Source organism: Rubrilithobacter danxiaensis (assembly GCF_047272945.1).
In the GTDB taxonomy this organism is placed as follows: Bacteria; Bacteroidota; Bacteroidia; order Sphingobacteriales; family Sphingobacteriaceae; genus Rubrolithibacter; species Rubrolithibacter danxiaensis.
On record NZ_JBKOPS010000002.1, the window covers coordinates 402,277 to 453,617 of the forward strand.

General features: G+C 38.4%; 51 protein-coding genes and 1 tRNA gene (1 of these 52 running past the window's edge). 26 read left to right on the top strand and 26 right to left on the bottom strand.

The features are described from left to right. Both ACLCDL_RS03895 and porW read right to left on the bottom strand, forming a co-directional pair. A protein-coding gene (locus tag ACLCDL_RS03895; protein ID WP_423146958.1) for a penicillin-binding protein 1A crosses the window boundary here: on the bottom strand, window positions 1–433 show its 5' portion. It extends 1,835 nt beyond the left edge of the window; 433 of the gene's 2,268 nt are visible here — the first part of the coding sequence; the start codon lies at window positions 431–433; its stop codon lies off the left edge, out of view. Window positions 434–435: 2 nt separating this feature from the next. Beyond that, window positions 436–3,132, bottom strand: coding sequence for a type IX secretion system periplasmic lipoprotein PorW/SprE (gene porW, locus ACLCDL_RS03900; protein ID WP_479725322.1), 2,697 nt, complete (start codon window positions 3,130–3,132; stop codon window positions 436–438). A 111-nt stretch (window positions 3,133–3,243) separates the two neighbouring features. Here porW and ACLCDL_RS03905 point away from each other — a divergent pair, with 111 nt between their 5' ends. The 8 genes from ACLCDL_RS03905 to atpG all read left to right on the top strand — a co-directional run bounded on the left by ACLCDL_RS03905 (window position 3,244) and on the right by atpG (window position 9,061). Further along, window positions 3,244–3,516 carry an AtpZ/AtpI family protein gene (locus ACLCDL_RS03905; protein ID WP_423146960.1) on the top strand — a complete coding sequence of 91 codons (273 nt, stop codon included), beginning with the start codon at window positions 3,244–3,246 and terminating at the stop codon, window positions 3,514–3,516. After that, entirely contained in the window at window positions 3,513–3,899 is a 387-nt protein-coding gene (locus ACLCDL_RS03910) for a hypothetical protein (protein WP_423146961.1), read from the top strand. The genes ACLCDL_RS03905 and ACLCDL_RS03910 overlap by 4 nt, the downstream gene beginning before the upstream one ends. A gap of 14 nt (window positions 3,900–3,913) precedes the next feature. After that, window positions 3,914–5,047 (top strand): F0F1 ATP synthase subunit A, encoded by a 1,134-nt coding sequence (gene atpB, locus ACLCDL_RS03915; protein WP_423146962.1) that lies wholly within the window; start codon window positions 3,914–3,916, stop codon window positions 5,045–5,047. Window positions 5,048–5,084: 37 nt separating this feature from the next. Continuing rightward, the gene (atpE, locus tag ACLCDL_RS03920; protein ID WP_423146963.1) at window positions 5,085–5,303 is read left to right on the top strand and encodes an ATP synthase F0 subunit C; all 219 of its coding nucleotides are present in this window, start codon (window positions 5,085–5,087) and stop codon (window positions 5,301–5,303) included. A 94-nt stretch (window positions 5,304–5,397) separates the two neighbouring features. Next, the gene (atpF, locus tag ACLCDL_RS03925; RefSeq protein ID WP_423146964.1) at window positions 5,398–5,907 is read left to right on the top strand and encodes a F0F1 ATP synthase subunit B; all 510 of its coding nucleotides are present in this window, start codon (window positions 5,398–5,400) and stop codon (window positions 5,905–5,907) included. Window positions 5,908–5,935: 28 nt separating this feature from the next. Then, complete coding sequence (atpH, locus tag ACLCDL_RS03930; protein WP_423146965.1) at window positions 5,936–6,487, top strand: ATP synthase F1 subunit delta; 552 nt, start codon at window positions 5,936–5,938, stop codon at window positions 6,485–6,487. Window positions 6,488–6,524: 37 nt separating this feature from the next. Continuing rightward, window positions 6,525–8,099, top strand: coding sequence for a F0F1 ATP synthase subunit alpha (gene atpA / locus ACLCDL_RS03935; protein ID WP_423146966.1), 1,575 nt, complete (start codon window positions 6,525–6,527; stop codon window positions 8,097–8,099). 80 nt (window positions 8,100–8,179) lie between these two features. Continuing rightward, entirely contained in the window at window positions 8,180–9,061 is an 882-nt protein-coding gene (atpG, locus tag ACLCDL_RS03940; RefSeq protein WP_423146967.1) for an ATP synthase F1 subunit gamma, read from the top strand. Window positions 9,062–9,133: 72 nt separating this feature from the next. Here the strand turns inward: atpG and ACLCDL_RS03945 are convergent, their stop codons facing one another. Next, window positions 9,134–9,631 (bottom strand): hypothetical protein, encoded by a 498-nt coding sequence (locus tag ACLCDL_RS03945; protein ID WP_423146968.1) that lies wholly within the window; start codon window positions 9,629–9,631, stop codon window positions 9,134–9,136. Between the two features lie 72 nt (window positions 9,632–9,703). On the opposite strand from ACLCDL_RS03945, the gene ACLCDL_RS03950 reads away from it, so the two are divergent. Then, on the top strand, window positions 9,704–10,696 hold the full coding sequence (locus ACLCDL_RS03950) for an aldo/keto reductase (RefSeq protein WP_423146969.1): 993 nt from the start codon (window positions 9,704–9,706) through the stop codon (window positions 10,694–10,696). Between the two features lie 39 nt (window positions 10,697–10,735). Here the strand turns inward: ACLCDL_RS03950 and ACLCDL_RS03955 are convergent, their stop codons facing one another. Next, on the bottom strand, window positions 10,736–10,912 hold the full coding sequence (locus ACLCDL_RS03955; RefSeq protein ID WP_423146970.1) for a DUF6496 domain-containing protein: 177 nt from the start codon (window positions 10,910–10,912) through the stop codon (window positions 10,736–10,738). A 122-nt stretch (window positions 10,913–11,034) separates the two neighbouring features. Here ACLCDL_RS03955 and ACLCDL_RS03960 point away from each other — a divergent pair, with 122 nt between their 5' ends. Continuing rightward, window positions 11,035–11,253, top strand: a complete 219-nt coding sequence (locus ACLCDL_RS03960; RefSeq protein ID WP_423146971.1) for a hypothetical protein — start codon at window positions 11,035–11,037, stop codon at window positions 11,251–11,253. Window positions 11,254–11,263: 10 nt separating this feature from the next. Here ACLCDL_RS03960 and gldB read toward each other — a convergent pair whose 3' ends face one another. Next, window positions 11,264–12,295 (bottom strand): gliding motility lipoprotein GldB, encoded by a 1,032-nt coding sequence (gene gldB / locus ACLCDL_RS03965; protein WP_423146972.1) that lies wholly within the window; start codon window positions 12,293–12,295, stop codon window positions 11,264–11,266. A gap of 23 nt (window positions 12,296–12,318) precedes the next feature. Here gldB and ACLCDL_RS03970 point away from each other — a divergent pair, with 23 nt between their 5' ends. Together ACLCDL_RS03970 and ACLCDL_RS03975 are read left to right on the top strand one after the other, a co-directional pair. Further along, window positions 12,319–13,008 (top strand): outer membrane beta-barrel protein, encoded by a 690-nt coding sequence (locus tag ACLCDL_RS03970; RefSeq protein WP_423146973.1) that lies wholly within the window; start codon window positions 12,319–12,321, stop codon window positions 13,006–13,008. Between the two features lie 55 nt (window positions 13,009–13,063). Continuing rightward, the gene (locus tag ACLCDL_RS03975; protein ID WP_423146974.1) at window positions 13,064–14,704 is read left to right on the top strand and encodes an NAD+ synthase; all 1,641 of its coding nucleotides are present in this window, start codon (window positions 13,064–13,066) and stop codon (window positions 14,702–14,704) included. A gap of 27 nt (window positions 14,705–14,731) precedes the next feature. On the opposite strand, the gene ACLCDL_RS03980 is transcribed toward ACLCDL_RS03975, so the two are convergent. From ACLCDL_RS03980 to rsmI, 5 genes are all read right to left on the bottom strand, one after another. Then, window positions 14,732–14,908 (bottom strand): hypothetical protein, encoded by a 177-nt coding sequence (locus ACLCDL_RS03980; protein ID WP_423146975.1) that lies wholly within the window; start codon window positions 14,906–14,908, stop codon window positions 14,732–14,734. Further along, entirely contained in the window at window positions 14,884–15,447 is a 564-nt protein-coding gene (locus ACLCDL_RS03985) for an ATPase (protein WP_423146976.1), read from the bottom strand. Before ACLCDL_RS03985 ends, ACLCDL_RS03980 begins: the two co-directional genes overlap by 25 nt. Before the next feature lies 1 nt (window position 15,448). Further along, a complete protein-coding gene (gene lnt / locus ACLCDL_RS03990; RefSeq protein ID WP_423146977.1) occupies window positions 15,449–17,068 on the bottom strand; it encodes an apolipoprotein N-acyltransferase in 1,620 nt (539 codons plus the stop codon). Beyond that, window positions 17,068–17,673: a PH domain-containing protein gene (locus tag ACLCDL_RS03995; protein ID WP_423146978.1), complete on the bottom strand. Its 606-nt coding sequence runs from the start codon at window positions 17,671–17,673 to the stop codon at window positions 17,068–17,070. Before ACLCDL_RS03995 ends, lnt begins: the two co-directional genes overlap by 1 nt. 129 nt (window positions 17,674–17,802) lie before the next feature. Continuing rightward, window positions 17,803–18,477: a 16S rRNA (cytidine(1402)-2'-O)-methyltransferase gene (gene rsmI, locus ACLCDL_RS04000; RefSeq protein WP_423146979.1), complete on the bottom strand. Its 675-nt coding sequence runs from the start codon at window positions 18,475–18,477 to the stop codon at window positions 17,803–17,805. A gap of 103 nt (window positions 18,478–18,580) precedes the next feature. On the opposite strand from rsmI, the gene serS reads away from it, so the two are divergent. Next, window positions 18,581–19,852 (top strand): serine--tRNA ligase, encoded by a 1,272-nt coding sequence (gene serS, locus ACLCDL_RS04005; protein WP_423146980.1) that lies wholly within the window; start codon window positions 18,581–18,583, stop codon window positions 19,850–19,852. Between the two features lie 60 nt (window positions 19,853–19,912). Here serS and ACLCDL_RS04010 read toward each other — a convergent pair whose 3' ends face one another. From ACLCDL_RS04010 to ileS, 11 genes are all read right to left on the bottom strand, one after another. Next, window positions 19,913–20,110, bottom strand: coding sequence for a cold-shock protein (locus ACLCDL_RS04010; protein WP_423146981.1), 198 nt, complete (start codon window positions 20,108–20,110; stop codon window positions 19,913–19,915). Window positions 20,111–20,210: 100 nt separating this feature from the next. Then, window positions 20,211–21,578, bottom strand: coding sequence for an alkaline phosphatase family protein (locus tag ACLCDL_RS04015; RefSeq protein WP_423146982.1), 1,368 nt, complete (start codon window positions 21,576–21,578; stop codon window positions 20,211–20,213). A gap of 10 nt (window positions 21,579–21,588) precedes the next feature. Beyond that, window positions 21,589–22,788: a metabolite traffic protein EboE gene (eboE, locus tag ACLCDL_RS04020; RefSeq protein WP_423146983.1), complete on the bottom strand. Its 1,200-nt coding sequence runs from the start codon at window positions 22,786–22,788 to the stop codon at window positions 21,589–21,591. A gap of 81 nt (window positions 22,789–22,869) precedes the next feature. Next, window positions 22,870–24,030, bottom strand: a complete 1,161-nt coding sequence (locus ACLCDL_RS04025) for a 3-dehydroquinate synthase (protein WP_423146984.1) — start codon at window positions 24,028–24,030, stop codon at window positions 22,870–22,872. 91 nt (window positions 24,031–24,121) lie between these two features. Further along, window positions 24,122–25,012, bottom strand: coding sequence for a UbiA-like protein EboC (gene eboC, locus ACLCDL_RS04030; RefSeq protein ID WP_423146985.1), 891 nt, complete (start codon window positions 25,010–25,012; stop codon window positions 24,122–24,124). A gap of 62 nt (window positions 25,013–25,074) precedes the next feature. Further along, window positions 25,075–26,061: a TatD family hydrolase gene (locus ACLCDL_RS04035; protein WP_423146986.1), complete on the bottom strand. Its 987-nt coding sequence runs from the start codon at window positions 26,059–26,061 to the stop codon at window positions 25,075–25,077. Window positions 26,062–26,075: 14 nt separating this feature from the next. Then, a complete protein-coding gene (locus tag ACLCDL_RS04040) occupies window positions 26,076–26,960 on the bottom strand; it encodes an EboA domain-containing protein (RefSeq protein WP_423146987.1) in 885 nt (294 codons plus the stop codon). A gap of 60 nt (window positions 26,961–27,020) precedes the next feature. Continuing rightward, on the bottom strand, window positions 27,021–27,719 hold the full coding sequence (locus ACLCDL_RS04045; RefSeq protein ID WP_423146988.1) for an SIMPL domain-containing protein: 699 nt from the start codon (window positions 27,717–27,719) through the stop codon (window positions 27,021–27,023). A gap of 125 nt (window positions 27,720–27,844) precedes the next feature. After that, on the bottom strand, window positions 27,845–28,495 hold the full coding sequence (locus tag ACLCDL_RS04050) for a lipoprotein signal peptidase (protein ID WP_423146989.1): 651 nt from the start codon (window positions 28,493–28,495) through the stop codon (window positions 27,845–27,847). Beyond that, entirely contained in the window at window positions 28,495–28,878 is a 384-nt protein-coding gene (locus tag ACLCDL_RS04055; protein WP_423146990.1) for a TraR/DksA family transcriptional regulator, read from the bottom strand. The genes ACLCDL_RS04050 and ACLCDL_RS04055 overlap by 1 nt, the downstream gene beginning before the upstream one ends. Next, window positions 28,868–32,233 (bottom strand): isoleucine--tRNA ligase, encoded by a 3,366-nt coding sequence (gene ileS, locus ACLCDL_RS04060; protein ID WP_423146991.1) that lies wholly within the window; start codon window positions 32,231–32,233, stop codon window positions 28,868–28,870. The genes ACLCDL_RS04055 and ileS overlap by 11 nt, the downstream gene beginning before the upstream one ends. Window positions 32,234–32,411: 178 nt before the next feature. Between ileS and ACLCDL_RS04065 the strand changes: the two genes are divergently transcribed. Together ACLCDL_RS04065 and recO are read left to right on the top strand one after the other, a co-directional pair. Further along, window positions 32,412–32,660: a hypothetical protein gene (locus ACLCDL_RS04065; protein ID WP_423146992.1), complete on the top strand. Its 249-nt coding sequence runs from the start codon at window positions 32,412–32,414 to the stop codon at window positions 32,658–32,660. 86 nt (window positions 32,661–32,746) lie between these two features. Next, window positions 32,747–33,469 (top strand): DNA repair protein RecO, encoded by a 723-nt coding sequence (gene recO / locus ACLCDL_RS04070; protein WP_423146993.1) that lies wholly within the window; start codon window positions 32,747–32,749, stop codon window positions 33,467–33,469. Here the strand turns inward: recO and ACLCDL_RS04075 are convergent. From ACLCDL_RS04075 to ACLCDL_RS04085, 3 genes are all read right to left on the bottom strand, one after another. Beyond that, on the bottom strand, window positions 33,466–33,846 hold the full coding sequence (locus ACLCDL_RS04075; protein WP_423146994.1) for a response regulator: 381 nt from the start codon (window positions 33,844–33,846) through the stop codon (window positions 33,466–33,468). The two genes, recO and ACLCDL_RS04075, sit on opposite strands and share 4 nt — an antisense overlap. 335 nt (window positions 33,847–34,181) lie before the next feature. Then, entirely contained in the window at window positions 34,182–35,144 is a 963-nt protein-coding gene (locus ACLCDL_RS04080; protein ID WP_423146995.1) for an AAA family ATPase, read from the bottom strand. Between the two features lie 6 nt (window positions 35,145–35,150). Next, a complete protein-coding gene (locus ACLCDL_RS04085) occupies window positions 35,151–36,509 on the bottom strand; it encodes a peptidylprolyl isomerase (protein ID WP_423146996.1) in 1,359 nt (452 codons plus the stop codon). A gap of 226 nt (window positions 36,510–36,735) precedes the next feature. On the opposite strand from ACLCDL_RS04085, the gene ACLCDL_RS04090 reads away from it, so the two are divergent. Then, a complete protein-coding gene (locus ACLCDL_RS04090) occupies window positions 36,736–37,257 on the top strand; it encodes a hypothetical protein (protein WP_423146997.1) in 522 nt (173 codons plus the stop codon). Further along, window positions 37,257–37,835, top strand: a complete 579-nt coding sequence (gene rdgB, locus ACLCDL_RS04095) for an RdgB/HAM1 family non-canonical purine NTP pyrophosphatase (protein ID WP_423146998.1) — start codon at window positions 37,257–37,259, stop codon at window positions 37,833–37,835. Before ACLCDL_RS04090 ends, rdgB begins: the two co-directional genes overlap by 1 nt. 4 nt (window positions 37,836–37,839) lie before the next feature. Here the strand turns inward: rdgB and ACLCDL_RS04100 are convergent, their stop codons facing one another. Continuing rightward, complete coding sequence (locus ACLCDL_RS04100; protein ID WP_423146999.1) at window positions 37,840–40,062, bottom strand: OstA-like protein; 2,223 nt, start codon at window positions 40,060–40,062, stop codon at window positions 37,840–37,842. An 88-nt stretch (window positions 40,063–40,150) separates the two neighbouring features. Between ACLCDL_RS04100 and tilS the strand changes: the two genes are divergently transcribed. From tilS to ACLCDL_RS04140, 8 genes are all read left to right on the top strand, one after another. Further along, window positions 40,151–41,497 carry a tRNA lysidine(34) synthetase TilS gene (tilS, locus tag ACLCDL_RS04105; RefSeq protein WP_423147000.1) on the top strand — a complete coding sequence of 449 codons (1,347 nt, stop codon included), beginning with the start codon at window positions 40,151–40,153 and terminating at the stop codon, window positions 41,495–41,497. Beyond that, window positions 41,487–41,969, top strand: a complete 483-nt coding sequence (locus ACLCDL_RS04110; RefSeq protein ID WP_423147001.1) for a hypothetical protein — start codon at window positions 41,487–41,489, stop codon at window positions 41,967–41,969. Before tilS ends, ACLCDL_RS04110 begins: the two co-directional genes overlap by 11 nt. A gap of 131 nt (window positions 41,970–42,100) precedes the next feature. Further along, window positions 42,101–44,200 (top strand): nitrite reductase, encoded by a 2,100-nt coding sequence (locus tag ACLCDL_RS04115; protein WP_423147002.1) that lies wholly within the window; start codon window positions 42,101–42,103, stop codon window positions 44,198–44,200. 52 nt (window positions 44,201–44,252) lie between these two features. After that, window positions 44,253–44,957: a precorrin-2 dehydrogenase/sirohydrochlorin ferrochelatase family protein gene (locus ACLCDL_RS04120; protein ID WP_423147003.1), complete on the top strand. Its 705-nt coding sequence runs from the start codon at window positions 44,253–44,255 to the stop codon at window positions 44,955–44,957. A 56-nt stretch (window positions 44,958–45,013) separates the two neighbouring features. Further along, a complete protein-coding gene (locus ACLCDL_RS04125) occupies window positions 45,014–45,496 on the top strand; it encodes an RrF2 family transcriptional regulator (RefSeq protein WP_423147004.1) in 483 nt (160 codons plus the stop codon). Window positions 45,497–45,761: 265 nt separating this feature from the next. Beyond that, window positions 45,762–46,274 carry a glutathione peroxidase gene (locus ACLCDL_RS04130; RefSeq protein ID WP_423147005.1) on the top strand — a complete coding sequence of 171 codons (513 nt, stop codon included), beginning with the start codon at window positions 45,762–45,764 and terminating at the stop codon, window positions 46,272–46,274. 97 nt (window positions 46,275–46,371) lie between these two features. Beyond that, window positions 46,372–46,446: transfer RNA gene (locus ACLCDL_RS04135), tRNA-Val, on the top strand. 153 nt (window positions 46,447–46,599) lie between these two features. Next, on the top strand, window positions 46,600–47,811 hold the full coding sequence (locus ACLCDL_RS04140; RefSeq protein ID WP_423147006.1) for a phage integrase SAM-like domain-containing protein: 1,212 nt from the start codon (window positions 46,600–46,602) through the stop codon (window positions 47,809–47,811). 93 nt (window positions 47,812–47,904) lie between these two features. Here ACLCDL_RS04140 and ACLCDL_RS04145 read toward each other — a convergent pair whose 3' ends face one another. After that, window positions 47,905–48,348 carry a hypothetical protein gene (locus tag ACLCDL_RS04145; protein ID WP_423147007.1) on the bottom strand — a complete coding sequence of 148 codons (444 nt, stop codon included), beginning with the start codon at window positions 48,346–48,348 and terminating at the stop codon, window positions 47,905–47,907. Between the two features lie 676 nt (window positions 48,349–49,024). On the opposite strand from ACLCDL_RS04145, the gene ACLCDL_RS04150 reads away from it, so the two are divergent. Beyond that, window positions 49,025–50,866, top strand: a complete 1,842-nt coding sequence (locus ACLCDL_RS04150) for a hypothetical protein (protein WP_423147008.1) — start codon at window positions 49,025–49,027, stop codon at window positions 50,864–50,866. The last annotated feature ends 475 nt before the right edge of the window (window positions 50,867–51,341 follow it).

Consider the following 51,341-nt stretch of genomic DNA (forward strand, 5'->3'; position numbering starts at 1 on the left):
GCCCTGCAAACAAGTTCAGTGCAAGCTGCTGTGTAATGGTACTCGCTCCCTGTTTTTTACCCTGCAAAATATAAAAAAGAATGGTAAAAGTTCTTTTGAAATCTATACCCGAATGGCTGTAAAAACGAATATCTTCTGTAGCTATTAAGGCATTAAGGACGTTGGGTGATAGTTGATTGTAATTGACATTGGAACGGTTTTGTACAAAATATTTACCAAGTACCACCTCATCTTCAGATATAATTTCGGAAGCCAGATTGCTTTTAGGATTTTCAAGGCTACGGAAGGAAGGGATTTTTCCGAACAACCCTAACCCGATACTGAAAATTAATATGATAACAAAAGCAACTAATCCTATTATTATTTTCCAAAACCTGATCGTATATTGTGTTATTTCCTGTTGAGTTAACTTTTTTGTATTCGTTTTCTGCATGTTTAATTGTTGTTCTTGTAGAATTCTGAATAAGAATCAATAATTTTTCTATCCTTTAATTTATCCAGCCCTTCTTTTGTAATTACAAAAGTATTGTATTTATTGCCCGGAATTTTCATGATGGCAGGTAATGCCGCATTTATCTTTTTTTCGTAGCTCGTTGCTGCTTCCCGGCTTTCAAATACTCCTACAAATATGAGCTGATTTTCGTTATTTACCTCTTTTAGCTGATGTTTAATTCCCGCTCCTGTGTAATTGCTGCGATTAAACTGGCCGATACCAAAACGGCTGGAACTTAAATTTATGCCAGGCTCAGTAATATTTATTACATAATAATAAGAGGCAGAATCAGGAAGGCTGAATTCGGTTGGATAGGAATTTTTAACTGCTTCCGGTTCCTTGTTAGTTTCCTGCGATTCTTGTTGAGCACTTTCTTCATTCTTACTGGCAGTTTTTGGGGTTGGATTGGTTACAACGGCATTGACAACAGGTTCAGCCGATTCGTCTGCAAGATCAAAGTCAGGGTCAGAGTCAATAAGTGCAACACTCCCTGTATTCAGTTTTTCGCGGTTCAGTTCAATAAACCGCAATTGTTCTTTTACCAGTGGAGTAACCAGGCTATCGGCAGGGAAATCAGTTACAATGTTTTTTAGCAACAATTCAAATGAATTGAGATTTTGTGTATGCCCAACAGAAAGGGCATTCAGGTAAGCCAGCTGAGCTGATAAAGTATTAGGCCCAAAGGTAGCTTCAATTGCCCTGATTTTTTGAGTAGCTTTTAAATAATCTTTCTCCGAATACAAATCATACGCTTCATTGTAAGCTTTATTTAGCGCATTGGTTGTAGTATCAGTTGTTAAATTATAATCCGGGTTAATAATGATTTTAGCAAAAGCAGATTCCGGATAGTTTTTTATAAGATAGTTTTTATGCTCTTCGGAAACCGTCGGATCAATATCCGCATACAATCGGTACAGATTATAATGAACAGCCAGTTGGTAGGGGTTTACCGGGAACCGGTCTAAAAGCTCTTCGTAAGTTTTTATTGCTTCTCTGGTATCTTTTAGTTCATCTTTATAGAAATTAGCGATCTCGTAATAGGCATCAATTATTTTATTGTTCGACTGTTCAAGTTGTGTTCCTGTTAAGGGAACCTGGTCCAGCAGATCTTTAATGGAACCTAATGTAACATCCGGGGCAGAATCAGATGCATTTACGGTATCCGGATTATCAAGTGCCATGGCTGTTACTTCGGCTGCTGATTTTGTACTTCTTCGCCAGTTATCTTCCAGCTTCCTGTTGCCCCATCTTTTTTTAAAGTCAATGAAGCCCTGTTTTAAAGCGATTGAATTATTGAAATAAAATTTTCCTTCTTTAAATGTGTCATCTTTTTCAGTTGTCTGAAGATTTTCGCCCAGCACTTTTTGTGTTTGTTCCCTTACCATTGCTCCAATACGGTCTGCTCGTTCAGTTTCGGGGAGCCGGGCAACGTTTTGTAATTCAGTTTCAAGGCTGATGGTTTTTAATCTTTCGGCCAGATATTCCAGGTTATCCCTTTTACGGTTGATGAATTGATAATCAGGGTAGGAATCAGGAAGTGTAATTAAAGTACTATCGTAATATGCTTTGGCTTCCTGGTAGTTAGCCAGCCTGAAATTAAGATCAGCAAGTTTTAAATAAGCCAGCCCTTTCTGGTTTGAATTTTTTGAACTGGAACTGATGGCTTTATTGTAATTTTCTACCGCGTCTTTAACCTCGCCCTTGTTTTCATAAATGCTTGCTATCCGGTAATAAATCTGGTCTATAAACTCTTTGTTTTTATCATCTCTGATAAGGGATTTTAAACGGTCAGTCCGGGTTACATCTTTTCCTCCCAACTCATCTTCAATCTGGATACGGTTCAAATTTGCATTGAATGCCATTTCAAATGGGGCATTGCTTTTAGTAACGGCCCTGTAATTTTCGTAAGCTTCTTTGGTTTGCCCGTTACGTTCCTGCAGCTGGGCAAGAATAAAGGTCCAGCGGTTTTTTTCCTGCTTGTTTTTTATAATTTTTAAAGCTTTTTTAAGGTTTTCTGCTGCCGCAGGATAATTTTGCGTTTCAATAAAATATTGTGCAGTAGCTGCATATACTTCGGCTGACGTTTTTTTATCTGTGCGGATGTATTTTGCTGCTGTATCTAAAGCGGTTTTTGCTTCTTCATAATTATTAAGCAGCATCAGTGCCCGTGCCTTTAATGCCAGGGAAGCTTGTTTTAGTTGCAGTTCTTTAGGATAAGTTTTGTAAATGTAAGTAAGAAATTCAGTTGCATTAAAGAAATTTGCTTTCCAGTAATTTGCGGTAGCAATTAAAAAGTAGGCATCGTCAACGTAATTACTCAGGTTCTTTTCGTTTACAATAACGTTTGCTTTGTTAATTACAGAATCAAGAATAGTATATTCTGACTTAGCGGAATTAAGAGAGGGTTCTTTATAAACCGATAAGATCTGTGAATAATCATCGAAGTACGCTTCCTTTATGTTTTCCTCGCTTTGCTCCAGTAAAATACGCGAATTATAAATGATATTATAACGGGCAGTAAGGTTTTGCATTCCTCTGCTGGCAACGGTATTTTTTTGCGAACTGCATCCTGCTGTTATAAAAAGGAAAGAATAACAAAAGTATAGTAAGTATTTTATTGCTAAGGAAGAGGATTTCAAAGTAATTGAATTTGACTTCTAAAATAACATATTATTGGCAAAAATATTTTATCTGATGTGATTTCCGACAAAGAAAGCACTATTTTTAATCGCGATGAATGTAAAATTAAAATGATTAAATTGCATTTTACATATTTGTACCAGATGCCAGACGATAAAAATAAACCGGTTAAAAAAGGCGGTGGAGCCTTTAATAATTATATCCGATATTCTGCCGCAGGTTTTCAAATGATTGTAATAATCGGAGTGTTCACGTTCATCGGATATAAAATAGATGAGAATCGTTCTTCTGAAACACCACTTTTTACCGCCGGATTTAGTCTGCTGGGCGTTTTTATTGCTCTATATCAGGTTATACGTTCAATTAGTAATAATAAATCTTGACACAGAAGCGCTTTTTAATCCTTTTCCTCGCCTTAACCGCAATTGCCGGAATAGCAGCGTATTTGATCGATGCATTCCTGATTAATAATGTCCTCGTACCTAAGTTCTGGGTGCTTTTTGGCTTTATAGCAATAATAACCCTGATTGTTTATATGGTAGCCTCTGTCGGGATAAAAAAGGGAGGAGAAATATCGGTTTATTCTGTTCTCGGCTCCATCGTAGTTAAATTACTTTTTTCGATGGCTTTTATACTGGTTTACCTGCTGAAATTCAGCGTAAATAGCGTTTATTTTATCGTCGAATTTTTTTCTTTATATTTCTTATTTACCGCCTTTGAAGTTTATTGTTTGTTGCGTAACTTGCGCCACCAAAATAAAACGTAAAAATCACGCAATAAATGTTGTTTAGCCACATTTTAAATTCAAAAAAAATCACGATAAGTGCTGTTTTCGCTCTTTTTTTAGCGTTTTTTATTTTTAGCCCCGTTGTAAAAGCACAGTCTGAAAGTGCTGATACAACTTTTACAAATCACGTAGAAACCGATGCGCAGATTCCCGGAGTTGAGCATGTGGAAAAAGAACACGGTGAAGAAAAATTTGATCCTACTGCAGTGATCATGGAGCACATTGCTGATTCTCACGACTGGCATATAGGAGGGCATACATCAATCCATCTTCCTGTTATTTTATATACTGATAAAGGAGTTGAGACTTTTTCTTCAGGCGAATTTAATCACGGAGAAACTGCTTATCAGGGGAAATACTACACGTATAAACTTATTGAGGATAAAATATTTGCAGTAAATGCTTCAGGAGAAGTTGATAAAGAAGCTTCATCCCGCATTTATGATTTCTCTATTACTAAAAACATTGCTGCTATTTGGATAGCCGTTATTTTATTGGTGCTGATTTTTACTTCTGTTGCTTCTGCATACAAAAAACGTGAGGGTAAGGCTCCTAAAGGGTTCCAGTCTTTAATTGAGCCGGTAATTATTTTTGTTCGCGATGATATTGCAAAACCCAATATCGGTTATAAATATACCAAATTCATGCCCCTTTTATTAACCATTTTCTTCTTTATATGGATTAATAATTTGATGGGTTTGCTGCCGATTTTCCCGGGAGGTGCAAATGTTACCGGAAATATATTCATGACTTTTGTACTGGCCTTTTTTACCATGATGGTTACCAATCTGAATGGTAATAAATATTACTGGAAACATATTTTATTGCCGGATGTGCCGTGGTGGTTGTATCCGATCATGATTCCAGTTGAAATTATCGGGGTAATATCAAAGCCGTTTGCATTGATGATTCGTCTGTACGCCAATATTTCTGCAGGCCACATCATTGTGCTAAGTTTAATTTCCTTGATTTTTATTTTTAAATCACTGGCAATAGCTCCGGTATCAGTTGCATTTGTTTTGTTTATGGATGTGCTCGAATTGCTGGTTGCCTTTTTGCAGGCTTTTATTTTTACAATGCTAACAGCCCTGTTTATAGGAACGGCGGTAGAAGAGCATTCGCATTAAATTGAATTTTTTTGTTAACAAATAAATATATACAATTATGGTAGGTTCAATTGCTGCAATTGGTGCAGGTTTAGCAGTTATCGGTGCAGGTATCGGTATCGGTCAGGTTGGTGGTAAAGCTATGGAAGGTATTGCCCGTCAACCAGAGGCTGCTTCAAAAATCCAGACTGCTATGATCATCGCAGCAGCCCTTGTAGAAGGTGTTGCTCTGTTTGGTGTGGTAGTTGCATTGTTAGGTAACAGTGTAGGAGCGTAATCCGACTTCGGTCTGTAAAGGCCGGAGAACTCAACGATTGGTTGCTTTTTCCGGCCTTTTTTAAAAGCATTAAAACTTTATCCGATATAAAAAAATGGGAGAATTATTCGAAGGCTTATTAAATCATCATCTTGGCTTTATTGTTTGGTCTGCAATTGCATTTCTACTTTTGCTGATTATGCTCAAAAGATTGGCCTGGAAACCAATACTTGGTGCAATTCATGAGCGTGAACGATCTATCGAAAGTGCCCTGGAAGCTGCAAAAAGTGCAAAGGAAGAGATGGCTCGTTTAACAAGTGAAAATGAAGCTTTATTAAGAGAAGCACGTGCAGAACGTGACCTGATCCTTAAAGAAGCAAAAACGCTGAAAGACCAGATTGTAAATGAAGCTAAAACGCAAGCTCAAACTGAGGGTGAAAAAATGATTGCAAAAGCGCAGCAGGAAATTGAAAACCAAAAAATTGCTGCTCTTGCGGAAGTAAAGAATCAGGTTTCAACGTTGTCTATTGATATTGCTGAGAAAATTTTACGCAAGCAATTCGAAGATCAGTCTAAACAGCAGGCGCTTGTAAATGACCTTATAAACGAAGTGAAATTAAATTGATTGTTGCAATCAGAAATCGTAATTCAAAATGTCTGAAATACAGGTAGCAAGCAGATACGCAAAGTCATTAATAGATCTGGCCGAAGAGCAAAATGCTCTTGAGAAGGTAAAGGATGATATTACATTTTTTATTAAAATATGTAAATCAAATCCTGAACTGAAGGCAGTGCTGAAAAATCCTATTATCAGCCCTGATAAAAAAATAAGTATTTTGAATCAGTTGTTCGGTAATAGCGTACATCTTTTGATTATTTCTTTTTTCAAAATAGTAGTAAGCAAAGGAAGATCCGAAATTTTATATGCTACCGCGCAGGAGTTTCTGAATGAATATAATATTCGTAAAGGGATTGTAAAGGCCCGTGTTACATCGGCTGCTCCTTTAAGCGAAGAAAATATAAATAAGATTGCAGCGGTAATAAAAGAAACTGTAAAAGGGGAAATTGTGCTTGAAGCAAAGGTTGACCCGGATTTAATAGGTGGCTTTATTTTACAGGTGGGCGATAAACAGTTTGATACCAGTATTTCAAGCAGCCTTCAAAAACTGAAAAAGGAATTTTCCCAAAAAGTCATTGTTCAATAAATAATAGATTTACACATAAACTCTTAGATAAAAAATTATGGTAGAGGTAAGACCAGATGAAGTTTCGGCAATATTGCGCCAGCAATTGTCAGGCTTTAAATCAGAGGCCGAACTGGAAGAAGTAGGTACCGTATTACAGGTGGGTGATGGTATTGCCCGTGTTTATGGCCTTACTAAAGTTCAATCAGGAGAGCTGGTTGAATTTGAAAATGGATTACAGGGTGTTGTTTTAAACCTTGAAGAAGATAACGTAGGGGTAGTTCTTTTAGGTCCTTACGATGAAATTAAAGAAGGTGATACCCTGAAACGTACCAAAAAAATTGCCTCTATTAAGGTAGGTGATGGCATGCTAGGCCGTGTTGTAAATACCCTGGGCCAGCCGATAGACGGTAAAGGGCCAATTGCAGGAACTACGTACGATATGCCTTTGGAACGTAAAGCTCCGGGAGTTATTTATCGTCAGCCTGTAACTGAACCATTGCAAACAGGTATCAAGGCGATTGATGCTATGATTCCGATTGGCCGCGGCCAGCGTGAGTTGGTAATTGGTGATCGCCAAACAGGTAAAACGGCAGTTTGTATCGATACCATTATCAATCAAAAAGAATTTTACGAAGCCGGACAGCCGGTTTATTGTATATATGTTGCCGTTGGTCAGAAAAACTCTACAGTAGCAAACATTGTTCGTACGCTTGAGGAAAACGGAGCTATGCCATACTCAATTGTTGTAGCGGCTTCTGCATCAGATCCTGCCCCGATGCAATTTTTTGCTCCGTTTGCCGGTGCAGCTATCGGTGAGTTTTTCCGGGATACAGGACGTCCCGCTTTGATTATTTATGATGATTTGTCGAAACAGGCAGTGGCTTACCGGGAAGTGTCTTTGTTACTTCGCCGTCCTCCTGGCCGCGAAGCATATCCTGGTGACGTATTCTATCTTCACAGTCGTTTATTAGAACGTGCTGCAAAGATTAATGCTTCTGATGCCATCGCTCAGAATATGAACGATCTGCCAGAATCTATCAAAGGTATTGTAAAAGGTGGAGGTTCTTTAACGGCTCTTCCAATTATTGAAACACAAGCCGGTGACGTTTCTGCGTATATTCCTACAAATGTAATTTCAATTACAGACGGACAGATATTCCTGGAATCGAACTTGTTCAACGCAGGTGTTCGTCCGGCAATTAACGTGGGTATCTCTGTATCGCGTGTGGGTGGTAACGCACAAATCAAGTCGATGAAGAAGGTGGCCGGTACTTTAAAGCTTGATCAGGCTCAGTACCGCGAACTGGAAGCATTCTCGAAATTCGGATCGGATTTAGATGCTGCTACCAAATCAGTTCTTGATAAAGGTGCACGTAACGTAGAGATCTTAAAACAAGGACAGTTCTCTCCGGTACCTGTAGAAAAGCAGGTTGCTATAATTTATGCAGGTACTAAAGGCTTATTGCGAAGTGTGCCGGTAAATAAAGTAAAGGAATTTGAAGCAGAATATACACAACAATTAGAGCTTCGTCATCCTGAAATTTTACAGGCGTTAAAAGCTGGTAAGTTTGATGATAATATAACCAGCGTGCTTGAAACAGTAGCAAAAGAACTTGCAGGGAAATATTAATTAGATACAAGTATCTGGTATCAAGTAGCAAGACTAAAGTCATGATACTTGATACTTTGTACTCGATACTAAAAAAATAAATGGCTAATTTAAAAGAAGTAAGAAACAGGATCGCGTCCGTATCTTCAACGCAGCAGATCACGAAAGCAATGAAAATGGTTTCGGCTGCTAAATTGAAACGTGCAACCAATGCGATCGTTCAGTTACGTCCGTATGCAAATAAACTGAAAGATATTTTAAGTAATCTTTCGGCAAGCCTGGAAGAATCTACTTCGCCTTATTTGCAGGAACGCGAGCCAAAGCGTGTGTTAATCGTAGTTGTATCTTCTAACCGCGGACTGGCAGGAGCTTTCAATACCAATGTTATTAAGGCAGCCAATCAGTTAATCGTAGAAAAGTATTCAGAGCAGTTTGCAAGCGGAAATGTAAGCATTGTGGCTATCGGTAAGAAAGCTCAGGATTTTTACGAGAGAAGAAAATACAACGTGATTGGGAATAATAACGAGCTTTACAGCGCTTTAACTTTTGCCAATACATCGCAGGTAACTGAAACCATAATGAAAGGTTTTGTAGATGGTGACTATGACCGGGTGGAAGTGGTGTATAACCATTTCAGGAATGCAGCAATGCAATTTCTGATCACGGAACAATTGCTGCCGGTACCTAAATCAGCAGAAGTTGTAAATACCGCTAATAAAGTGGATTATATTCTCGAACCTTCTCAAGAAGAGATTGTAGAACAATTGATACCTAAATCAATTAAAATTCAGTTATTTAAAGCAGTGCTTGATTCGCATGCCTCCGAGCACGGTGCACGGATGACAGCAATGGATAAAGCAACGGATAATGCAGGGGAGTTATTGAGATCGCTAAAATTATCTTATAACCAGGCACGCCAGGCTGCAATTACAACAGAGCTTACAGAAATTGTGAGTGGTGCTGCAGCTTTATCAAACGGATAAACAAAGAATTAATCGATACAGGAAAGCCCGAAATGCAAATCTCGGGCTTTCCTGTTTTATATATGTAAGAACCTATTTTCTGATCTCTATAACTTTTTTATCTAAATCGTTACACGGCTCGCAGATGGTAGAATCGTTAACAGAAAGTTTTGTTACTATAATGCCAGGGCAACAGCTACTTGAGGTTGTTTTTGCTCGCACTTCAACTTTATCTGAAGGTAAAGTTCCTAATTTAAGGTCAAAATAATCCTGTGCCAGTTCTGTAATCTTAGCAACATGTTTGTCGGAGCTGTCGACATTAACAGACGCTTTATAAGTGCTGTTACTATTATCTTCTATCACTTTCAGATCTTTTATTTTATACAATGAATCCTGGTTGTTTAATAGCGCCTTATTGGTGGTTTTATCTACGTATTTGATATTAAGCGCCAAAAGGTTAGCGGCACATAGCACCGCGGCACAACTGGGATCTGCTTCCTGATCTTCCTGAGAACAACTCGTAAAAAATAATAATGAAGAAATTAAAAAAAGTAGTTGGAGTTTTTTTAGAATGGGGTAAAACTTTTTCAATACCAACAACTTTTGATAAATGTATAACATTAAATAATACGGTGAAAAATTTTCAAACGCTACATTTGATTTATGGAATATAGAAAATTAGGAGAAACAGACCTGGAAGTATCAGCTATTGCATTTGGAGCCTGGGCAGCAGGTGGATGGATGTGGGGAGGGACGGAAAGAAAAGATGCTGTAGAAGCTATAAGAGCATCTTTAGATGCAGGAGTTACAACGATTGATACAGCCCCCGTGTATGGACAGGGAACCAGCGAAGAAATTGTTGGTGAAGCAATAAAAGGTATATCGAGGGATAAAGTGCAGATCCTGACAAAATTCGGAATGCGCTGGGACTTACAGAAAGGCGATTTCGCATTCAAAAGCAAAAACAATAACGGAGAAGATATTGAGATTTATAAGTATTCAGGGAAGGAAAGTATTATTAAAGAGTGTGAAGATAGCCTTAAGCGTTTAGGTACCGATTACATTGACTTGTACCAGATTCATTGGCCTGATAGTACTACCCCTGTTGAGGAAAGCATGGAAGCTGTATTGCGATTAAAAGAACAGGGAAAGGTTAGGGAGGCTGGCGTTTGTAACTATAATGCCACTCAGATGCAAGCCGCCGAAAAAGTTTTAAAACTTGTTTCGAACCAGGTTCCTTACAGCATGGTTAAGCGTGAAATAGAGCAGGAAGTTATTCCCTATTGCATTGCCCAGAAAAAATCTGTTATTGCCTACAGCCCCTTAGAACGCGGGCTACTTACAGGGAAAATGGAACCCGGTTATTCTTTTGCAGAAGGCGACCACCGTGCTGCACATCGTTTCTTTAGTGCAGAAAATCTGGCAAGGACAAATGAATTCCTCAATAAGATAAAGCCATTGGCCGAAAGCAAAAATGCAACACTCAGTCAGTTGGTTATACGATGGACGCTTGATAAACCCGGAATTACCATTGCATTGGTTGGAGCACGAAATGCTAATCAGGCAATTCAGAATGCCAAAGCAGCAGAAGTAAGTCTTACTGCAGAAGAAATGCTGTTTATTGACGGACATTTGCGGGAATTAACACTTCAGTAAGACTGTAATAAAACTAAGTCTTATCATCCCGACAGAATATCATTTCTTTTTAGGAGGTACTTTATCTCCTTCTTCCCGGGCTTCGGAAATGCCGATTGCAATTGCCTGCTTTCGGCTTTTTACTTTTTTCCCTGTGCCGGTTTTAAGTTTCCCAGCCTTAAATTCATCCATTACTTCATGAATTTTTTCCTGTGCTTTTTCTGAGTATTTAGTCATAATCTTCAGATTATTACATTTAGGAAAACTGGCGATGGTGTTAAAAGTTTGCTGAATACTGCAAGAATTATTTAGTTCTTTTAATTCAATATTTGTAATTTAGCGCTTTGATATATAGAAAAATGGAGAACATTACAGAAACATATAAAAAGAGTGACAGAAGTAACAATGCAAACGAAACAAGCCATTATGTACTTTTAACTGTTGGTATATTTATAGGCATTGTAGGCACTCTTCTTCGTTTTATAGGTACCTGGACTTTTGTAGATCTTGTTTCTGATATTATTTTTATAATCGGTGCAATAGTTTGCTTCAAAGCTGTTTTTGATATTTTAAAATAAGCTGTATTAACTATTTCGGTTTATATTTTGATTCGTTCAGGATATTTTGCGGATCGTTTTGTTCCATTAGCTTCTGAACGGTTATACCGGGATTTTTATCCATATACTTTTTTACTATCTGCCAGCCGATATACTCTCCTAGTTTAGGAGCTGATTCATTGTTTTCTCCGATACCAGGAGTAAACGGAGCGTCTGTAAGATACTTCTGTATTTTCATATAATCGGTTTCATACAAAAGGTCCTGTTCCAGGAAATATCCCCAGATATCAGCTTCATAAGTTTTACACCATTCTAACTGTTTAGCTGTATAACCAATTTTTAATGAATCCGGAGAATCGGGCATTACCGCATCCATAAAATAAAGTATTTTTCCATTATAAATCATTTTTGCCAAAAGAGATCTGTCCTGGTCTTTTTCAGTAAACATATCTTCCCTGATGAAAGACTCCATAACTCTCGGAGTTATATTTTCAGTGGTAAATCTTTGTGAAATGTAGTAAGGAATACTTTGCCTGAGTGCCGGATAAAATTTAGAGTCAGCACCGAGGAACATATCCAGGCCAATACCTACATAATCGTTTCCAATAGGAGTTTGGACACTGAAGCCCGAGAAAAAGGAAATAATGCGTGGTATTTTCTGCTTTGGATAATAGTATTTAACGTGCTTGAAAGCATCTATGAGTTGATTTTCGGTTTGTTTCAGGTTAGGATATTTGCTTTCGACAGCTTTTTCTAATTCCTTGAAATCATTATTATTGAGCACTGTCCGCAGATTTTTGTAATATGCCGTATCGGTAGTACTTCCAACTCCAAGCATCCCTTCCATAAAATCCGAATAGAAATAGGTGTATTTTTTTTGAAGCTGTGGAGCTAAATCACTAACATTTGCCGATGTTAAAGATTGCAAGTCTTTATCAAAACGCTCTACTTTTACATCCAGCTTTATATCACTTACATCTATACGCTTTGTGTTGGTACACGCTGTCAGTGCCAGGCAAATAAAAAAAAACGAGTAGATTTGGAAACTTCTTCGGATAATCATGTTTATATAGTTAAAACGAAAGTATGAAAAATCAATTTCTTGTTCTGATATTAATCTTATTCCCTTTTTTAACTAATGCCCAGGAAAGCAGTTCTAAAAATTTTCAATTGGGTTTTACTTTAACCCCAAATGTTGGTTGGTTAAGGGATAATGATAATGATCCCAATACAATTTATAAGGGTTCTAAGATCGGTTTTTCGTATGGCATTCTCGCCGATTTAGGGTTATCAGCTAATAAAAACTATTATTTCTCTACAGCTTTTACAGTAACAACAATAAATGGAAAAGGGAAAGTAAATCCTCCTCCTCCATCTCAGGCTAATGATACTTTTTTCGGTGGAGAATCAGAATATAAACTACAATATATTGAGATCCCGGTTACATTAAAATTAAAAAGTAATGAAACTGCTATTGGAAGATTTTATGGACAGTTTGGATTAGGAACAGCAATTAAAGTAGGAGCAAAAGCTGATGTTTCTTCATACTCACCTTCGGGAGGAATTGCGGGCACACAAAATAATGTCAATATAAAGCAAAGTATCAACAATTTTCGGTTAGGCTTAATTGCGGGTGGTGGCGCAGAATGGAAGTTAGATAAAAATTTAGCCTTGCAAACAGGTATTACATTTAATAACGGATTTACAGATATTTTTGATGGTGATCCAAATGCCCGCTCGTCGTATTTCGCTTTCAATTTAGGGATCTTTTTTTAGTCCGATTGTTGCTGAATCCCATATCTCAATTCTAACATCTAACATCTTTGATTAAATGAAAATTGCACTCGCACAATTAAATTACCACATAGGTAACTTCGATTCTAATACAGCAAAGATCATTGGCGCAATAAAGAAAGCGAAGGAACAAGGTGCAGACCTGGTTGTATTTGCCGAACTTGCTGTTTGCGGTTATCCACCCAGGGATTTTCTTGAATTTTCTGAATTTGTTGAGCAGTGCCAGTCATCGGCAGAAAGAATAGCATCTGAATGTATGGGGGTGGCCTGTATAGTAGGGTTGCCTCGCCCGAACCCGAAAATAGAGGGTAAAGATCTTTTTAACTCTGCATATTTCATTGAAGATGGAAAGATAAAAGCAATAGTTGATAAAGCCTTACTCCCCAACTATGATGTGTTTGATGAGTACCGGTATTTTGAACCTGCAACCGCTTTTCAATGTATTGAATTTAAAGGGGTAAAAATAGCTTTGACCATTTGTGAAGACTTGTGGAATATCAACGATAACCCGCTTTATGTTTCCAATCCGATGGATGTTCTTATACAGCAAAAGCCCGATTTAATGATTAATATAGCAGCTTCTCCTTTTGATTATAAACACGATGAAGACAGGTTGAAGATTTTGGGAGATAACAGCAGGAAGTATAAGTTGCCCTTGTTGTATGTAAATCAGGTGGGTTCGCAAACAGAGATTATATTTGATGGAGGTTCACTTGTATTTAATCAAGGCGGCGACTTGCTGGACGAGATGCCGTATTTCAGGGAAGAATTAAAAGTTTACGAGTTTTCAGGCGGACAGATAGTCAATCAGGAGCAAAAGACTCATAATTCTGTTTCTGATATTGAAATGATACATGATGCGCTGGTTTTGGGGATAAGAGATTATTTCGAGAAATCAGGTTTTAAAGAAGCTGTTTTAGGCCTTTCGGGCGGAATTGACTCTGCCCTGGTTTGTGCGCTGGCAAGCGAAGCACTGGGCCCACACAATGTAACCGGTGTTTTAATGCCATCTAAATTTTCAACCGATCATTCGGTTCAGGATGCGTTGGATATTGTAAACAACCTGGGGTGCAAACACTATATTGTTCCGATAAAGGAAGCTACAGAAGCATTTGACACCATGCTGAAACCTGTATTTAAAGATATGCCTTTTAATGTTGCAGAGGAGAATATTCAGGCACGCTCGAGAGCGGTAGTTGTAATGGCTGTTTCTAATAAATTCGGTTATATCCTGTTAAATACATCTAATAAAAGTGAGTGCGCAGTTGGCTATGGGACTTTGTATGGAGATATGGCCGGCGCAATTTCTGTATTGGGCGACGTTTATAAAACGCAGGTGTATGAATTATGTAACTACATTAACCGCGAACGGGAAATCATTCCTCAAAACACCATTATTAAGCCACCTTCTGCAGAACTAAGGCCGGGGCAGAAAGATTCGGATTCACTGCCGGATTACGACATACTGGATAAGGTTTTGTATCAGTATATTGAATTAAAAAAGAGTTCCCGTGATATTATTGAACAGGGCTTTGACGAAGCTTTAGTGAGAAGAGTAATTGCAATGGTTAATAAAGCGGAGTTTAAACGCTATCAAACACCGCCTATTCTTCGTGTATCATCCAAAGCGTTTGGTATGGGAAGAAGGATGCCGATCGTAGGGAAATATTTGAGTTAATTATAAACGCAGCACGACTCTAAAATTTCACAAATCTTTGGCAGGGATTTTTTTGATAGTGCCGTCTTTGTCAGAAATAATAAGGTATCCATCGTTTTTCTTTTCCTGTTCGATCAGTTTTCTGGAAACTTCTGATATAGCTTTTTCTAATTTCTTTTGTAAGGAAAGATGTTTGACGCCTATATGTTTTGTAGCTGTTCCCATATTTCAAAATTATAGATTTTATATTCGGAATGCAATTCACCATCTGCGATTAATTTTGCAGGATTGGTATCGTTTTTATAAACAAACCAATTATTAACCAGTTCAATAAATAAAAAAAGATTTTTTATGCCAGCAATAAATCTTCTCTCTATTATTTCTTCAGGAATATTATGTCCGCCTGATCTTACTCTTTTTGCGACTCTTTCTTTTGCTATTTGTACAGAAGGAAGATAAAAAAATAATAAAATAACTTCGTATCCCATAAGTTGAACTTCTTTTACTAAGCTTAAGTAACTCCTGGTAGATAAAGTAGTTTCTATACAAAATGATTTTTCCGCTTCAATATTTTTTCTTATTTGCTGTAGCATAATTCTTCCCGCTTCAAATGCTGCTGTTTCAGGATTTTCCGGGTTTATTTTTGCAGCTATTATATCTGCATTAATAAATGGCACATCTTCAAAAACATTTGGTATTATAGTATAAGCCGCAGTAGTTTTTCCTGCACCATTGGGTCCTGCTATGATATAAAGCGAAGGCATGTTATTTCCTCTTTTTCCGGTACCATCCCGCTAATAAAAAGATAGCAAACAGGCCGCTTCCAAAACTTCCGATCCTGGCAATGTAGTCCCCATATTTGGTATAGAATGTAATTTGATTATTCAGGTTAATGTCTGCTTTAAGTGCGACAGGAACCCACCATGCTGATCTTTTAACCACATCTCCCCGTTGGTTTATGAAGCCTGAAATGCCCGTATTTGCCGACCGGGCAACCCATCTTCGGGTTTCTATTGACCGTAGTTTTGCATATTCAAAATGCTGGTCCTTGCCCGAGGTATTTCCCCACCAGCCATCATTGGTAATTATTGAGATAAACTGTCCGCCTAGTTTTACGCTTTCTGCTACATATTCTCCCCAAATAGATTCATAACAAATAACAGGGGATACACCGATTCCACTTTGCGAGTAAAAAACAGAGGGATGATCCTGCTTTCCAAAACCTCCGGTTGTTCCACCAAAATTAGCAAATACAGGTTTCAGGAATGACAAAGCGGAAGAAAAGGGCAGTTGCTCTACTCCGGGTACTAATTTTGATTTGTGATAAAACTGCACTTCGGCTGAATTCTCTATCTGTATTGCCGCATTAAAAGAATCAGCATATTTGCCCAGCTGTTCCTGGTAAGAAGCGGTAAGTGTTTTGGCTGAATCGTACAGCTGATAACTTTCAATTCCTGAAATGACGTTGCCGTTTCTATACTTATCAAGAAATTGTTGTATACGGCTAAAGTTCGGATTGCTCCTGATTTTAGTTTCTTCAGCTAATTCAGGTATTGCAGTTTCCGGCCAGATAAAGTATTCTGTATTTGTTTGCCCCGCCGAATCTGATAAATGAATTAATTCTTCTACCTGTTCATTTGAAGGCATGGTGCCCCATTTTGAATAGGGGTCAATATTTGGCTGCACCACAACAACATTTGAAGGGTTAGGTTCTTCGTCATAAGTAGCATAAATAGCTAAAGAAATACTTATGGGTATTAAAATATGTAAGCCTGTTCGGATTATTGAATATTTTTGGCTTTTCCGCTCTTGTTTTACCCTGAAAGCAAGGTAAGTTTCAAATATAAGAATGTTTGCCATCAGGATCCAGTAAGTGCCGCCGTAAACACCTGTATACTCATACCACTGTATTAATTGATGAAACTGAGCAAAACCGTTTCCTAAATTCATCCACGGGAACGCAAGATCCCAGCTTTGATGCAGATATTCATATCCTATCCAAAAGCAAATTAGTCCGGCATAGCTCCAGTTCTTTGTGGTTAATAGCCTTAGCTGATAATAAAGCCAGAAAGCAACAGACATTAAAAGGGCTCCCAAGCCAAAAGGTATCAAAGAAATCGGAATAGCCATTGCTGCAGGCATTACTGCGTTCAATGAGTTAAAAACCCAATAAATACAACTGGTATTCCAGATGAAGAAGCATAACAGGCAAAGCAAAAAGATCTTTTTTCCTTTGTTTTTTGTTGTTGAGTGTATAATATTCTCAACGGCAATTAAAAGCGGAACTAAGGCCAGAAGTAATAGCAGGGCAGTATATGGAATTGGTGGCCATGCCAGCCAAAGCAGGAAAGCGCTTGTTAAAGCAAACAGGTAATTTTTTTGCACTATAGTTGAGATAAAAGATCAGCCTTTTTTGCTTCGTATTCTTCCTGGGTAATCAGTTGTTTTTCAAATAAAGATTTTAAACGCTTTAGTTTTTGTGTGATCTCATCCTCCTCCGGCTCGGGTTGAGTTTTTTCTGTCGGAGCAACAGCTTCAGGTTCTGAAGTCGTAACATTGGATAAAATAGCAGGCTCTTTGCTTATTTCAGTTTTCTGGAAAATATCCTTTTGTTTTTCCATCTGCTCGTTTGAAAATTGGTAAAGTTTTCGTGCCTGAATTTTCGGAATATAATCAATGCTGATATTTTCTCCTTTTAAAGGTACTGTGATAAACTTTGCTCCAAAAAACTCTTCTTTAAAAGAAACTTCCTTAATATCCTGCCAGGGAAAAATAATAAAGTTTGTGGTAAGCCCTAAGTTTCCGGGAAGACAGAAAATGATACGCTTGTTTGTAACAGCAATACAATCCGGCGTAATGGTTACTGCCGGCTTTTTCTGAACCGCGAGGTATAAAATTGCCTCTCCCGAGGTAAGCATATCCTGCAGCTTTCCCAGCATTTTTTCAACAGTTTTAGGATCCTGTTCTTCTGTAAGATATTGATCTATCATTTTATTAGGTTAAAGGCGGAAGTTTTAATAGCATAATTCAAAATTAAAAAGTTAAAATTAAAAACAGGTGTTTTAAGGGATTTAGGTATTAGGCTATTGCATCATTCAATCCTTTTCTAATTCCATCCTTCAGTCCTTCCCTCGTACGCAGATTACAAATTCACCTTTCAGGGTATTGTTTTCAAAATGAGTTTTTATCGCTACCAGTGTGCCCCGAACGGTTTCTTCAAATAGTTTGGTCAGCTCGCGTGATACCGAAGCGCTGCGCTCTTCGCCGAAGGTACTGATAAGCTCTTCTAACGTTTTAATCAGCCGGTGCGGCGATTCGTAGAAGATCATCGTACGTTCTTCCTCCTTCAACTCTTTTAGTCTGGTTTGACGGCCTTTTTTTACCGGTAGAAATCCTTCAAAAGTGAACCGATCGGAAGGAAGTCCGGAATTTACCAATGCAGGCACAAAAGCAGTTGCCCCCGGCAGGCATTCAATGGAAATATTGCTTTTTAATGCTTCACGTGTCAGTAAGAATCCCGGATCTGAAATGGCAGGAGTGCCGGCATCAGAAATTAAAGCAATTTGCTTTCCTTCTTTTAGCAGGCGGACAACTTCTGCTGCCGATTTATGTTCGTTATGCTGATGATGGGCAAAAAGTTTTTTTTCTATACCGAAATGTTTTAAAAGAGGAGCACTTGTGCGGGTATCTTCAGCCAGAATTATATCCGCTTCTTTTAAAATACGGATAGCCCGGAGTGTAATATCCTCCAGGTTTCCTATGGGTGTTGGAACTAAATAAAGTTTGCCGTTCATTTCAGTGTTTCATCATTATGTCGGCATAGCTATCTGTAGCAGATTGCTATACTGCGTTCTCAATGACGGGTAAGTTTATATCTTTGTCAAAAAATTAAAAACAATGTTGCAAGTTAGTTATATCCGCGAAAACAAAGAGAAGGTTTTGGAACGTTTAAGCCTGAAAAATTTTAAGCAGCCAGAGCTTGTTGATGAAATTATTTCGCTGGACGAAGCCCGCCGGCAAACGCAGGTAACATTAGATTCAATTTCGGCAGAAGCTAATACGGCTGCAAAGCAAATCGGCGATTTAATGCGGCAAGGGAAAAAAGAAGAGGCAGAAGCCATAAAAACAAAAACTTCATCTTTCAAGGAGCAGATTAAAGCATTAGGAGATCAACTTGCTGCCATAGAGGATGAACTGAGCAGCAAAGTAATTCAATTGCCAAACCTTCCGCATACATCTGTTCCAGGGGGTGTAAGTGCCGAAGACAATGAAGTGGCGTATGAACACGGAAGTAAGCCTTCTTTAAATACCACTGCTTTGCCTCACTGGGAGCTTGCCCTTAAATATGACCTGATAGATTTTGAATTGGGAAATAAAATTACGGGAGCGGGATTCCCCGTATATAAAGGAAAAGGTGCAAAGTTGCAGCGGGCACTTATTAACTTCTTTCTGGATGAAGCTGAAAAAGCAGGTTATCGCGAAATCCAACCGCCAATTGTAGTAAATGAAGCTTCAGGCTTTGGTACAGGCCAGCTTCCGGATAAGGAAGGCCAGATGTACCATATTGGTATTGACAATTTGTACCTCATACCCACTGCCGAGGTTCCAATTACTAACTTATACCGTGATGTTATCGTCAGAGAGGAAGATTTGCCTATTAAAAATTGCGGATATACGCCTTGTTTCCGTCGGGAAGCAGGTTCTTATGGCGCTCATGTTCGTGGTTTAAATCGTTTGCATCAGTTTGATAAAGTGGAGCTGGTTCAAATTACTCATCCTGATAACTCATACCCTACTTTAGAGGAGATGAGTAAATACGTACAGTCTTTATTACAAAAGTTAGAGCTTCCTTATCGGGTACTTCGGCTTTGCGGCGGCGACATGAGCTTTACTTCTGCCTTAACTTACGATATGGAGGTGTGGTGTGCTGCACAGGCCCGCTGGCTTGAAGTTTCATCTGTATCAAATTTCGAAGCTTTTCAGAGTAACAGGCTGAAACTTCGGTTTAAGGGGAAAGAAGGGAAGCCCCAATTGGCCCACACATTAAATGGCAGTGCACTTGCTTTACCAAGAATTGTTGCCTCTTTACTTGAAAATAATCAAACTGACACCGGAATAAAAATTCCGGCCGTGCTGGTGCCGTACACGAAGTTTGAATGGATTGATTAGCAGAAACAAAAAAGGTTGCTTCGAAAGAAGCAACCTTTGTAGACGATTAATGATATATTATTATTGAATAACTTCTACATTTACCGCGTTCAAGCCTTTTTTGCCACGTTCAACTTCGTAACGTACACGATCGTTTTCACGGATCGAATCTACCAGGCCTGAGGAATGAACAAAAATATCAGATTCACCATCAGCTGGTATAATAAATCCGAAACCTTTTGTTTCATTGAAAAATTTAACTGTTCCTTCTTTTTGCATTGTAATATTTATTAAAAGCCCGCAAGGTAGGGATAATAATTAAGGAAAAAGTATTTTCTTCCAATTATATTGAAATAGTACATAAATATTACTTTTTGCTTCAATTAGCTTGGTTTTTATTTATGAGATGATCCCAGATTATACCATAAATAGCTGTTGCTTGAACGCTATTAACGTTTTGGGCGTTATCAGTTATCAGTACAGGCTTATATTCTGCCGGTATATTAACTCTGCCGTGCGAACCTTTAATAAGGGTAGCATTTAAAGGAATTACATCCATTACATATCGGAAACCCAGTTTCTTTCGCAGCAGTTTGTATCCCGCTCTTGCTTTTGAAGTCATAAACATCTCAACAGGATCATAGCCTGGCTTTTTATGGATATCAACTACCCGGGCATAATCAGGAGCTTTGGTATCGTCAACCCAGAAATAATAGGTAAACCAACTGTTCTTATCAGCCATTACTACGAAATCTCCTGATCTTTCATGATCTATTCCATACTTCACCTGTTCCTCTCGGTCCAGTATCAATTCAATCCCGGAAGTTTTTTCCAGAATTGCTTTTACTTTTTCTTTTACTGAAGGATCATTGATATAAACATGTGCCACCTGGTGATCTGCTACGGCAAATGCTTTGGAAGCTCCGGGATCAAGCAGTTCAGTGCCTCTTTCTATCCTTATTCCGAGTAAATTATTTTCTCTTAAGATCCTGTTTAAATGTATCGGTTGGTTAACCGGCGCAATTCCATATTCAGACAGGATTATAATTTTAGCTTTCTTCTTCTCATAGAACGTAACTAATTGTTCAATTACGCCGTCAACCTCTGCCAGTTCTTTTGATATTTTAGAAAGATCAGGGCCGAATTTTTGCAGGCAATAATCAAGATGAGGCAGGTAAATCAGTGTTAATGTCGGATTGTATTTATCATCCGTATACATGGAAGCATCGGCAATCCATTGTGTTGACTTAATATTTGCGCCTGGTCCCCAGAATTGGAAAAGTGGAAATTGTCCGAATTTTTCCTGTAGTTCATCTCTTAATTCTGCAGGATGTGCATAGCAATCGGGATTTTTTCTGCCGTCCGCTAAATATTGCGGACGTGGTGTAACAGAATAGTCAGCCGATGAATACATATTGTACCACCAGAACATTTTTGAGCAGGTAAAATTCGGGTCTTCTTTTTTTGCAGCTTCCCAGATTTTTTCAGCCAGCACAAGTTTGTTAGATTGTTTCCAGAACTTGATTTCACAATCTTCGCGATCATACCACCCATTGCCTACTATCCCGTGTTCATCTGGAAGTTTGCCCGTAACATACGTTGACTGAACGGAAGTTGTTACTGCAGGAAGCAGTGGTTCAATAGTATTTAAATGGCGATTTTCTATATATTTTTTTAGGAAAGGTGTGTGTTCTCCAATTACGGATGATGATAAGCCGACAACATCTATAACAACTGTTTTATTCATGTTAGTGCTTTTATAATAATCCTTTAACCCATTGTAACTCGCGAATAATCGATTGTTTAATAGGTAGTTTTAATTGCTCGGGAAGAACTTCCCAGGTATATGTTTCTACTTCAAGGTGATTGGTAAATGGATCAGCATTAAATAATTTAATCAGTTCACTAATATCATTCTGAGTAGTTTGCAGCGCTCCCAGATCTTCAATAAACAAGGGAACATGGAAATGAGCCCGCCATTCCTCTACCGCCGGATTATCTGCATCCTGTAACGCTTGCGGAAGGTCGGGATAACGAATAAGGCCGCTGCTGTTTGTTCTTGCTACAACCTGATGCAGGTAAGTAGATTCATTAAAATTGGAAAACGCTTCTTTTACGGCATTTCTGTTTGCTCTCAGAGAGGCCTTCAAAGCAGCGCTTATTTGAATTTTTCCAACTTTTATTTCTTGCTTTTTTAATTCTTTCAGCACTTCTGCATGCACTTCATATCCAACAGCAAAGTGACAGATATCGTAACACAGGCGGATGTGTTCGCGTAATGCTTCTTCCGCTTCCTGTAAAGAGATGGAGAATTTATTTGCCAACATGTTTTGCCCTTTCGGTACCAGATCCTGCAGGAACCATTCAATAAATTCTGCTCCTGTTTCTAAAAGACCGTCAGGTTCCGGTTCAATATCTAAATGAAGCGTTAGTCCGGTTTCTTTTTTTAGTTTGATAAGATGTTCTGCAACTTCAATAAAATGTTCTGTCGCCGTTTTTCTTGCTTCAGCTAATTCCTGCGAGTCTGGTTTAAACCAATGCCTGTAGGTGAGGGGCGAGGTAGAAACGCCTCCGTCGAGCCCTTCGGGAAGCAAAGCCACTAAAATGTTAAATAGTCTTTTCGTATATTCTACTCGTTCACGGGTTGTCCAGTCGGGGGTATGAACATCGTCTTTAACACGGGTATGATGAAAACCTCCGTATGGAAAACCATTCATGGTAAAAACATAGGCCCCATTTTCGGTCAGCCAGGTCTTAAAAACGTTTAAATTGCCTTCTTTTATCAGCTCAGTACTTGCTTCATTGGAAAGGCGTAGGCCGATCCCCATTTTATTATCAGGAGATAAGTCCTTTTTAATTGCCGGAAAATTTTGCTGCAGGGCAGCAAAATGATCATGCCAGCTCTCACCCGCATGTATGTTAGTGCAATAGGTCAAATGGGCATTTAGAGTTTCCATATCATGTGATAGTGATTTTCACTATAGTTGAAATAACAGTATATCGAGCAAAAGGAGAATGAATGTCGGCAAAATGTGGGTCTAACTGATTACAGCCTGATATTCCTTCAGTATTTTGCCTGCTTCACAAATTAGTCTGTGGTCCATTTCGTTTACTTCCTGTCCTTTTCCAATAGCAACCAACATGGTGATCGTTAATTTGCCGCCTAAATGCTCCTGGAATTCCTGTAAGCCTTTAAGAATCGGACTGTCTGCCTTTTCTGCTTCCAGTAAGGGATGAGTAACTTCAAATCCGAATTGAAGGAGAAGTTTCACAATCCGGTCACTGTCTGTTTTAGATAATCTTCCTGATAGGTTGGAATAAACGCTATCCAAAGCAATGCCCATTGCGACAGCCTCGCCATGAAACACCTCAAAATTTGAAAGTTGTTCGAGTTTATGGGCGCTCCAGTGGCCAAAATCTAAAGGACGGGCTGAACCTAATTCGAAAGGATCGCCGCTGGCAATATGCTGCAGGTGAAGTTCTGCACAGCGTTTGATTAGATATTCCATTGCCGGCATATTTCGTGCTACCAAAACCGACGCATTCTCCTCAAGCCAGTAAAAGAAGGCAGCATCTTTAATGAGCGCTACTTTTACAGCTTCCGAAATTCCTGATCGCCAATCCCGGTCGGTTAGGGTAGTAAGAAAATTAAAGTCGTTGAATACGGCAACAGGAGGTACGAATGTGCCCAGAAAATTCTTTTTCCCCTGGTAATTCACTCCGTTCTTCACGCCAACTCCCGAGTCATTTTGTGAAAGAACAGTAGTGGGAATACGAATATGTTTAACTCCCCGATGAGAGATAGCAGCCGCATAACCAGCTAAATCTAAAATTGATCCGCCGCCTATTGCAGCTAAATAGGAATGACGGTCTATCCCGTTGCGGTTTCCTGAATCGATTATTTGTTCTAAAAATACCGGATTGTTTTTTGCCTGCTCTCCTCCCGGAATAATCAATAATTCCGGAATTAATTGCACATCCCGATACTCAGAAAAGTATGTTTTTATTTGTTCTGTTAATTGAGGATGGACTTTGCTAACGCCGTCATCAATTATAAAAAGGATTTTTTGTGTAATGCCTTTCGTATGTCTGTCCTTTAAAAAGGTCCCTAACAGGCAGTTTGAAGAATCAAAAAGCCGGGTTGTGAAATGAACTTTATATTCAAATTTAACTGTAAACGATTGTTGTAAATAATCCATAAAGATTTTAGCCTGTGAGAGCCGGAAAGATTTGTAAAAGTTAAAGATGTAAATTTACTAAAAGGCGTATATAATTTTGCCTTTGTAAATGTCATGTTACTGCAAATAATCCTGCAAGCTTTATTGATAAGGGGAGTAATAAAAAAATGGCGATAGCGGGAATAATTGCACCGAAAGCCGCAGCCCAGCTGGCATTCATAATAATTAAAGCAAGTACTCCGGCTTTAACCGCCTTGCCGATATTTTTCCCAACCGGATCTTTAACCGCATTAAATAATGGTAAAAATATTATCCACGCAAACGGAAACAGGATGAGCAATGCGAAAAGCAGATTATTTTGACTATAAGCCTGGTATAAAATAGAGGCAATTACAAGACTGTAAAGAAAAGCAGCAAAGTACAATGTAACAGGTTTGCCCCCATGTACTTCTCCGCGGCTAATCATTGTTATAGCAGCAATGTAAACGACAGGGGCAAGTGATAAAAACCACCATGAATTTAATTCCATTGGAATAATGCTGATACCCAAAAGCAGGTTTAAACCTCTGCAAATCCCCATATTGACAGGGCCCAAGTAATTCTGATGTTTGCCCCATTTATCATAAATCAAAGCTGATGCAGCCGTAAGAAAGGCCAGAATGCCTGAAACAGGATTAACAATAAATGCGCAAACCAATCCAATGAGCAAAAGTACTGACCCTAAAGCAGTCGCTTCTTTTAACGAAACAACACCGCTGGGAATGGCCCGTTCCGGACGCTCAATTTTGTCTAATTCCGCATCAAAAACATCGTTGAATACAACCCCTCCTCCATATAAACCTTTTGTAGAAGCGCAAAGTAATATAACCGGCCAGATATATGCGAAATCAAAATGTGCATTATTAAAATAACCGGCTATAGTAATTCCAGCAAGTACATCGGCAACAGCAGTTACAATGTTTGCCGGCCGCATAAGTTGAAGAAATGCCGTTATTTTTTTCAAGATTATGATTGTTGCGAACTATTATTTAAGTGACATGCTAATCATTAAGAGGTTCTTCTACTTTACCTAATTATAATAGAATCTTTGTCAATCCGCGGTTGTTGACCGCCTCTTAAAATAGTGTTCCCTTCAAACTTCTGGCTCTGATCAATTCCTTTTACAGTGATAAAGTCGGCTTCATCAATTTGTCCGCTTTGAGCAAAAGCGGTTATAGCATTCTTGTATGTTACCAATTGAATATCTTCTAAACTTATTCCATTGGCTTTCATCAGAACTGCGGTTTTGGGAACTGCCAAGGGGTCGCTGATTCCCCAATCGGCAGCAGAGTTAATCATGATTCGTTCTGTTCCATATTGTTTAACTATTTCAACCATCCGTTCGTTGCCCATTTTTGTAAAAGGATAAATGGTGAAAGCTGCCCAAAAGCCACGATCCAAAACTTCTTTTACAGTTTCCTCATTATTATGATCGATGATTACAGAATAAGGATTAAGGCCATGCTCTATTGCAATGTCCATGCTGCGTTGCGTACCTTTCTTTTTGTCACGATGCGGAGTGTGGATCTGAACTGGCAGATTAGCTTCTTTAGCCAGTTCCAACTGCAGGCGGTAATATTTTTCTTCAGCTGCGGTCTGATCGTCAAAGCCAATCTCACCTATACCTACAACTCCTTCTTTATAAATAAATAGCGGAAGCACTTCCATTACCTGTTCTGCCAGCGCTTCATTATTAGCTTCTCTAGAATTTAAGCCAATGGTGCAATAGTGTTTAATTCCAAATTGGGAAGAGCGGAACCTTTCCCATCCGATCAGGCTGCTGTAATAATCTTTAAAAGTATCTACGCCGGTACGGGGCTGCCCTAGCCAAAAAGCCGGCTCAATTAATGCAACAACTCCTGCATCGGCCATGGCCTGGTAATCATCCGTAGTACGTGAAGTCATGTGAACATGAGGATCAAAGAATTTCATCCCTTTGATACTGTCCAGGTTTACAGGCTGACTTTTTATACCTTCTTCAATTCTGTTAGTTATATCGTGACTACAACACATAGTTAATAGGTTTATTAGGCTATTGCTGCTTGTGCAACAACATTCCACGTTAATTCATTTTTTTCAACAGCAGCTTTTAGGTCCGGATATTGCTCCAGTAATTGCCTTGCAGGAGCGAATCTGCTTGATGAACACGCCAGAGCCGCCGCTTTCTTTTCGGTTTCATCGCCTTCTTTAAATAGTTTCTGAATATCTTCAAAAAGGTTTTCATTTAGAAACGGCCCCACTAATCGCCATAGTTGAGGGTTTATTGTTCGGTGAGCTGCCCAGCGCTCATGAGCGTAATCGGATAAAGTATCGGCTAATTTCTGATTTGCCCGCTTATCCAGGCCAATTATCTTATTTACAGGTTTATCTGTGAAAAAGGCCTTCAGCACCAGCTGATTCCATGCAGATTCATCCAAATTTTCAGCAGGATAAGGATTGTTGCAGATAACGGATTCAAGAACAGAGCCGATATTGCTTCTGATGCCTTCGGTACAGCGAAAAGTCCATTCTTCAGGATATGCAAGGAGTGGCAATGCTGAGTACAGGGCAACAAGCTCGTTCATTTCGGCAGCCTGAAACAAGCTGTTAATAGTTTCAGTATAGTTGCTTTTGTTTTCTGTCGGAAAATGCAGCAAAAACCAGATTCTGCTTAACTGATCGGCTGTAAAGCCGTGTAAGTTAAAATCTTTCCTGATTTGCTGTGCTTGTATTTGCTGTTCTGCAGAAACAGTTAAAAGAGATTTTCCGACAAAACGTGGGGCGGCAGTAAAAGCAGTAAAAAAGGAACTTTTACTGCCGTCTTTAAATAAAACGGTTTTGTCATTTAACCATTGAAATCCCTGAGGTTTTAAATTCTGCTTTAATATCTCTGCAAATAATGAGAGAAGCTTTTTTAAATCATACTCATACATCGGTAACAAAGTTAAAAAACAATATTACCTTAAAATGTAATTTATATCATATTTTCCTCATTATTTCAATTCAAATACTGCCCGCATCTGGTAATTCAGTTTGATTTTTTTGAAGTCAACATCGGGCATTGCGCCTGCTTCTGCAGCGTCAGCCTTCATCATGTAATTAGAGCGGTATATCGGCTGTGGATACGATTCGTTATTTATTTCCTGTATTTCCAGGGCGCTACCAATTTTTTCATTTACAGCTTCTGCAAGGTAAGCGGCTTTCGCTTTTGCCGCCTGCAATGCTTTAACTTTTAAATCTTTTTTTAACGATTCAATTTTTGAATAATCGTAACTGTCAATATTGGTATATTCAATTCCGCGGGAATCTACAGAACCTATTATCTGGTTAAGCTTAGTTAGGTCTGTTACCTTAATCCGGTATTGCTTGCTTGCCAGGAAATCAGGGTTTTTCTTCTTTTCCCAGGTATAATTATAGCTGGATATATTATTGATTGTAAAATTTTCTTTCGGGATTCCGGCATTCAGTACAGCGCTTTGCAGTTGTTTTTCCAGGTCTTCGATGATAACTTTCTTTTTATTGCTGTTATCCTTAAAATATTCTTTCAGAGAAATGCTGATATAAATAATGTCAGGTGTTACTTCTGCTTCTGCAGAACCGATAACCTCGATTCTTCTCCTGGTATCTGGCTGTTGTGCAAAAGATGCTAACACGATGAGGCTTAACGCAAGTGCTGATAGTAATTTTCTCATAATCATATATTAAGTATTTACGGGATGTAATATTGCTGTTTTTGCATAATCTGTATACAGCCATATACGAATCTTACCAAGTACACGTAACAGGTTGCTGCAAAATAAACTTTAGGGATGAAGGCTTATTCTTCAACAATTTCGCTATGCGGATGGCTTTCTTCTTTCTTTTCCTCTTTGAAGTAATGTTTCTGGAAAAGCAGAATTAAGATAACCCCTACAGAAATAGCAGCATCAGCAAGGTTAAATACCGGCCGGAAGAAAATAAAGCCTTCACCTCCCCAGAAAGGTATCCATGCAGGAAATGTTCCTTCCAGAATGGGAAAATAAAACATATCTACCACTTTTCCGTGGAAAAGGCCTGCATAGCCTCCGTTGGGTGGAAAGAGTTTGGCGGGATAGAAATAGGAGCTTTCGCTGAAGATTAATCCGTAAAAAGTAGAATCAATAATATTGCCAAGCGCTCCGGCAAATATTAAGGAAACGTTTAGGATGAGGCCTCTGTGGTATTTCTTTTTAATAAGATAATGTACACCGTACCCGATTCCTATAACAGCTACAATGCGGAACAAAGTAAGAGCAAGCTTTCCGGCTTGCCCTCCAAATTCCATTCCGAATGCCATTCCGTTATTTTCGGTAAAGTGAATGATGAACCAGTTACCGATAATTTTAAATTCCTGGCCCAGGCTCATGTTCATTTTGATCCAGAATTTAAGTATCTGGTCGGCAATAAGAACAAAAAGAATAAGCAGGAACGGCTTAGTATAACCTTTCATTAATATTGCTTCATTTTTGCCTCCATACTCAGAGTAGTATGAGGTACCGCACGTAATCTTTCTTTTGGAATCAGTTTTCCTGTTTCACGGCATATTCCGTACGTTTTATTTTCGATACGCACCAGGGCAGCTTCCAGATTTTCGATAAACTTTTTCTGGCGGGAAGCTAACTGGTTGATCTGTTCTTTTTCCAACGTAGCCGATCCGTCTTCCAATGTTTTGTAGGTGCCGGCAGTATCATCGGTTCCGTTCAAGTTCGGATTGCTTAATGATTGCGTTAATGAAGCAAGTTCGTCTTTTGCACTACGCATTTTTTCGAGAATGATCTCTTTAAATTCCTGCAATTCAGCGTCGGAATATCTTGTCTTTTCGTTATTTTCCATATTCGGCTTTTTCTATAGAAATTAATACTGATTTATCATCTATTTCTACCGCTTCTCCTTCCTGTAAATTCTCTTTCAATTCAAATGAATCTGCAAGAATTTCGGTGCTAATATATGATAAATTATTTTTAACAGCTTCGGCAATAAAAGGAAGGTCAGCTATGCGTACCCTGATTTTATCCGTTACTTCAAATCCAAGATCTTTTCTTAAGTTTTGGATGCGGTTTATCAGTTCGCGTGAAATTCCTTCCTGCTTTAACGCTTCGGTTATGGTAACATCTAAAGCAACAGTTAGTTTTCCCATATTGGTTACCTGCCATCCCGGAACATCTTCGGCAATTACTTCCACATCTTCTGCCGGAATATCAAGCGTTAGTCCTTCGTTTTTAAAACAGATCTTTCCGTCTTTTTCGAATTGAGTAATCTCGGCTTGCGACAGCGTATTCAAAAATCCGGAAACATCTTTCATATATTTTCCTGCCTTTGGGCCCAATGCTTTAAAATTCGGTTTTATCTTCTTTTTTATAATTCCGGAAGTATCGTTTATATACTCAATGTCCTTTATGTTTGTTTCAGATAAAATCAAATCTTTTACGCGTTCAACTTTCTCCCGAAAGCTGTTGTCCAGCACAGGAAGCAATATTTTGTTTAGCGGCTGTCGTACGTTGATGCCTACTTTTTTTCTCAGGGAAAGTACCATAGAAGAAATATCCTGGGCCAGTGCCATCCGTTCTTCCAGCGCTTTATCTACCAGCATTTCGTTATAAACCGGAAAATCCGACAGGTGTACCGACTCTGCCCGTTCTTTCCCTGTGACATTATTTAGATCCAGGAACAGGCGTTCACTAAAGAAAGGTGCAACCGGCGACATCAGCTTTGCGATGGTGTTTAAACAGGTGTAAAGAGTCTGGTAAGCAGAAATTTTATCTTCGGTATAATCTCCTTTCCAGAAGCGGCGACGGCAAAGTCGCACATACCAGTTGCTTAAATTTTCATCTACAAATTCCTGTATGGCTCTGGCAGCTTTCGTAGGCTCAAAATCCGAATAAAATCCATCTACGTCTTTTGTCAGCGTATTTAACAGGGAAATGATCCATCGGTCTATTTCCGGTCTTTTTTGCGGAGCGATATCTTCTTCTTTATATTCAAAGCCATCAATATTGGCATAAAGCGAGAAGAACGCATAGGTGTTGTAAAGCGTACCAAAGAACTTTCTTCTTACTTCATCAAGGCCATCAAAACTGAATTTTAAATTATCCCAGGGTGACGCATTACTGATCATATACCAGCGGGTGGCATCAGCACTGTATTTTTCTATAGTTTCAAAAGGATCAACGGCGTTACCCAGACGTTTCGACATTTTGTTGCCGTTCTTATCCAGAACCAAACCGTTTGAAACGACATTTTTAAATGCTACAGAGTCGTTCAGCATAACAGCGATGGCGTGAAGCGTAAAGAACCATCCACGGGTCTGGTCAACTCCTTCAGCGATAAAATCTGCAGGATAGGCGCTGGCAAACTTTTCTTTATTTTCAAAAGGATAATGCCATTGCGCATACGGCATAGCGCCGGAATCAAGCCAAACGTCAATTAGATCAGGCTCTCTTAACATCTTTTTCCCTGATGCCGAAACAAGTACGATGTCGTCAACATAAGGGCGGTGGAGTTCGTTTACTTCAAATCCTGATTCCATAAACCCTGCGTGCACGGCTTTTGAAATCTCCTCTTTCAGTTCGTCGATTGAACCTATGCAAATTTCTTCAGTCCCGTCTTCTGTTTTCCAAATCGGAAGCGGGGTTCCCCAGTAGCGGGAACGTGATAGGTTCCAGTCTACCAGGTTTTCAAGCCAGTTTCCAAAGCGGCCTGTGCCGGTCGCTTCAGGCTTCCAGTTAATTGTTTTATTTAATTCAACAAGCCGGTCTTTAACTGCCGTCGTTCGGATAAACCAGCTATCTAATGGATAGTATAATACAGGTTTGTCGGTGCGCCAGCAATGGGGATAACTGTGTTCGTATTTTTTTACATCAAAAGCCTTATTATCTTCTTTCAGCTTAATGGCTATCAGAACATCCGTTGGCTTAAAATCCGGATTATTGCGTTCCTCGTTGCTGTAATATTCCTCTTTTACAAAACGTCCTGCAAAATCAGTTACTTGGTCAACAAATCTTCCCTGGCGGTTAACCAAAGGGAATTCGTTCCCATTGCCATCTGTTACCATAACAGAAGGTACGTTGTTTTCCTTAGCAGCCCGAAAGTCATCAGCCCCAAATATGGAGGCGGTGTGTACAATCCCGGTTCCATCTTCGGTAGTAACAAAATCGGCAGGAATTACACGGAACGCATTTTTTTCCAGATTCTCGTTGCTGACATAAGGCATTAGCTGGTAATAACGTAAACCAACAAGTTCTTTGCCTTTAAATTCTGCAGTTTTAGTCCAGGGAATTAATTTGTCTCCGGCCTTATAATCCTGAAAAGAGCCATTTTCAGCTTCGGGTTTAAAGTATTTCGATACCAGGTCTTCTGCAAGAACAACACTTACAGGTGTAAACGTATATTGATTAAAGGTTTTTATTTTTACATACGTTATATTCTCACCAACGGCCAGGGCACAATTTGAGGGAAGTGTCCAGGGTGTGGTTGTCCAGGCAAGAATCGCAGTATCTTCTCCTTTATCTTCAAACAAAACCGGTATCAGGGGGTGTATCTGATCGGGTTTTAAACGAAATTCGGCAACGACAGAGGTATCTTTAACCATGCGGTATGTTCCCGGCTGGTTCAGCTCATGAGAACTTAATCCCGTTCCTGCTGCCGGAGAAAAGGGTTGTACCGTATAGCCTTTATATAGTAATCCTTTATTATATAATTGTTTAAGAATCCACCAAAGGGTTTCTATGTATTCGTTTTTGTAAGTGATATACGGATTGTCAAGATCAACCCAGTAGCCCATTTTCTGCGTCAGGTCGTTCCATACATCGGTATATTTCATTACCTCTTTCCGGCAGGCTTCATTATAATCTTCTACCGAGATCTTTTTCCCGATATCGTCTTTAGTGATGCCGAGCGTTTTTTCAACCGCCAGTTCAATAGGCAGTCCGTGGGTGTCCCAGCCTCCTTTTCGCTCAACACGATATCCTTTAAGCGTTTTATAGCGGCAAAAAATATCCTTGATAGAGCGGGCCATTACGTGATGAATTCCGGGCATTCCATTTGCTGAAGGAGGCCCTTCATAAAAGGTATATGGTTTTGAAGCCGGGCGATTTGAAATACTTTTTTCGAAAATCTGGTTCTTCTGCCAATAATCAAGTATTTCTTTACCCGTTTCTGATAAGTTTAATTGCTTATATTCTTTGTACATCAGCCGTTTATCTTCGAATTTAAAGTGGGCAAAAATACGGAAATAAGCCCGAAAAAAGTAATTAAAATTGAAGCGGAGCGGTATTTCGGCAATATTTTTGTAATCTTTCTATTCCCCGTGCTTTATTACAAAAACAGTATCAACTCTTTTATTTAATATTACGCCATATATGTTTAAAATGAGAAATAAATTCATGAGCCGCGGCTTACTTCTATTGATAGCAGGAGTAGGATTTATTCTTTTGGGAAAGTTAATTCAGATCAGAGACTGGGGATTGTATGGATGGGCTATGATTTTAGGAATCCTGCTTTTTGGAGTTGGGTTTCTGATGATGCTATACAGCCTGATGCGGAAAGTAGAATACCAGGGTATTATAGAAGACCGGGCTGCCGAAGCTGAAAAACAATCTGAACAAAATGAAAATTAACCTGATATCTTGTTTCTGCTTGTTTTCGTTTATTATTCCTTAATTCTTTCCTAATTTCATTTTCTTTACAAGTTTCCTGAAAAAGAATGCTCCATAAAACGCGAGGTATTGTATTAAAAAGTACAAACTATTCTGAAAGCAGTGTGGTTGTGCAGATATTTACAGAGAAATTTGGTATTCAATCTTATTTAATAAACGGAGTTAAAAAACCGAAAGCCAAAATCAGGAATAGCATTTTACAGCCACTGCACCTGCTGGATATGGTAGTTTATCACAAGCCGGAGGGTAACCTGCAAAGGGTGGCAGAAGTTCGGCAAGTTCCTTTGTTTCAACATATTCCGTATGATATTGTAAAAAGTTCGCTGACTCTTTTTCTGAACGAGGTTTTATACAAATCATTAAAACATCAGCAAACGGATGAGCAACTTTTTGATTATATTTTTCATTCTGTAGAATTACTGGATAAAATAGAAGGGAGCCTGAATACTTTTCATCTTCATTTTTTGCTAAAACTAACACGATACCTCGGTTTTTATCCAGATTTAACCAATTCAAATTTTAATTATTTTGATTTGAAAGAAGGGATTTACAGCAATGTTCCGCCTCCGCATCCGTATGTTCTGGATGAGCCCTACAAAACTTACTGGGAAATACTGGTAAAAGGGAACATTGAGAACCTGGGGAAAATAACAATACCTGTAACAGAAAGACGTGTTCTTTTAGAAAGATTGCTTGACTATTACAGGTTGCACATTGATGGGTTTGACGAGATCAAGTCGCATCATATTTTAGAAGAGGTATTGAATTAGGATACCTGGTTTTCGCTTTTTTTCAGCGTTTCGTCAATTATCTCTTCAAGCTCTGTTAAGTCGAAAGGCTTTTCAAGGTAAGTGTCTGCACCGGCCTGTTTAGCTAAACTTTGAATGTCATTATTCGCCGAAAAATAAATAACAGGAATATTTTTAAACTCAGGATGTTTCTTTAAAGTCTGAGTAGCAACTATACCGCCTGTTTCGGGGATCCAGTTATCCATAAGAATAACATTAGGCTTTACCCTGCCTACTGTATCTAATATATTATTGCAATGCGGAGAGGTGTGTACTTCCCAGCCCTGTTCTTCTAAAATATAACTGCATATTGAAAGAATATCCAAGTCATCATCAAAAATCATTACCCGTTTAGACATAATTTAAACTTAAGAGCTTTACATTTTTACCTGATAAGTTATTAATAGCTAATTTTATTTTTCTCCTGGAATTCTTTCAAGGACCCGGCCCTTGCTGATTTTACAGATATAAAACTGACTTTAATACTTAAAGAAAATTTTCCTTCCATTTGAAACGCCTGTTGCTTTAAAATGTTTTAAGTATTTTAATTGTTTGCATGTATACTTCACACATTTTAACTTTTTCAACTCTAAAGTAAGGGCTAAAAGTACAATATTTACTCAGAATGGTTCTTCTTCACAATATTAATACAAAAGATTTCTCAGTGCTTAATTTGTATTATTGGCTAAAGAGACTACAAAAGATTTTTGATCAGATCTTCTGTAGAAATTCCTTCAGCCTCGGCTTTGTAATTTCTAACTATCCGATGCCTTAAAATTGGTTCTGCAATCCGCTGAACATCTTCAATGTCAGGTGAGTATTTTCCATTAATTGCTGCATGGCATTTTGCTCCGAGTACCAGGAACTGCGATGCTCTCGGACCTGCACCCCAGCTTAAAAATTTATTAGTTTCTGCAGAGGCCAGCGGCGTGTTGGGCCTCGTTTTAGCTGCCAGGGAAACGGCGTATTGCAGTACATTCTCTGTTACAGGAATATTACGTATCAGTTGCTGAAAATACTGTATTTGCTCGGCACTCAAAATCTTGCTAAGTTCTGTTTTTACATTTGCAGTTGTGTTTTTTACTACCTGAACTTCCTCTTCAAAAGAAGGATAAGACAAAGAAACATTGAACATAAAGCGGTCTAACTGCGCTTCAGGTAAAGGATAAGTTCCTTCCTGTTCTATGGGGTTTTGTGTTGCAAGAACAAAAAATGGTTTAGGCAGGGGATAGGTTTTGCCACCAACGGTAACAATTTTTTCCTGCATTGCTTCCAGCAAGGCTGCCTGTGTTTTTGGCGGAGTTCTGTTTATTTCATCAGCCAGAAGAATATTTGAGAAAACCGGTCCGGGAATAAACTTAAAGGAACGCTCTTCTCCCAGAATTTCAGAACCTATAATGTCTGAAGGCATCAGGTCAGGTGTGAACTGGATACGGTTAAAGCTGAGGTCTAATACCTGCGAAATGGTTTGAACGAGCAGTGTTTTAGCCAAGCCCGGTACTCCTACCAGCAAACAATGCCCATTGCTGAAAATGGAAATCAATACCGACTCAATAACGGAATGCTGGCCAATTATTACTTTTCCAATTTCCTTCCGAATGTTATTGTAGGAAGCACTAAGAGCATCTACCGCTTCTATTTCTGAATTATAGGACATTTACATTTACTTATCAGGACTGGTCCAGATCTTCAGCGACGAACAGTTTTGATATTCATCAGCTATTTTAATATAGGTTGCTTTTCGCCTTTTTTCAAACCATTCACTAACTGTCCGGCTCAGTTTATCTTCCAAAGCTACATCCTTTATTTTCGGGAAATCCTGATCAAGGTTGGCTTTGTGCGGTTCTGTTCGTGATTTAAGATAAAGAAAATGGTAAGCCTGTTTGCCTGATTTATCTGTAAAAAGTTCGGGTTTGCTATACGTACCTACTTTCATAGTGTCTATAGTCAAAAATACCTGCGGATCAAGTTTATCGGTAGGAATATAAGTGGTTCGGCTTTGCACATTTTCCGCATTGAGCATCATGCCTCCGTTGTACTTGGTTTCATTGTCGTCAGAATACAAAGAGGCGGCTGTAGAGAAGGGAATTTTATTGTTTACAACATCCTGGTAAATGCTGTCGATGTGGCTTTTGGTTCTTTCTAAACTAGCAGCGGTAGGTTCGGTTTTAATCAGAATATGACGTGCCCTAACCTGCTCTCCGCGGCGTTCCATTACCTGCAGTACATGGAACCCGTACTCTGTTTCAAAAACAGGCGATAAATCGCCGGGTTTTAATTTAAAGGCCATGGCTGCAAACTCTTTAACCAGCATAGTTCTGTCCATAAACCCTAAGTCGCCTCCTTCGGCAGCAGATCCGGGATCCTGTGAGTATAAGCGAGCTAAAGTTCCAAAATCTTCTCCGCCTTTTACACGTAGGCGCAACGATTCGGCTTTATCACGAAAAGATTGCTTTTCTTCTTTGGTTAGTTTAGGATAAATAACAATTTCGCCAACTTCAACTTCTGCATTGTAATAGGGCAGGCTGTCTTTGGGTATCGCTTCAAAATAACGCTTAACCTCTAAAGGTGTTATGGTTACTTTTTCTGTTATTTTACCCTGCATTTTGTTGGCAACAAGCTGTTCGCGTACGTCGGGGCGCATCTCATCCTTATACTGAATTACGGACCGGTTCAGGAATTCTTCCAGTCGCTCCTGTCCGCCGGCACGGCTTGTCATTATTCTTAAACGCCTGTTTATCTCATCTTCAACCTCATCTTCTGTAACAGAAACGGAATCTATTACAGCTTGTTGTGCCAATAATTTTTGAGTGAGCATTTGCTGCAGAATGTAGCATTTAAGTTCAGGATTTTCCTGGCTTCCCTGCATTAAAGCCTGGGCATACTGCTGGTCAATATCCGATTTTAGTATGATGGTATTGCCAACTACGCCAGCTATCTTGTCTAAGGGTTGAGATTGTGCGAAAGTTTGTGTTAATGTTGTTAAAAGTAATATAAAAATTATCCCTAAGGTCTTTCTCATTTGTTCTGTTTCAAAATTACCGGCCGGTATATCAGTTCAGACCGGGAGCATTAATAACGGATCAAAGCCGTTTTTTCAATTCGCAAAAATATCAGATATTCTTATTATTTCCCTGATTTTTAGAAAATCAATTCGCGTGTACCTGTTATTAGTCGCCTAAGTTAGGTTTTTCTTTCAATCGGCTTTAGCATTTAACTATTTTTAACAGATAATCTTATTTTTGCGTATGCCCTCGTTAAAAACATCCGATCATCTTGCCTTAAGTTTACTGCTTTCTGAAGATTTGTATTTGCTTAAAGAGGAAGAGATAATATCTTCTGCTAAGGCATCTCCTCCTGAAACGGTTCCCGCAAAGAAAGAGGAAGAAGTGTTTTACAATTATCTGGGTGAAAACAATAAGTATTTGTTGCTGCTGGTAGACGATCCGCAGAATAAAATTATTGATAAGAAAGAATTGGAATCATTAATAAACATACTCCAGGCAAAAAAACTTGAACTCAGAGATGTGGCAATTTTAAATATCAATTCCTGCAAGGCCATCGCTTTTGAACAGCTAAAATCTTTTTTCGCCAGCAGGAGTATGGTGTTATTCGGAATCAATCCTTCACGATTGGAAGTGCCGGATATTGTAAGTAACAAAATCAGCGAATATAAAGGAGTAAAGTTACTGGCAACTTACAGCTTTGCAGAGATGCAAAACGATACGGTAAAAAAACGCGTTTTCTGGAACGAAATGAAATTATTGTAATGTTTAAAACACTGGTATTCGCAAGTAATAACCTGCATAAACTTGAGGAAGTACAACTGCTTGTGGGCACTGAATTTCAGTTAAGAAGCCTGAATGATATAGGCTGTTTTGACGATATACCTGAAACAGGAGCAACTTTTGAAGAAAATGCGCTTTTAAAAAGCTGTTATGTGTACGACAGATATAAGATTGATTGTTTTGCCGATGATTCCGGATTGGAGGTAGAAGCATTAAATAATGAACCGGGAGTTTTTTCGGCACGTTATTCCGGTACCCGGGATTCAGAACAGAACCTGCTTCTTGTGTTACAAAAACTTAAAGGCATTGACAATCGCCGGGCCTCTTTCAGAAGTGTGATTTCTCTTATTTTAAATGGCGAGAAACATCTTTTTGAAGGAGTTGTTCGTGGCCACATCCGACACGAATTATCAGGCGTTAAAGGTTTCGGCTACGATCCGATCTTTCAGCCTGAAGATTATTCAGTTACATTTGCTGAAATGGATATTGACCAAAAAAATGCCATTAGCCATCGTGGTATCGCTATCAAAAAAATGGTGAGTTTTCTCCTGCAGCAGTAAAGCGTTATTTTTTAGGCTGTTTAACTTTTTTTGCAGGCTTAGCTGGTGCCTTTTTTGAAGTTTTAACAGCTTTCTTTTTAGCTAAGACCGGTATTATTTCCTCTTTAGATTTGGGTCGTTCTTTTGGTTTCCAGATAAAGCCTTTAAGAATCTCGGTGTCTTTTGGTATTTTTTCAATAGGATAAAAGGTCATTTCAGGTTTCCTGATGAAAATAATATCCTTCAGCTCGTTTTTTTCAAAGATCACTTTTATACGGCTGCTTACAGAGCGGTTCATCCCCGTGTAAACGCTGTCTTCTTTTACATAGTAAATACTCTCTGCATTTCCATCTACAAACATCCGGTCCATTTTATTGTCTTTAAAATATCCCGTAAGAACTTTGCCTTTTATCTGGTTAAATTTGGTTGAATCTTTTTCTGTATTTACTATAAACCCGTTATTCTGAAGCAGCATATTATCCAGTTTTCTGTTTTTTAGCTGCAGGTAAACAGTGTCGGCAGAAAGCTGCGAACCCTGGGTCCAGATGATTGGATTCCTGTAGCAGCGGATAGTAGAATCTGTATAGCTGTAAAAAGCGGAATCGGCTTTAGCCTGTAAGTCAGATTTAAAGATTTTTACTTTATGATAAGCCATGATGATTCTTGTTTTTGCTGTGTCATCAACGGCATTGGTTTTAATTGAATCTTTTTTTAGCGTGAGTTTTGTCGTGTCTGTTGTGGTAGAATCGCTTGCAACGACAGTGGGAGGAATAGTTGCAGCATTGTTTTTTTCCGTTGGAATACTTTGGTTGACGTTTTTGTTTTTATTCCGCCTTCTTTCCTTTCTTGAAAGTTTCTTTTTGCTGCCGGTGTTTTCTTTGGCAACCGGTGTTTGTACGGCAGGAGTGTCTGTTTTGTCGGTTACAGCAGTTTTCGGCGGATTGTCTTCCGGTACTATTTTAGTTTGTGCAGAATCAGGATGTGTTTTCAGCGAATCTTCCTTTAACTTTGGTTCCGGAGTATTATTCGTAAGCGAATCTTCAGGCACAGACGATGGCTGAACAGTTACTGCATCGATATTTTCAGGAGGATTGTTTTCTTCCTCACTTTGCTCTTCTTTTTTGTTGTTTTTTCTTTTATCCCGACGGGCATTTTTTCTGGTATTGATTTCCTCATCAGCAGAAGTATCGTTATCGTCAGTGTCGGTGTTTGAAATTGACGTGCTGTTTGTTGCGCTTTCGGCGGTAGGGTCTTCCAGTTCAGTGTCTTTTTTTAGTTCTTCCTTAAATAAAGGTTGTAAATCTTTTTTCAATATCACTTTTGTGAACAAAGTATCAGAAGTCAACCAAATCGAATCTACGGAGGCTGAATCCTGTGTCATTAACACGATGTATGGATTTTTTGTCACCAACGTGCTTTCATCAGCTTTGCGGTAAATTCCAAGGTTACCTTTCATAATGATTTTCTGGGCAGTATCAATAAAGGTTATATTTTTCACCGCTCTGCCGTATCCGGCCTGCTTATCGTAAAATAAACTGTCGCCCTGTAAGGTTTTGCTGCCGTCTGTGTACAAGTTATTTTTACCGAAGCGGGCCTGATCCGTTAAGGTGTTGTAGTCGCCGTTTTCGGTGTATAAATTAGTGCTGTCTTCCTTGCTCATAATATTCGTTGGTCCAAAGAAATAAGCAATTTTAGTTTCTGAATTGTATTTTAAGGTATCACACTTAATTAATGCCTGCGGCGTATTTACCTCTACATTGTATCGGAAATAAGCATCGCGGGAAGTTGAGAAGTAATAACCATTTTTACTGGTGAGCACATTTTGAGCATTTACTATTTTCCCTCCGCCGGTATAGGTACCCACACGTGTTGCCATGTTATAGGTGAGGGCTTCTGTGGTAAGAATAGCGTCCTTATCAACCAATCGTACATTTTTTGTGAGCAGGGCAATGCGGGTATTGCCATTATAATTTAACAGATCAGAATAAACGGTTGTTCCGTTAGGTTGAGTAATAACTACATTTCCGTAAGCATCAAAGGTATTCCGATCCTGATTAAAGGTGGCGCTGTCTGACGAAAGGGTCGATCCTTCATGTGAAAATACGGGTTTTATCACTCTTAACAGTCCTGACGACCCAAAGCCTTTCAACTTCTCCGAGCTGACTAACTGTACCTGCTGTATTTGCTGGGCTTTGAGCTGCAGCGCAGCTGTAAATAAAAAAAGAAGTGAATAAATTATTTTTCTCACCTTGCAAAATTAGCTTTTATAAAGGATATTAATAATTGCTGTTATAATCAGGATAGTTATTCTTATACAGAATTGATAATTTTGAGCGATGTTACCCATAGAACGTTTCCTGGACTTTGTTAAAAGCAATAAACTTTTCTGTAAAAACGAGAAAATTTTACTTGCAGTAAGTTCCGGGAAAGATTCTGTTTTAATGGCCGAATTTTTTAACGCTGCCGGGATAAGTTTTGGTATAGCACATTGTAATTTCCAGTTACGCGGAGAAGATTCTGTTCTGGATGAAGAATTTGCAAAACAACTTGCAGATAGTTACAGAGTTCCTTTTTATTTTATCCGGTTTAATACCGAGCGATATGCAGAAGAACAGCATATTTCCATCCAGATGGCAGCAAGGGAATTACGCTATGAGTGGTTTGAACAAATCCGGAGCAGATTTAATTATCAATATGTTGCATTAGCGCATCACAAGAACGATGCCGCTGAAACCATGCTGCTTAACCTGGTTAGGGGAACGGGTATATCGGGGCTGCACGGAATTCTTCCCAAACGGAATCTCCTGATACGGCCGTTATTGTTTCTAACAGCTGCTGAAATTGCCGCTTTAGTTGAACAGAATGCAATTGCTTATCGGGAAGACGTATCCAATAGCTCAACCAAATATGCAAGAAATAAAATAAGGTTAGAAGTAATCCCCAAGCTGAAAGAGCTGAATCCTGCACTTGAGCAAACTTTTACAGCCACTGCCAAACGCTTTGCAGAACTCGAGGAACTTATTTCAGTAAAGGTGAAAAGGTTACAAGAAGAACTTTTTATTCCTTCTCCCCAAGGCGTTGTAATTTCTATTGAAAAACTGAAAGCATTAAGGCCCTTAAATCTTTTAGTGTACGAGCTTTTTAAGGAATATAATTTTTCAGAACCCATTTTGGAAGATTTATCAGAAGCATTTGAAGCCCAGCCCGGCAAAGTATTTGAATCTGCAACACATCGGCTTTTGCTTGATCGCGGCAACCTTCTGCTTTCGGAAAAAGAAACTGCAACATCAGAAACAGTTTCTTTGAATAAAGAAGATCAGCTTGTTTTCTGGAATAATAATAAATTGAAAATTACAAATAAACAGGCATCGGAAGTAGAAATAGCTAAGGATCCGAAGGCAGCTTTTCTGGATGCTTCGTTTTTAATATATCCTATTCAAGTTCGTTCCTGGAAAGAAGGCGACTTTTTTTATCCTTTAGGTATGAAAGGTAAAAAGAAACTAAGCGATTTTTTTACCGGGCTTAAAATTCCAAGATTGGCTAAAAGTGAGATACCTGTACTGATAAATGGGAACAATGAAATCATGTGGGTGGCAGGTTATCGCATAGATGAACGTTATAAAGTTAAACCCGCTACTGAAAAAGTTACTATATTCGAGCTTGTTAATATATATGGAGAATAACACAGTATTTGTAGAAAAGCAATATCTTGGAAGAGATTATACACGTATAAGCGTTCGCCTGGTAATGGCGCTTTTCTGCTTTGCCGCCTATTATATTACAGAAGAAAGGGAGCGAAACGGCGATTTGTTTCTGGTAGTCGGGGTAGCTATTTTAATAGTTTCGGTAATAATGATGTTTATGCTTCACTACCGGACTACCGTGAAAAATAAAAGTGTAATTATAGATGGTTTGTGGACAACCCGTCTGGTAAAAATAGATCTCAACTGCATTGTAAAAGTTGAACGAAAGCTCTATAACTCTTACATTATTAATAATCCTGTTTACAATCTTCATCAAAAAGGGAAAATAAGATTTTATGCCGGGGGAAAAGAAGCCATCAGTTTAATAGACCGCGATGGTTTAGAATATATAATAGGTACTCAGCACCCGGGAGAACTGGAACGGGCCGTAAGAGCTGAGCTTGCAAAATGATTAAATTTTTCGTTTAAGTAAAACAAAATTCTCCAAAAAATATTTTAAAACATTTACAATTGGCTGAGGAATTACTTCCTCAACTAATTTGAAATTACTAATTTTGTAAAAAACTACAATATCTATAGAGTATGCTAAGTTTCAGGAGCGAATTGGAAAACCCTGTGGTAGCTAAAGAAATCATCGAACTTGAAAAGAAGATTCGGATGTATCGCGAGGGTACCATGCAGGAAGATAAATTTAAAAGTTTACGTTTAGCGCGTGGAATTTACGGACAGCGGCAGCAAGGCGTGCAGATGATAAGGATTAAATTGCCTCACGGGCGTTTAAATACTAAAAAATTAGAGCGTATTTGCGATGTATCTGATAAGTATGCCACCGGAAACCTGCATATAACTACCCGTCAGGATATTCAGTTACACTTTGTAAGCCTTGATCGTACTCCTGAACTTTGGGAAGAGCTTGCACAGGACGAAATAACAATTAGGGAGGCTTGCGGAAATACAGTTAGAAATATTACGGGTTCGCCAACTGCCGGAATCGACCCGAAAGAGCCTTTTGATATAACTCCGTATGCCCGTGGTTTTTTTGAATATTTGTTACGAAACCCTATCTGCCAGGAGATGGGCCGTAAATTTAAAATTGCATTTTCTTCATCTGAAGAAGATACTGCTTTTACATACATTCACGATATTGGTTTTATCCCCAAAGTAAAGTACCTGGATGGCGAGGAAGTAAGGGGTTTTAAAGTAGTTATTGGTGGCGGACTGGGTGCACAACCCTATATCTCTGAGGAGATTACAGAATTTATGCATGAGGATTTAATAATTCCTTTTGCAGAGTCAATAATCAGAGTTTTTGATCGCTATGGTGAGCGTACCCGCAGAATGAAAGCGAGAATGAAGTATCTGATCCAGGATATTGGAAAGGAAGCCTTGCTTGAACTGGCAGAAAAAGAACGCCTGGCATTAAAAAATAAAGTTTATAAAATAAACCGTGAAATGCCGGCAGTACAGATACCGGATAAGATTTTTACAGCGGAGGTTGCTAATAAACTGAAATACGAACAATGGCTGGCTACCAATATTTTTAAACAAAAACAGGAAGGATATGTAGCCATAGGGATAAAAATTCAAAATGGAGACATTAAAACTCCTGTTGCCCGCCAGCTTGCAGCACTTATCCGGGATGTTGCAGCAGATGATATCCGGATGACAGCTGCACAGGGCATCATGTTACGGTTTATTCGTGAGGAAAACCTGCCGTATGTTTTTGAGCAACTGGATTATTTAGGGCTTGCATCTCCTGGCTATGGCAGTGTTGCCGATGTTACTTCCTGCCCCGGAACAGATACCTGTAACTTAGGTATTTCAAATAGTACAGGAATTGCCCGTGAGCTTGAAAAAGTAATACTTGAAGAATATCCTGATCTGATCTATAATAAAGATATAACTATAAAAATAAGCGGATGCATTAATGCTTGCGGACAGCATTCTATAGCTGCCATAGGCCTTCATGGTTCCAGTATGAAAATAGGTAAACTTGTTGCACCGGCATTACAGGTTTTATTGGGTGGCGGGTCGACCGGAAACGGTACAGGCGTTGCTTCAGAGAAAGTAATTAAAGTGCCAAGCAAAAGAGGCCCTCAGGTTCTGAGAACGCTTCTTAACGATTACCATACAAATGGTTTTGAAGGCGAGTTGTTTAACGAGTACTACCGCCGTCAGGGAAAGATCTATTTTTACGATCTCTTAAATCCGCTGGCTAATCAGGAAACAGTTACACCAGATGATTTTATAGACTGGGAGCAGGAGGAGCCTTATAAACCAGCTATCGGTGTAGGTGAATGTGCCGGAGTAATAATTGACTTGGTTGCAACTTTATTATTCGACTCTGACGAAAAAATTGAAAAAGCTCAAGACGAATACAACGCTGGAGAATATGCTGATTCTATCTATTATGCTTATACTTCTTTTGTAAATACAGCAAAAGCATTGCTATTAGGCGAAGGTGTAAAAACCAATACGCAAGCAGGTATAATCAAGGATTTTGATGAAAATTTTGTAGCTACAGGCCGGATTCCCTTATCAAGCAGTTTTTCAGATATTGTGTACCAGATAAATCAGCACGAACCTGATAAGGAATTTGCTACCTACTACTTGGAACAGGCTCGTTTGATAAAAGAAACGGTTTCTAACTATCGCGAGAATCAGCTGGTTGCTAAAGTTTAGAGTTTAAAAAGCTGCCAGTCTTAGATAGCCAATACGATAAGTATTTATTGCCATGGCAACAGTTGATAAAAAAAAAAACAGGAAAGAGCAGAATACGCTCTTTCCTGTTTTTTTGAAACTTGAAAAACTCAAGGTACTTGTTGTAGGCGGAGGGGATGTAGCATTGGAAAAGCTAAGCGCTTTGTTTCAAAATTGCCCTGATGCAAAAGTGAAACTGGTAGGAACCTTGATAAAGCCGCAAACAGAGAAATTTCTTTCTGCTAATAAAATATTTTTTGAGGAACGTCCGTTTGCTGTTACAGACTTAGAGGATACGGATCTGGTAATAATTGCTATTAATGATAAAAATATCAGCAAAGAAATTCAGCAATGCTGTTCAGAGCGTAGGATTTTAACCAACGTAGCCGATACTCCGGAACTTTGCAATTTTTACCTGGGATCAATTGTTCAAAAGGGTAATTTGAAACTCGCAATTTCAACCAATGGAAAGTCTCCAACTATTGCAAAAAGGGTAAAGGAAGTTTTGATTGAAGCCTTTCCGGATGAGATGGACGATGTGCTGGATAATATGGCAATAATAAGGAACAGGCTAAAAGGAGATTTTTCGGATAAGGTGCGTCAGCTAAATGAAATCACCAACGTGCTGGCAACTACAGATGGAAGTAAACGCAAATATCTGTCGGCAACGGGCCTGATAATTGCAGCCGTATTTTTTATTGCAATGGGTTATTTTTTATTTTTCGTTCTTCATAATTAGACCGGAAAATTCGCGAGGGATAAATTTTATATTTGTAGATTATAAACTAATAGATTTTGCTTACAAAGAAGACAAAATACGCAGTAAAAGCCTTAATGGCACTTGCCCGCAATGAGGAGAAAAGCCCTATGCTTATTTCAGATATTGCGCTGAAAGAACAACTGCCGAAGAAATTTTTGGAGGCAATTTTACTTGAGTTAAAGCGTAATGGCTTTTTAGGAAGTAAGAAAGGTGCTGGTGGAGGTTATTATCTTTTAAAAAAGGCCGAAGAAATTAAACTGGTAGCTATTATCAGGGTAATTGACGGACCTATTGCTTTGCTTCCCTGTGTAAGCTTAAATTTTTACGAGCGCTGCGAAGAATGCACCAACGAACCTTATTGTGGCATCAGGGACGTAATGAAGGATGTAAGGGATGCTACTTTGAAGATCCTTTCCGACACCAGTATTGCAGATATGATCAGGAGGGAAGACATTCTTGCCGGACGTATACTGAATAATGAAGTACAGCCTGAAGATACTTCGAAAATAGATTTCTGAATCTAACCTGTTCCTTAAATCCTATTATTTTCCTTCTCAAAAACATCCTGATTCTCTGATTGTTAAAATTATATCAAACCCTTATTATTCTGCATGTCTTTTTGCATAAAGAATAGGTTGGGTGATGAGGGTTAAGCAAGCGGTCGGGTGAGAAATTACCTGGCCGTTTTTATTGCAGATTAAAAAAACATATTTGTAACTTTATATTTTACAGTAGTAAGCTTAGTGTTTGCTGTCCTGTTAACAATTCCTAAAACAAATTAAAATGAAAACTATATTATTTATTCTTACCTTATTTGTTACCGCTCCAAATTCTATATTCGATTTTAAAGTTACTTCTATAGACGGGGGTAATCTTGATCTTTCAAAATATAAAGGGAAAAAGATACTGATTGTAAATACAGCATCTAAATGCGGCTTTACACCTCAGTATGCAGATCTTCAGAAGCTTGCGGAGCAATATAAAGATAAAGTAACCGTTATCGGCTTCCCAGCTAACAATTTCGCAGAGCAGGAACCCGGAAACAACGCTGCCATAAAAGAGTTTTGCCAGGCTAATTTCGGTGTTACTTTTCCATTGAGCGAAAAGGTAAGTGTAAAGGGTGATGATATTGCTCCTTTATTTAAATACCTGACAGAGCAGGAAAATCCTGATTTTACAGGCGAAATAAAATGGAACTTTGAAAAATTCCTCATTGATGAAAATGGAAAACTTATTCATCGCTATCGTTCAAAGGTAAATCCGCTGGACGAGGAAATAGTAAAAAATTTTAAATAATTGATTTAAACGGGGTTGCAGGATTAGTTAGAAAATTTATCAAATTTTATTTTGTGCAAATAAATCCAAAATCTATATTTGCAGACCCAAACGGAAAGGGAGCATAGCTCAGCTGGTTCAGAGCATCTGCCTTACAAGCAGAGGGTCACAGGTTCGAATCCTGTTGCTCCCACAAAAGAAAGCCCTTCAGATTAATTTCTGAGGGGTTTTTTGTTTTTATAGGACAGTGTGGAAGTGAAAATAAGGAGCTAAATGTTAGTACATTGTTCGTACACTGTTCGTTCAATTCTCAGCCATAAATTCTCATTTTATGGTTTATTACAAAATGATCTTAGATGAAAGAAGATCAAAAGCAGACAATGTTTACCCTGTTATTATTCGTGTTATTCATAATCGGAAGAATACTTCGATTGCTACAGGTATTCGTGTTCAAAAAGATTATTGGGATGAGCAAAGCTCCCAATTGAAAAGGACACATCCGAACTTCTCGGTGGTTAATCCAACTCTTTTGGAAACTTATTTAAAAGTTCAAAGGGTTATACATCAATTGGAGGAGGTCAGAGAATTTTCATTTGAAGCGTTAAAAGAGAGGCTATCTGAGCAGCCTGAAGCTTCTAAAGTATATTCCAAAGTATCGTTTAATGAATTTTCAAAAAACTTAGTTCAAGATCTAATATCTATTAACAGATCTGGAAATGCTATAGTCTATAGAACTGCCAGCAACAGGCTGATAACTTTTGCAGATAATAAGCAAATCAAATTTAAAGATATTGATTATAACTTACTGGAAGGCTTTAAAAATAGCTTGGTAAAGGATGGAGTAAAAACGAATACGGTCCATAATTATTTCAGAACAATCAGAGCGATTTATAATAAGGCGATTAAGGCTAAACTGATCGATAGGTCTTTCTATCCCTTTCATGATGTTAAGGTTAAGTTAGAAAGGACTGCTAAACGTGCTGTTCCAGTAGACTGCATTAAAAAACTACATGAACTTGAATTAAAGACTAATGCCAGACAATGGCATGCACGAAATTATTTTATACTCAGTTTCTCTCTGATTGGTATTTCTTTTACAGATATGGCATATCTTACATCTAAAAGCATTATAAAAGGAAGACTAATATACAAACGCAGAAAGACGCATAAGACTTACGATATCAAACTGACTGCAATAGCAATTCAAATATTCAAGTTATATCAGGGGAGGAACTCCAAATACTTACTTCCTATCCTTCCATCATCTGTAGCTGAAGATTCTATGGAAGCAAAAAAGATCATATCTCAATGGATTAAAACTACAAACAAATGGCTTAGAAAAATAGGTGAAGATTGTGGGTTAGAAGACGATTTGACAACTTATGTAACAAGGCATAGTTGGGCCACCTGTGCGAAACGTTTAGGATATTCCATTGAATTAATCGCAGAAGCGATGGGTCATGAGCATGGTAACAGGATAACTAATATATACCTGGACTCCTTCGACCAGTCAGTAGTTGATGAAGTGAATGAAAAAGTGATTAAAAGTATTGAATAAGCTTTGTTTACAGGAGTAGCTATTTATTAGGCTTTTGCTTATAATAAAAACCCCATCTATACAAAGAGATGGGGTTAATTAAGCTGAATCAGATTACTCAGGCAAAACCTTGATCAGAGGGATGTACCCTTTCACCTTTTTCTTTTTACCCTCTTCGCCTTGTTCTTCATGAACCTCACGAACCACAAAAACGAGGAAGAAATCATGTTCACTTTGGATTTTAATCTTATCGATATACAGGTCAAGGCCCATTTCTCGTCGAACTTCACCAATGATTCCAATCACTTCACTTGGAGTATACTCTCGATTTAACTCGAAAGATTCATACAATGCAGCATAGTATTCTTTCTCAGAGGTCTTTGCCTTGCGAACATGTTCCATCTTATCTAGAAAAGATTGCCATGAACCACGGCTTTTACCACTTAGACTTTTTACTATTATTTCAGATTCCTCACCGTAAATTGGGTAAAGTAAATCGTAACGTTGTTGCTGCATTGCTGTTAATTGAGACCCTGTCTCTTGCACATTATTCATCATAAAACTGTTTAAAAAATTAAGAAATCAGTCTTATCTCTTCAATTTGGGTCTATCTATCCACTTAGACCGAGCACATCCTTTTCAAGACATGGGCCAGGCAGTGGACCGCCTTTTTGTCTACCACATGCATTTAGTAGACGGTATAGAAATACTTACTAATTGTACTTCTTAATAAGCAGAACTATCAATAAAAATTATAAAATTAAATATGCTTAACTTTATTTAAGCCCCAGACGCGTTAAAACTGCTATTCACAGTTTCGCATATATTTTGGTTTTTTGCCTAAAAAGGCGAGGTTGAATTAATCAAATGCACGAGATAACTTTACAGCTATTTTGGCAGCTAATTTCTTAGCTATCGGCTCCATGACAAAGATAGAAACAATTTACATATACGTGCAACAGTTATTTTCAAATAACCATTTATAAATTCATAACTGTTTGTAAATCAAAATAATCTTTTTTATATCGCTTTATTTTCGTATCTTTATATAACATTTCAGAAGTTGGAATAAAGTATAAGTAAAGCATTAAGGTCAGCATAGCTAGCTGATCTTTTTATTTGTACATACTTTCCTAAAAGTTCGACTTCTATCCACAGATAGGCCACCTCATCAGATCAACATCGGCTTTTTACAAGATTCACCCTGCTTTTACTACTTATACGATGAGCTTTAATGTCACTAACTACAATTGAAAAAGAATTAAAATTAACAGATCGATTTGAAAATGCATTTCCAGATAAATTAATACCCACTAACTCCAACATAGATAAAGGCAAAACAAGGGTTGGGATGACGCATGAGGAATTTCATGCAAAAAGGTCAAGCTTCCTCGTTATTCCATCTGTTCCCATTATAGAAGATAAATGTGATGAATACCCATACCTCTACACCTTGCAGGTAAAAGAGGGAGTTACTCCGGAGATGATAGGAGACTTTCTTTTCAATGATACTCCATTGCAGTATATTGAAGCTGGTAATCCTTATAAAAAGATTGTTTGCACTCCAGAGAGCTTTCCTAAGGTGATTGCAGCAGCTACCAACAAAAACAAGTTGCAGTGGTTACGTGACACTTTCTTTCTGTTTTTAGATGAATCGCACTGCTACGCAACAGATGCATTTAGAGAACAGATCTTAAATCCGTTTCCTGAGTTTTGGAACTTTAAGAGTAGAGCAATTGGCTCTGCTACTCCTTTTAAGTTTAGCGATCTTCGGTTTCAGGAGTTACAACATTACAAGTTTACTTATAAAGAGAAGTTTGGGAGAATTAAACTGATAGTGAACGATAATGTTCAAGCAGCACTTAATTATTATTTAAGTAGGCCTGAGTTGTTCCCTGGTAATTTCCACATATTCTTCAATTCTGTAACAGAGTGTGGACAAGCTGTCATGGCCTCAGGTATTACAGATGTAAACATCTACTGTAGAGATGAAGAAAAAAATATGATCAATCTGGATGAGGCGAAAGTTTATTTTAAACATAGGCCAATTGAAGGTGAGTATAAAAAGTTTAACTTTTATAGCGTAAGGTACAATGAGGGTTGGGGACTTAAAGATGATAGCAATGCAACCTTAATTCTTGTTACTGATATTGCCGTTCCGCATTCCTTAATTGGCATACCTTATAAAGGATTTCAAGCTCTTGGCAGATCAAACACAAAACCCTATCAATTATTACACATTACTAATCATTTTAATAAAATGGATTTAGAAGTTAAAAGATTTGAACAGATACAAGAGAAATGGCTTTACAACTGTAAATCATACATCGATTTATTCAATCAGCACCGTGCGCAATGTTCAGTGGATGGTATGCCTGACTTGAAAGCATTCTTTGATATGGTAAAGCCATATTCATTATTTGAAAATGGAAAGGCGAAGTTAGATTATAACAAAGTAGATCAATTTATATGTGAAGAGAGTTGTAAAGAACACTACAGCAATATCAATACTCTTACTGCCACATGGGAAAACTGCAATTACGAAGTAGAGGTGTTGAACTTTGATCTTCCTTCGATTAAACGGTACAAGAAGTCAAAACAAGAGATAAACAAGCAAGTGGTAGAACTGATCTCAGAGTATGAATCCAACCCTGATAAGTACGACCACCAACGAGCTCTGGATACGCTAAACAAGTTAAAAGATGAATGTTTAACCGTTTTCCTTGCACTACCCATACTTGGGACAGAGAAGATTCAGGAATTAAAATACGATGATAAAGCAATGAACGAAGAATTAATAAAACAACACAATCGCAACGCTGAAGCTAAACTCAGATTAATGATAGCAGAATCATTCAAATTAGGAGATAGACCTACTAAGAAATACGTTAAAGAAACTTTACAAAGGCTTTATGATGCTCTCGGTATTAAGAAGCAAAATGGAACACGAAAAATTGCTTGCGCTTCTCAACTTAAAGATTTGAAGATGTATGAGATAGATGAAAGCAAAAACGACAAAAAGGAACACATATACATTATTAAGAAGATCCTATATCAAGTTAAAGCAGCTGCTTGATCAATTTCCATTTTCCTAAAAGTTTGGGATTTTGTCTATTATAGGAATACGAAGTGGTCGACCAACTTTCAGGAAAAGCTAACATGTTCGGTTAAGATCCTACCTTTTAAAGAAATGGTTAGAGCTCTACACAGTACCGTAAAGATCCTTATACATTCTTTAAAAGCTAAAGCAGTTGGCATATAACTTGTAAAAGAAGGGTTGAAAATAATCCCTTCTAAAGAAGGTCTATCATATAGCTTGAGTTATCCCTTACCTGGTTCGGTAAGGGATTTTTTGCGTTCTGTCGGTATCTATTCTTTAGAAGCTTAAGCTTTTAAATAGAATGGATCATAATCTCAGGAATGATTTATCAACAGAACTCATATTGCTAACTTTTTTAGCATTATATTTGCTGTTTAGATTGTAATATGAACAAGTTAAGTGTTTCAGAAAGGCTTATGATATATACCAGGTATATAGGCCAAAGGATTCT

What these genes read in the sequence shown, in the direction of transcription:
- ACLCDL_RS04015 (WP_423146982.1), bottom strand. Translation starts at nt 21,578, where the DNA reads ATGAATAAAACAGTTGTTATAGATGTTGTCGGCTTATCATCATCCGTA.
- serS (WP_423146980.1), top strand. Translation starts at nt 18,581, where the DNA reads ATGTTGCAAGTTAGTTATATCCGCGAAAACAAAGAGAAGGTTTTGGAA.
- gldB (WP_423146972.1), bottom strand. Translation starts at nt 12,295, where the DNA reads ATGATTATCCGAAGAAGTTTCCAAATCTACTCGTTTTTTTTTATTTGC.
- ACLCDL_RS04010 (WP_423146981.1), bottom strand. Translation starts at nt 20,110, where the DNA reads ATGCAAAAAGAAGGAACAGTTAAATTTTTCAATGAAACAAAAGGTTTC.
- atpE (WP_423146963.1), top strand. Translation starts at nt 5,085, where the DNA reads ATGGTAGGTTCAATTGCTGCAATTGGTGCAGGTTTAGCAGTTATCGGT.
- ACLCDL_RS03970 (WP_423146973.1), top strand. Translation starts at nt 12,319, where the DNA reads ATGAAAAATCAATTTCTTGTTCTGATATTAATCTTATTCCCTTTTTTA.
- ACLCDL_RS03905 (WP_423146960.1), top strand. Translation starts at nt 3,244, where the DNA reads ATGATTAAATTGCATTTTACATATTTGTACCAGATGCCAGACGATAAA.
- atpF (WP_423146964.1), top strand. Translation starts at nt 5,398, where the DNA reads ATGGGAGAATTATTCGAAGGCTTATTAAATCATCATCTTGGCTTTATT.
- atpB (WP_423146962.1), top strand. Translation starts at nt 3,914, where the DNA reads ATGTTGTTTAGCCACATTTTAAATTCAAAAAAAATCACGATAAGTGCT.
- ACLCDL_RS04045 (WP_423146988.1), bottom strand. Translation starts at nt 27,719, where the DNA reads ATGAGAAAATTACTATCAGCACTTGCGTTAAGCCTCATCGTGTTAGCA.
- ACLCDL_RS04115 (WP_423147002.1), top strand. Translation starts at nt 42,101, where the DNA reads ATGCTAAGTTTCAGGAGCGAATTGGAAAACCCTGTGGTAGCTAAAGAA.
- ACLCDL_RS04120 (WP_423147003.1), top strand. Translation starts at nt 44,253, where the DNA reads ATGGCAACAGTTGATAAAAAAAAAAACAGGAAAGAGCAGAATACGCTC.
- ACLCDL_RS04040 (WP_423146987.1), bottom strand. Translation starts at nt 26,960, where the DNA reads ATGTATGAGTATGATTTAAAAAAGCTTCTCTCATTATTTGCAGAGATA.
- ACLCDL_RS03980 (WP_423146975.1), bottom strand. Translation starts at nt 14,908, where the DNA reads ATGGGAACAGCTACAAAACATATAGGCGTCAAACATCTTTCCTTACAA.
- ACLCDL_RS03960 (WP_423146971.1), top strand. Translation starts at nt 11,035, where the DNA reads ATGGAGAACATTACAGAAACATATAAAAAGAGTGACAGAAGTAACAAT.
- ileS (WP_423146991.1), bottom strand. Translation starts at nt 32,233, where the DNA reads ATGTACAAAGAATATAAGCAATTAAACTTATCAGAAACGGGTAAAGAA.
- ACLCDL_RS04110 (WP_423147001.1), top strand. Translation starts at nt 41,487, where the DNA reads ATGGAGAATAACACAGTATTTGTAGAAAAGCAATATCTTGGAAGAGAT.
- ACLCDL_RS04085 (WP_423146996.1), bottom strand. Translation starts at nt 36,509, where the DNA reads ATGAGAAAGACCTTAGGGATAATTTTTATATTACTTTTAACAACATTA.
- ACLCDL_RS04075 (WP_423146994.1), bottom strand. Translation starts at nt 33,846, where the DNA reads ATGTCTAAACGGGTAATGATTTTTGATGATGACTTGGATATTCTTTCA.
- ACLCDL_RS04130 (WP_423147005.1), top strand. Translation starts at nt 45,762, where the DNA reads ATGAAAACTATATTATTTATTCTTACCTTATTTGTTACCGCTCCAAAT.
- eboE (WP_423146983.1), bottom strand. Translation starts at nt 22,788, where the DNA reads ATGGAAACTCTAAATGCCCATTTGACCTATTGCACTAACATACATGCG.
- ACLCDL_RS03950 (WP_423146969.1), top strand. Translation starts at nt 9,704, where the DNA reads ATGGAATATAGAAAATTAGGAGAAACAGACCTGGAAGTATCAGCTATT.
- tilS (WP_423147000.1), top strand. Translation starts at nt 40,151, where the DNA reads ATGTTACCCATAGAACGTTTCCTGGACTTTGTTAAAAGCAATAAACTT.
- atpA (WP_423146966.1), top strand. Translation starts at nt 6,525, where the DNA reads ATGGTAGAGGTAAGACCAGATGAAGTTTCGGCAATATTGCGCCAGCAA.
- ACLCDL_RS04065 (WP_423146992.1), top strand. Translation starts at nt 32,412, where the DNA reads ATGAGAAATAAATTCATGAGCCGCGGCTTACTTCTATTGATAGCAGGA.
- ACLCDL_RS04025 (WP_423146984.1), bottom strand. Translation starts at nt 24,030, where the DNA reads ATGGATTATTTACAACAATCGTTTACAGTTAAATTTGAATATAAAGTT.
- rsmI (WP_423146979.1), bottom strand. Translation starts at nt 18,477, where the DNA reads ATGAACGGCAAACTTTATTTAGTTCCAACACCCATAGGAAACCTGGAG.
- ACLCDL_RS03975 (WP_423146974.1), top strand. Translation starts at nt 13,064, where the DNA reads ATGAAAATTGCACTCGCACAATTAAATTACCACATAGGTAACTTCGAT.
- ACLCDL_RS04140 (WP_423147006.1), top strand. Translation starts at nt 46,600, where the DNA reads ATGATCTTAGATGAAAGAAGATCAAAAGCAGACAATGTTTACCCTGTT.
- ACLCDL_RS03995 (WP_423146978.1), bottom strand. Translation starts at nt 17,673, where the DNA reads ATGATAGATCAATATCTTACAGAAGAACAGGATCCTAAAACTGTTGAA.
- atpG (WP_423146967.1), top strand. Translation starts at nt 8,180, where the DNA reads ATGGCTAATTTAAAAGAAGTAAGAAACAGGATCGCGTCCGTATCTTCA.
- ACLCDL_RS03955 (WP_423146970.1), bottom strand. Translation starts at nt 10,912, where the DNA reads ATGACTAAATACTCAGAAAAAGCACAGGAAAAAATTCATGAAGTAATG.
- ACLCDL_RS04145 (WP_423147007.1), bottom strand. Translation starts at nt 48,348, where the DNA reads ATGATGAATAATGTGCAAGAGACAGGGTCTCAATTAACAGCAATGCAG.
- ACLCDL_RS03985 (WP_423146976.1), bottom strand. Translation starts at nt 15,447, where the DNA reads ATGCCTTCGCTTTATATCATAGCAGGACCCAATGGTGCAGGAAAAACT.
- rdgB (WP_423146998.1), top strand. Translation starts at nt 37,257, where the DNA reads ATGTTTAAAACACTGGTATTCGCAAGTAATAACCTGCATAAACTTGAG.
- ACLCDL_RS04035 (WP_423146986.1), bottom strand. Translation starts at nt 26,061, where the DNA reads ATGTGTTGTAGTCACGATATAACTAACAGAATTGAAGAAGGTATAAAA.
- ACLCDL_RS04050 (WP_423146989.1), bottom strand. Translation starts at nt 28,495, where the DNA reads ATGAAAGGTTATACTAAGCCGTTCCTGCTTATTCTTTTTGTTCTTATT.
- recO (WP_423146993.1), top strand. Translation starts at nt 32,747, where the DNA reads ATGCTCCATAAAACGCGAGGTATTGTATTAAAAAGTACAAACTATTCT.
- ACLCDL_RS04055 (WP_423146990.1), bottom strand. Translation starts at nt 28,878, where the DNA reads ATGGAAAATAACGAAAAGACAAGATATTCCGACGCTGAATTGCAGGAA.
- ACLCDL_RS04090 (WP_423146997.1), top strand. Translation starts at nt 36,736, where the DNA reads ATGCCCTCGTTAAAAACATCCGATCATCTTGCCTTAAGTTTACTGCTT.
- ACLCDL_RS04150 (WP_423147008.1), top strand. Translation starts at nt 49,025, where the DNA reads ATGTCACTAACTACAATTGAAAAAGAATTAAAATTAACAGATCGATTT.
- atpH (WP_423146965.1), top strand. Translation starts at nt 5,936, where the DNA reads ATGTCTGAAATACAGGTAGCAAGCAGATACGCAAAGTCATTAATAGAT.
- ACLCDL_RS04080 (WP_423146995.1), bottom strand. Translation starts at nt 35,144, where the DNA reads ATGTCCTATAATTCAGAAATAGAAGCGGTAGATGCTCTTAGTGCTTCC.